The organism is Alloalcanivorax xenomutans (assembly GCF_900217905.1).
Classification (GTDB): Bacteria; Pseudomonadota; Gammaproteobacteria; order Pseudomonadales; family Alcanivoracaceae; genus Alloalcanivorax; species Alloalcanivorax xenomutans.
Window position 1 is genome coordinate 1 of record NZ_OBMO01000010.1, and the last position, 56864, is coordinate 56864.

54 protein-coding genes (1 of these 54 running past the window's edge) are annotated in these 56864 nt (G+C 60.5%); 25 read left to right on the top strand and 29 right to left on the bottom strand.

The features are described from left to right. Positions 1-202 precede the first annotated feature (202 nt). The 4 genes from CRO06_RS09215 (at position 203) to CRO06_RS09230 (ending at position 3489) form a co-directional block, all read left to right on the top strand. Complete coding sequence (locus CRO06_RS09215; RefSeq protein ID WP_097058299.1) at positions 203-1087, top strand: DUF1444 family protein; 885 nt, start codon at positions 203-205, stop codon at positions 1085-1087. Between the two features lie 3 nt (positions 1088-1090). Continuing rightward, on the top strand, positions 1091-1456 hold the full coding sequence (locus CRO06_RS09220) for a SecDF P1 head subdomain-containing protein (protein ID WP_097058300.1): 366 nt from the start codon (positions 1091-1093) through the stop codon (positions 1454-1456). A 114-nt stretch (positions 1457-1570) separates the two neighbouring features. Continuing rightward, the gene (locus tag CRO06_RS09225) at positions 1571-2224 is read left to right on the top strand and encodes a hypothetical protein (RefSeq protein WP_022996615.1); all 654 of its coding nucleotides are present in this window, start codon (positions 1571-1573) and stop codon (positions 2222-2224) included. An 89-nt stretch (positions 2225-2313) separates the two neighbouring features. Beyond that, positions 2314-3489, top strand: coding sequence for a hypothetical protein (locus CRO06_RS09230; protein WP_097058301.1), 1176 nt, complete (start codon positions 2314-2316; stop codon positions 3487-3489). Between the two features lie 197 nt (positions 3490-3686). Here the strand turns inward: CRO06_RS09230 and CRO06_RS09235 are convergent, their stop codons facing one another. From CRO06_RS09235 to aqpZ, 5 genes are all read right to left on the bottom strand, one after another. Then, entirely contained in the window at positions 3687-4787 is a 1101-nt protein-coding gene (locus CRO06_RS09235) for a fimbrial protein (protein WP_097058302.1), read from the bottom strand. Beyond that, entirely contained in the window at positions 4784-5500 is a 717-nt protein-coding gene (locus CRO06_RS09240; RefSeq protein WP_159659597.1) for a fimbrial biogenesis chaperone, read from the bottom strand. The genes CRO06_RS09235 and CRO06_RS09240 overlap by 4 nt, the downstream gene beginning before the upstream one ends. 20 nt (positions 5501-5520) lie before the next feature. Further along, positions 5521-8001: a fimbria/pilus outer membrane usher protein gene (locus CRO06_RS09245; RefSeq protein ID WP_179746547.1), complete on the bottom strand. Its 2481-nt coding sequence runs from the start codon at positions 7999-8001 to the stop codon at positions 5521-5523. A 98-nt stretch (positions 8002-8099) separates the two neighbouring features. After that, positions 8100-8642, bottom strand: coding sequence for a fimbrial protein (locus CRO06_RS09250; protein ID WP_097058305.1), 543 nt, complete (start codon positions 8640-8642; stop codon positions 8100-8102). A 210-nt stretch (positions 8643-8852) separates the two neighbouring features. Next, a complete protein-coding gene (gene aqpZ, locus CRO06_RS09255; RefSeq protein WP_244902807.1) occupies positions 8853-9746 on the bottom strand; it encodes an aquaporin Z in 894 nt (297 codons plus the stop codon). 83 nt (positions 9747-9829) lie between these two features. On the opposite strand from aqpZ, the gene CRO06_RS09260 reads away from it, so the two are divergent. Further along, positions 9830-11941, top strand: a complete 2112-nt coding sequence (locus CRO06_RS09260; protein WP_097058307.1) for a TonB-dependent receptor — start codon at positions 9830-9832, stop codon at positions 11939-11941. On the opposite strand, the gene CRO06_RS09265 is transcribed toward CRO06_RS09260, so the two are convergent. Continuing rightward, a complete protein-coding gene (locus tag CRO06_RS09265; RefSeq protein ID WP_097058308.1) occupies positions 11938-12132 on the bottom strand; it encodes a YheV family putative metal-binding protein in 195 nt (64 codons plus the stop codon). The genes CRO06_RS09260 and CRO06_RS09265 overlap by 4 nt on opposite strands. A gap of 136 nt (positions 12133-12268) precedes the next feature. Further along, on the bottom strand, positions 12269-14302 hold the full coding sequence (prlC, locus tag CRO06_RS09270; protein ID WP_097058309.1) for an oligopeptidase A: 2034 nt from the start codon (positions 14300-14302) through the stop codon (positions 12269-12271). Positions 14303-14347: 45 nt separating this feature from the next. Between prlC and CRO06_RS09275 the strand changes: the two genes are divergently transcribed. Further along, a complete protein-coding gene (locus tag CRO06_RS09275; RefSeq protein ID WP_097058310.1) occupies positions 14348-14884 on the top strand; it encodes a gamma carbonic anhydrase family protein in 537 nt (178 codons plus the stop codon). Here the strand turns inward: CRO06_RS09275 and CRO06_RS09280 are convergent. The 6 genes from CRO06_RS09280 to CRO06_RS09305 form a co-directional block, all read right to left on the bottom strand. Beyond that, complete coding sequence (locus CRO06_RS09280; RefSeq protein WP_097058311.1) at positions 14868-15851, bottom strand: lipid A deacylase LpxR family protein; 984 nt, start codon at positions 15849-15851, stop codon at positions 14868-14870. The genes CRO06_RS09275 and CRO06_RS09280 overlap by 17 nt on opposite strands. After that, on the bottom strand, positions 15848-16666 hold the full coding sequence (gene aroE / locus CRO06_RS09285) for a shikimate dehydrogenase (RefSeq protein ID WP_022996624.1): 819 nt from the start codon (positions 16664-16666) through the stop codon (positions 15848-15850). The genes CRO06_RS09280 and aroE overlap by 4 nt, the downstream gene beginning before the upstream one ends. Beyond that, a complete protein-coding gene (hemF, locus tag CRO06_RS09290; RefSeq protein WP_022996625.1) occupies positions 16663-17571 on the bottom strand; it encodes an oxygen-dependent coproporphyrinogen oxidase in 909 nt (302 codons plus the stop codon). The genes aroE and hemF overlap by 4 nt, the downstream gene beginning before the upstream one ends. Before the next feature lie 37 nt (positions 17572-17608). Next, positions 17609-18157: an L-threonylcarbamoyladenylate synthase type 1 TsaC gene (gene tsaC, locus CRO06_RS09295; protein WP_022996626.1), complete on the bottom strand. Its 549-nt coding sequence runs from the start codon at positions 18155-18157 to the stop codon at positions 17609-17611. Positions 18158-18272: 115 nt separating this feature from the next. Beyond that, positions 18273-19343, bottom strand: coding sequence for a DNA-processing protein DprA (dprA, locus tag CRO06_RS09300; protein WP_097058312.1), 1071 nt, complete (start codon positions 19341-19343; stop codon positions 18273-18275). A gap of 56 nt (positions 19344-19399) precedes the next feature. Continuing rightward, a complete protein-coding gene (locus CRO06_RS09305; RefSeq protein WP_179746549.1) occupies positions 19400-20470 on the bottom strand; it encodes a LysM peptidoglycan-binding domain-containing protein in 1071 nt (356 codons plus the stop codon). A gap of 150 nt (positions 20471-20620) precedes the next feature. Here CRO06_RS09305 and def point away from each other — a divergent pair, with 150 nt between their 5' ends. The 5 genes from def (at position 20621) to CRO06_RS09330 (ending at position 26428) form a co-directional block, all read left to right on the top strand. Beyond that, positions 20621-21127, top strand: a complete 507-nt coding sequence (gene def, locus CRO06_RS09310) for a peptide deformylase (protein WP_097058313.1) — start codon at positions 20621-20623, stop codon at positions 21125-21127. Between the two features lie 114 nt (positions 21128-21241). Then, the gene (gene fmt / locus CRO06_RS09315; protein WP_022996630.1) at positions 21242-22207 is read left to right on the top strand and encodes a methionyl-tRNA formyltransferase; all 966 of its coding nucleotides are present in this window, start codon (positions 21242-21244) and stop codon (positions 22205-22207) included. Continuing rightward, a complete protein-coding gene (gene rsmB / locus CRO06_RS09320; protein ID WP_097058314.1) occupies positions 22200-23504 on the top strand; it encodes a 16S rRNA (cytosine(967)-C(5))-methyltransferase RsmB in 1305 nt (434 codons plus the stop codon). Before fmt ends, rsmB begins: the two co-directional genes overlap by 8 nt. Before the next feature lie 13 nt (positions 23505-23517). Next, positions 23518-24894, top strand: a complete 1377-nt coding sequence (gene trkA / locus CRO06_RS09325) for a Trk system potassium transporter TrkA (RefSeq protein ID WP_014992484.1) — start codon at positions 23518-23520, stop codon at positions 24892-24894. Positions 24895-24976: 82 nt separating this feature from the next. Next, positions 24977-26428, top strand: a complete 1452-nt coding sequence (locus CRO06_RS09330) for a TrkH family potassium uptake protein (protein WP_022996632.1) — start codon at positions 24977-24979, stop codon at positions 26426-26428. A 64-nt stretch (positions 26429-26492) separates the two neighbouring features. Here CRO06_RS09330 and CRO06_RS09335 read toward each other — a convergent pair whose 3' ends face one another. Together CRO06_RS09335 and CRO06_RS09340 are read right to left on the bottom strand one after the other, a co-directional pair. Then, the gene (locus tag CRO06_RS09335; protein WP_026948854.1) at positions 26493-27527 is read right to left on the bottom strand and encodes an amidohydrolase family protein; all 1035 of its coding nucleotides are present in this window, start codon (positions 27525-27527) and stop codon (positions 26493-26495) included. A gap of 257 nt (positions 27528-27784) precedes the next feature. Then, on the bottom strand, positions 27785-28432 hold the full coding sequence (locus CRO06_RS09340) for a TetR/AcrR family transcriptional regulator (RefSeq protein ID WP_022996634.1): 648 nt from the start codon (positions 28430-28432) through the stop codon (positions 27785-27787). A 222-nt stretch (positions 28433-28654) separates the two neighbouring features. On the opposite strand from CRO06_RS09340, the gene CRO06_RS09345 reads away from it, so the two are divergent. From CRO06_RS09345 to CRO06_RS09365, 5 genes are all read left to right on the top strand, one after another. Beyond that, entirely contained in the window at positions 28655-29839 is a 1185-nt protein-coding gene (locus CRO06_RS09345) for a thiolase family protein (RefSeq protein ID WP_097058315.1), read from the top strand. Between the two features lie 6 nt (positions 29840-29845). After that, the gene (locus CRO06_RS09350; protein ID WP_097058316.1) at positions 29846-30910 is read left to right on the top strand and encodes an acyl-CoA dehydrogenase family protein; all 1065 of its coding nucleotides are present in this window, start codon (positions 29846-29848) and stop codon (positions 30908-30910) included. Next, positions 30907-32055, top strand: a complete 1149-nt coding sequence (locus CRO06_RS09355) for an acyl-CoA dehydrogenase family protein (RefSeq protein ID WP_022996637.1) — start codon at positions 30907-30909, stop codon at positions 32053-32055. The genes CRO06_RS09350 and CRO06_RS09355 overlap by 4 nt, the downstream gene beginning before the upstream one ends. 15 nt (positions 32056-32070) lie before the next feature. After that, complete coding sequence (locus tag CRO06_RS09360) at positions 32071-32874, top strand: crotonase/enoyl-CoA hydratase family protein (RefSeq protein ID WP_022996638.1); 804 nt, start codon at positions 32071-32073, stop codon at positions 32872-32874. Positions 32875-32952: 78 nt separating this feature from the next. Continuing rightward, positions 32953-34227, top strand: coding sequence for an MFS transporter (locus CRO06_RS09365; protein ID WP_097058317.1), 1275 nt, complete (start codon positions 32953-32955; stop codon positions 34225-34227). Here the strand turns inward: CRO06_RS09365 and CRO06_RS09370 are convergent. Beyond that, a complete protein-coding gene (locus CRO06_RS09370) occupies positions 34203-34670 on the bottom strand; it encodes a GNAT family N-acetyltransferase (protein ID WP_179746551.1) in 468 nt (155 codons plus the stop codon). The genes CRO06_RS09365 and CRO06_RS09370 overlap by 25 nt on opposite strands. 278 nt (positions 34671-34948) lie before the next feature. On the opposite strand from CRO06_RS09370, the gene CRO06_RS09375 reads away from it, so the two are divergent. Beyond that, positions 34949-35647, top strand: a complete 699-nt coding sequence (locus CRO06_RS09375) for a response regulator transcription factor (RefSeq protein WP_022996641.1) — start codon at positions 34949-34951, stop codon at positions 35645-35647. 10 nt (positions 35648-35657) lie between these two features. Here CRO06_RS09375 and CRO06_RS09380 read toward each other — a convergent pair whose 3' ends face one another. Genes CRO06_RS09380 through CRO06_RS09395 form a run of 4 tightly spaced genes read right to left on the bottom strand, consistent with a single transcriptional unit; the run spans position 35658 to position 39232 of the window. Beyond that, a complete protein-coding gene (locus CRO06_RS09380; protein WP_097058319.1) occupies positions 35658-36920 on the bottom strand; it encodes a sensor histidine kinase in 1263 nt (420 codons plus the stop codon). Beyond that, complete coding sequence (locus CRO06_RS09385; RefSeq protein WP_179746553.1) at positions 36910-37932, bottom strand: SAM-dependent methyltransferase; 1023 nt, start codon at positions 37930-37932, stop codon at positions 36910-36912. Before CRO06_RS09385 ends, CRO06_RS09380 begins: the two co-directional genes overlap by 11 nt. Beyond that, a complete protein-coding gene (locus CRO06_RS09390; RefSeq protein WP_055100232.1) occupies positions 37929-38705 on the bottom strand; it encodes a DUF1295 domain-containing protein in 777 nt (258 codons plus the stop codon). The genes CRO06_RS09385 and CRO06_RS09390 overlap by 4 nt, the downstream gene beginning before the upstream one ends. Then, positions 38702-39232 carry a DUF2878 domain-containing protein gene (locus CRO06_RS09395; RefSeq protein WP_026948850.1) on the bottom strand — a complete coding sequence of 177 codons (531 nt, stop codon included), beginning with the start codon at positions 39230-39232 and terminating at the stop codon, positions 38702-38704. The genes CRO06_RS09390 and CRO06_RS09395 overlap by 4 nt, the downstream gene beginning before the upstream one ends. 104 nt (positions 39233-39336) lie before the next feature. On the opposite strand from CRO06_RS09395, the gene CRO06_RS09400 reads away from it, so the two are divergent. Both CRO06_RS09400 and CRO06_RS09405 read left to right on the top strand, forming a co-directional pair. After that, positions 39337-39897: a DUF2358 domain-containing protein gene (locus CRO06_RS09400; protein WP_022997240.1), complete on the top strand. Its 561-nt coding sequence runs from the start codon at positions 39337-39339 to the stop codon at positions 39895-39897. Between the two features lie 29 nt (positions 39898-39926). Beyond that, entirely contained in the window at positions 39927-40430 is a 504-nt protein-coding gene (locus CRO06_RS09405) for a chalcone isomerase family protein (RefSeq protein ID WP_179746555.1), read from the top strand. Here CRO06_RS09405 and CRO06_RS09410 read toward each other — a convergent pair. The 7 genes from CRO06_RS09410 to CRO06_RS09440 all read right to left on the bottom strand — a co-directional run bounded on the left by CRO06_RS09410 (position 40411) and on the right by CRO06_RS09440 (position 48398). Next, on the bottom strand, positions 40411-41667 hold the full coding sequence (locus CRO06_RS09410) for an SAM-dependent methyltransferase (RefSeq protein WP_051414248.1): 1257 nt from the start codon (positions 41665-41667) through the stop codon (positions 40411-40413). The two genes, CRO06_RS09405 and CRO06_RS09410, sit on opposite strands and share 20 nt — an antisense overlap. Continuing rightward, the gene (locus CRO06_RS09415) at positions 41651-42436 is read right to left on the bottom strand and encodes a DUF1365 domain-containing protein (protein ID WP_097058321.1); all 786 of its coding nucleotides are present in this window, start codon (positions 42434-42436) and stop codon (positions 41651-41653) included. Before CRO06_RS09415 ends, CRO06_RS09410 begins: the two co-directional genes overlap by 17 nt. Next, the gene (locus CRO06_RS09420) at positions 42433-43698 is read right to left on the bottom strand and encodes an NAD(P)/FAD-dependent oxidoreductase (RefSeq protein ID WP_097058322.1); all 1266 of its coding nucleotides are present in this window, start codon (positions 43696-43698) and stop codon (positions 42433-42435) included. The genes CRO06_RS09415 and CRO06_RS09420 overlap by 4 nt, the downstream gene beginning before the upstream one ends. Beyond that, entirely contained in the window at positions 43695-45140 is a 1446-nt protein-coding gene (locus CRO06_RS09425; protein WP_097058323.1) for a cryptochrome/photolyase family protein, read from the bottom strand. Before CRO06_RS09425 ends, CRO06_RS09420 begins: the two co-directional genes overlap by 4 nt. Beyond that, on the bottom strand, positions 45118-46002 hold the full coding sequence (locus CRO06_RS09430; RefSeq protein WP_022997234.1) for a MerR family transcriptional regulator: 885 nt from the start codon (positions 46000-46002) through the stop codon (positions 45118-45120). Before CRO06_RS09430 ends, CRO06_RS09425 begins: the two co-directional genes overlap by 23 nt. Further along, the gene (locus tag CRO06_RS09435) at positions 45999-46970 is read right to left on the bottom strand and encodes a YbgA family protein (RefSeq protein ID WP_097058324.1); all 972 of its coding nucleotides are present in this window, start codon (positions 46968-46970) and stop codon (positions 45999-46001) included. Before CRO06_RS09435 ends, CRO06_RS09430 begins: the two co-directional genes overlap by 4 nt. Before the next feature lie 279 nt (positions 46971-47249). Next, on the bottom strand, positions 47250-48398 hold the full coding sequence (locus CRO06_RS09440) for an alkane 1-monooxygenase (protein WP_063141420.1): 1149 nt from the start codon (positions 48396-48398) through the stop codon (positions 47250-47252). A gap of 132 nt (positions 48399-48530) precedes the next feature. On the opposite strand from CRO06_RS09440, the gene CRO06_RS09445 reads away from it, so the two are divergent. The 3 genes from CRO06_RS09445 (at position 48531) to CRO06_RS09455 (ending at position 51897) form a co-directional block, all read left to right on the top strand. Next, entirely contained in the window at positions 48531-49193 is a 663-nt protein-coding gene (locus tag CRO06_RS09445) for a GntR family transcriptional regulator (protein WP_022997231.1), read from the top strand. A gap of 105 nt (positions 49194-49298) precedes the next feature. Then, positions 49299-51296 (top strand): VIT domain-containing protein, encoded by a 1998-nt coding sequence (locus tag CRO06_RS09450; RefSeq protein WP_097058325.1) that lies wholly within the window; start codon positions 49299-49301, stop codon positions 51294-51296. After that, positions 51289-51897, top strand: a complete 609-nt coding sequence (locus CRO06_RS09455) for a class GN sortase (RefSeq protein WP_082439275.1) — start codon at positions 51289-51291, stop codon at positions 51895-51897. The genes CRO06_RS09450 and CRO06_RS09455 overlap by 8 nt, the downstream gene beginning before the upstream one ends. On the opposite strand, the gene CRO06_RS09460 is transcribed toward CRO06_RS09455, so the two are convergent. Next, complete coding sequence (locus tag CRO06_RS09460) at positions 51869-53008, bottom strand: acyl-CoA dehydrogenase family protein (RefSeq protein ID WP_055100241.1); 1140 nt, start codon at positions 53006-53008, stop codon at positions 51869-51871. The two genes, CRO06_RS09455 and CRO06_RS09460, sit on opposite strands and share 29 nt — an antisense overlap. Positions 53009-53337: 329 nt before the next feature. Between CRO06_RS09460 and CRO06_RS09465 the strand changes: the two genes are divergently transcribed. The 3 genes from CRO06_RS09465 (at position 53338) to CRO06_RS09475 (ending at position 56481) form a co-directional block, all read left to right on the top strand. Continuing rightward, a complete protein-coding gene (locus tag CRO06_RS09465) occupies positions 53338-54009 on the top strand; it encodes a histidine phosphatase family protein (RefSeq protein ID WP_063141414.1) in 672 nt (223 codons plus the stop codon). 124 nt (positions 54010-54133) lie between these two features. Next, the gene (locus CRO06_RS09470; protein WP_244902808.1) at positions 54134-55291 is read left to right on the top strand and encodes a C4-dicarboxylate TRAP transporter substrate-binding protein; all 1158 of its coding nucleotides are present in this window, start codon (positions 54134-54136) and stop codon (positions 55289-55291) included. Positions 55292-55320: 29 nt separating this feature from the next. Continuing rightward, positions 55321-56481, top strand: coding sequence for a C4-dicarboxylate TRAP transporter substrate-binding protein (locus CRO06_RS09475; RefSeq protein WP_026948842.1), 1161 nt, complete (start codon positions 55321-55323; stop codon positions 56479-56481). A 69-nt stretch (positions 56482-56550) separates the two neighbouring features. On the opposite strand, the gene CRO06_RS09480 is transcribed toward CRO06_RS09475, so the two are convergent. Continuing rightward, positions 56551-56864: the 3' portion of an OsmC family protein gene (locus CRO06_RS09480; RefSeq protein ID WP_022997224.1), read on the bottom strand. Its footprint extends 139 nt past the window's final position; only the last 314 of its 453 coding nucleotides appear in the window; the start codon falls outside the window, past its right edge — the gene reads right to left on this strand; it ends in the stop codon at positions 56551-56553.

Sequence of the window (56864 nt, forward strand, 5' to 3'; positions counted from 1 at the left end):
CGCCCGCACCGCCTTCGCCCTGATGAAGCAGCAACAAGAATATTGCCCCGCAAAGCTCTTTTAAGCGTTGCAGGGCACCATAGAATCTCCCACAGCGGTTTCGTAGCGACCTCTGAGTTTATGGCTGAGAGGCACGCCATCTTTAGCGTATGCTGTCCACTCCATAGGACGACAAGCCCGCCAAGGGTAAAGGAGTCAGAGCATGGAATTGCTCCGCCGTCTTTTCGGCAAGAAGCCGACCCCTTCTTCCGGTAACGGTAACCTGCTTGATGCGAACGCCTTCGCGCAACGCTATGCCGCCACGGTGAAGGAGCTTCTCGGTCCCGCCGAAGTGCGCATCCAATCCGATGACACCAATCGCTTCTCGGTGCGCTGGGACAGTGAAGCCGGTTGGGAAATTTGCCATTTCCTGGACAACGCCTATGACACCTATCGGCACGATCCGGAAAACCTGGATCAGATCATCCACACCTATATCCGCAGCCAGGATCAGGTGACGCAAACCCAGGACGAGGCCGTGGTCCTGCCGGTCATCAAGACCCGCGCCTGGCTCGACGCCTCTCTGGAGCAGATGCGCCAGGCGTTTCCCGACGCCACCCCCGAGCAGATGCCTTTCCTCACCCGCCCTCTGAGCAACGACGAACTGCTGATCACTTATGTGGAAGACAGCGGCGAACAGATGCGCTTTGTCGGTGGCGAAGTGCTGGAAAAATTCGGCGGTGACCGGGAGGTCCTGCACCAGCTTGCCCTCGACAATCTGCATCGGCATTGGCTACCCCATCTTCAGCTGAAAGGCGGTGACGGCCGCTACTTCGTGACCCTGGACACCAACTACGAAGCCAGCATGGCGCTGTTGTTCGAACACTGGCGTGAGCGGCTGGAGGTGGCCGGCGAACCGGTTCTGGCCATTCCCGCCCGCGACAGGCTGATGATCTGTGGCAGCGAGGATGAGGAGAGTCTCGGCAAACTTCGCCGGGTCGCCACCGATATGGCGGCGGAGTCACCCTATTCGCTATCAAGCGCTCTGTTCGTCTTCCGCGACGGAGACCTGCTTGCGTTTACCAATGGGTTGGAGAAGGACAATTAAACCATGCGTATTCTGAAATGTCTTCCGATGTTGCTGCTTTCCACCACCATACAGGCCGAAACGCTGAGGCTGAACGTGGAGAACGCGGAACAGAGCAGATCACTCGATACGGCCCGGGACGTGATCGATGTGAAGCTCGACCCGAAAAGCCGGAAAGCTCTGGCCGATTTCACCCGGACCCGAGTGGGCCGGCAAATCCATCTGTTCGTGGATGGCCATCTGCTGACCTCCCCCACCTTGCAGAGCGTCATTGATACAGGCAGCCTGCGACTGTCCGCCGGAGAGGAAGGCTTCGGCGGCAAAACCGCCGGGGAAGTCGCCAAAACTCTGAACAAAGGCGGCCCCCTTACTCTCACCGACGAGAGATGATCAGCATCGAGAGAACCCCGGGAGCAACCGCATACCGTTCCCGCTGATTGGCGCCCATCCACACTCCTATGCGATCATCGCGCTCATTGTCCGCTTCAACGAGAAGGAGCTCCCATGTTCGATCCAGGCCAGGCCCTGGTCGCGCTTATGTATGCGCTTCCCCTGCTTATACCCGCTATTGTCGGCATCACCCTCGGCGCCATCCACATGCAGCGGGTGCGCAAAGCCGCTCTTCTGGTGATCATCGCCAGTGTCTTGCTGTTCCTGGAAGGTGGCTACAACGTTGTCTCTCAGGTTTTCATCATCCCTCTGGTAGGCGATGCCCTGTCCTGGGAGGTGTTCGGCGCCATCAATGGTGGTGTGTATGCCATCCTCACATTGTCCGCGACCATTTTGCTGATCTCCGCGGCTTTCGTTGGCCGCGGGCAGGGACAATCAGCTCCCGGCGGCAATGCCGATCAAGACTCTGGCGCGGGTCTTTCCCATGTCCCGCCCCAACTGGCCCAGGCGCCGAATCATCGGGGCGCGCTTGTGCTGACGCTCGGTCTGATCTCCTTGCTGGTGTTCCAGCCTCTTGGCATCGCCCCCTGGGTGATCGGCGTGCAGGATCTGCGTGCCATGCGTGAAGGCCGTATGGATCCGGAGGGCCGGGGCACCACCATGGCAGGCATGATCCTGGGCATTATCGCCATTGTCCTGTTCGTGCTTACCTTGATCGCCGTGGGGTTCTTTATCACCGCTTTGCTCAACAGCAATTGGAGCTATTGAGCGGGCTCATTTGGCGCGGGCGCCGCGGCGGCGCCCCGCCAATATTGCACTGAAACTTGGATTTTATTGTTTTCAGGAGAAGGAACTCCATGTCATCCGATTCAGATCTGTCGATCCTCACCGCTTTTAATCTCCTGCAACTGCTGATCCCTTTCCTGGTCGGGGTCTCGCTGAGCGCAAAGCACATGCGGCATTATCGCGTGCCCGCCCTTCTGGTTCTGATCGCAAGCGTTCTGATGCTCCTGGATATGGGCTACGGCGCTCTTGCACCGGCGCTGTCGTTTCTCAGACTACCATCGATCACCGGCGTTTTTATCAACAACAGCATCCACAGCATGCTCGGCGTCTCCACCGTTCTGTTGCTGATGTCCGCCGTCGTCGTCCGGCGTGGCTCTCCTCCAGCAACCGTTACTTTGGACACTGACCGGACATCCCGGGTGCCCGCCCATCGGGGCGCTCTGATTGCGACGCTTGGCCTGATTTCCTTTCTGCTGCCACCGGTCGGATTGCTTGCCTGGATCCTTGGCGCCCGGGATCTGCGTGCCATGCGCGAAGGCCGTATGGCAACAACAGGAAAGGACAGCACCCTGGTTGGCATGATCCTCGGTATCATCGTCTGCACCGTCTTTATTCTGGCTCTGCTCACGGCGGGTTGTTTTATTCTCGGTGTTTCGAGCTCAACCATGCTCTCCGTGCCATCCGGCTTGCGGACCCTGGTTCAGTTTGGTGTCGGTATCAGTTTCACGGTGCTGCTGTTATGGCGCGATCGGAAAGCCGCGTTGCTCATGTTCATCGCCAGCATTCTGGTGCTCTTGCCGATGGCTTACGGCTTCATTGTCAGCCTTTGGCTGCCGACAGGAGGCCCGTTGCCAGATCTCGCCTTGATCAGCGGCAGCGTCCTGGGCGTGCTGACCCTTTCCCTATTGCTCCTTTTGATCGGCGCGGCTTTTTCCGGATGCCGACATCGTTCTCCAGGTTCAACCGAGGAAGAGGCCCAACAGTCCACCCATCACCACGGCTCCCCGGTACTCGCCCTCGGCCTGGTTTCACTACTTGCGATCCAACCTCTAGGCATCATGGCCTGGGTTCTCGGTGTACAAGATCTGCGCGCCATGCATGAAGGTCGCATGAACCCGGAAGGCCGCACGGCTACGCTGGTCGGCACCGTGCTGGGTATTATCTCCGTCGTCCTCTTTCTGGCGGCCCTGAGCGCATTGGCTTTTACCGTTACGCACGTCTTTGAGCGTTATCGACCTTTTCACTGACCCCGACAGTCGCAGGGGCGCCACCACGAAGTTTCTTCCATGCTTTACTGGGTGCGGAGCCAACATTCTTGCCAGCGATCATGACAGTGATTGGCGGCGGCTTGTATTTCCGCCATTTTCTCGCAAACTCGCCTTTCCTATAGTCGTGATAATCGCGGCCGGCTTGGCCGTGCGGATTGTAACAATGCCTCTCCCTACTATCGGTATTCCACTTCGAATGTCACCGCACCACTCAACAGGCCGGGGACCACGGTTTCCCCAGCCACCGGCACCAGTCCCACCTTGAACTGAAAGATTTCGGTGGTATCGGCCGGATCACGGCCACCAAACGGCGCCGTGATTTCAGTTGCGCCATCCAACACTACTGGAGCGTTGCTGGCACGCTGGCGAATCTGGAACGCCACACCACCGGCCACACCAGGCTGTCCGGCATCAGCGGGCAGCAAATCCGTGCCGCTGCCCGAAGCCAACTGCCCCGAGGAGGGAAGGAAAGTCATTCGAATCAATGAGCCGGCGAAGGTGCTGGTGCTGATGGACAACGACCGGGGTACGACACAGTTGTTCAAACGAATATCGAAATCCGTACTTCCCGCGAAACCACCCGTAGTGATATCCGTGCTACCCACTGTCGGCAGATTGATCACCTGAGAGACATCCACAAGGTCACAACTGGCGCGGTCGAACACATAGTTCAGACCTGCATTTACGTCCACATAGATCGACCCCAAAAGGCCTTGGGTAACGGTCAGACGCCCCAGGGAGCTGGAAACTGACTGCGTGGTACCGATGAGGCTATTGATACCGTCGACCACCAGCACTGTGTAAGTGCGAAATGTAACCGAAGAGCCGATTTGCAAGCCGATCAGACTGAGATCACATAATCCGCCGGTGAGACCACAATAAACGCTACTGCTACTGCTTATAATCTCAAAAAAATTCTGAATGTAAATGTTTCCGTTAACCTGGAAGCGGCGGGCGCTTATTCCGCTGAATCCCGCTGGCAAACCGGCCGCTGCCGGGGCAGTACTGTTCCCACCATTACCAAAGCTGCTGTTTATAGTACTGGATACAGAGGGAAGCAGGCCGAGGCTGGTGCAGCCGGTATAGGTGGAATCCTGCTGAATCACCAGTACGTGCTGTCCTGCGTCATCCTGAGGCACACGCACGGACAAACCATCTCGCTGAAAGGTGACCGTCTGCGTATAAGGCCCGCCATTACAAAACCCGATTGCCGACGCCAATTCCGGAAATAGCAGAAGGTACAGCATGAGCCCCATGGTCCATTGCAAGGTTTTCACCCTTTCACCTCAAGGATAGGACCATCGTGGTGGCCACCATAATCACTGATGTAACGAAAATAAACCTTAAATGGAGGTGTGACCCCGGGTGGCAATGACACCATTTCCATATGTTTGGGCAGTATCATGGCCGGCTCCTTAAGAGACCATTCCTTCCCGCCTTTTTTAATTACCATCTGAATAAAGGAGATGGAAAACGGGCTGTTGTTGGAAAGGGCCAGCCTGCCCCCGGAAAAAGCAGCGCCGAGCTTTCTTGCCGCTTCCCTGGAATCGGTGCCGAGCATACTCCGGGGCCGGTAGAACAGTTTGATCCGCACTCTCTGAGCAAACTGGACAACATTTTTTCCTTTCACCTGAGGCGGGATTTCCTGAACGTTCAACCAGAACACGCTTTCTTTATCCTTTGGCAAAACACCTTCCGTACGGAAGAAACGAAGTAATTGCTCTTTCCCACTCTCCAGCCGGAAAAGAGGTGGCGTTACCGCGAAGTACGAAGGGGGTTCACCATCGTTTTTCTCACCCACGGGAAAAGGGTCCAGCCACACCTGACCGGCATAGGCTATCGACGAAGTATTGGTCACCGCCAGACTGACATCCCGGTCATCTTCATCGAAAACGATCCGGGTACTTCCCAGTACGAAGGCAGCATGAGTGGATGAGACGAGCATCCATATCAGAGCGGATATTATTCCGCTACGCGCCACCACGCTCATAGTGTTTCTCCTCTCTGGCATCACAGCTCGCACTGTTTCGATATTGTTTCCACTGCTGTTTCCGTCACCGCCGTCAAGCGCTCCAGAGCAATCCTGAATCGGCAAACGCGATCGTCCAGGTGTACGCGAAACCAGCCCTTATCAGTTGATTTCACGGTGATCATCGCCCGACTATGCTCGGCCACCATGCCAACAACGTCGGACTGCTCGTTCAGAACCTCAGCTCCCAATGGCAAGGTCTCCGCGTCAGGCCACTCCAGAGAAACGAGGAAACGCTTAACTCGGTGCGCCGGAAAAACCACTCTGGCGATTGCCCCTCTTTCTGGCACCACTGATTGAGAACGACCGGGCACCTCCACATCGTAATCCACGGATTCCAGGCCAACCCGTAGGCGATTCGGTCGATACGGCTGAGCATAGGGTAGCAACGCATACCCGTTGGAATCAGTTCGCACGGGGGCGGCGCCGCTGGCAAAACTGGCACCCTGGACTTTCGGAACATAGGCCAACAACGCAGTCTCACCAACTCCCCGCCCAAAGGCTAACCCGGCTTGATGCAGAACCGCCGAGCCCTGTGCCTGTAGGTATTGCCTGCGGCTGTCACCATCGAAAGCGGCTCCGACGGATAATCCGATACGATCGCCGGCATAGGCCAGCTGTGCATTACCATTGTTTCTCCTCTGCTCCTCCTGGTGCCCGGCCCGGATACCATAGGACCATTCAGGATGTTCGCTCAGCATCCCACTGGTACCGATTCCATGGTCCGCATTGCCGTCTTCATCGACAGTCAGCCGGTAGTCGACATAGCCACGACTGACCGGAGTATCAAGTGGCAAGCTCAAGGACAACATATACAGTCGTTCGCGCTCCGCGCCCTGATAGCGGCTATCGGTGACGGTCAACCCAAAGCTCAGAGGCCCGACATGCCCGTTATAGCCTAAAGAAAAGAGACTCTGGCGATTATTGTTATGCCAATAGCTTTCCTGGCTGGCGGAAACATAAGCCGATCCATAGCGTCCCAGATTCTGAGATATTGTGGCTTCCATTCTCTGCTTGCGACCCAGTACTAAAACGACGCTTTGGTCCTGCATAAGAACGGCTTCATTGAAAGTGCGAAAACGCTCCGAGGAGTAGCGGTAACCTAATAACTGTAAATTGGTTCCCCGTCGCAACCCCTTCGCGTACAGCAGACGGTAACTTTGACCATGCCAGATATCCTCGTTCCATGTGCGTGTCCGCGCGTGGGTAATATCGGCGGAGACACTCCCAACCCTACCCAGGTTCAACCCCACACCAGCCAGGCCATTATAATAATTCTCGCTGATCGTCAGTGAGCCATAGGCGGTTACATTTCCCGGCAAACCGTGACTCAACTCTGTTTGCACAAAACCAGGTTCATCGCCATGATCACTGCGATAGCGACCCGCCACCAGGCTGTATTCCCAGAACCCTTCCCGAACCAGATTGGGAACCAGACTGTAAGGCTGACTGAATCGGCGTATCTCACCATCCTGTTCCTGGATCTCAACGTCTAGGTCACCATTGCTCAAGGAAGGTAGATCATCAATGGAGAAGGCACCAGGCGGAACATAGGTGCTATAAATAACGAATCCGTTCTGACGTACCACGACCCTGGCATTACCCCGTGCAATACCACGAATCACCGGAGAAAAGCCCTGCTGGGAAACTGGCAGCATGGCGGTATCGGAGCGCAGCTGAATACCAGTATACGGGAGGCTTTCGTTGATACGGCTCCGAGTAAAACTCTCGCCCAGCGTCAGCTCTCCGCGAACTCCAGGCAAGGCCCGATAGGCGTACATCTCCCGATCCGCCCACCGCCCCCGTTCACGGTCGTCGCGCTGATACACATGGCTGCTGCGTATATGCCAACCCCGCCAATCGACTCCAAGGCGGAAGTCTCCGTATTCGTCGCGGTAGCGCCCTCCATCAGCTTCCTCATTCCAGGCATGATTGACGGTATAATCCAGGCGTAACGCGGTAATACCCTGGTCCCACTCATCCGAATCAATGTAATCAGCGGCACGACGCTGCAGAGCCGCCTGAGGAATGCTGAGCTCAAGTACCAATCGGTCCGGTCGAAAATGGGCCTCGGCCTGCTCCATAAAATAAAGAAGGTCACAACCACTGTATTCCGGCGCCACCCCCCGAACCAACAAGTAAGCAGAATTAATCCCAAGCCACTCAGCACTCCGCGCCGAGAGACAAGGAGTCAGTCCGGAGGCGTCCTCCGACTGGTTGAAAGCAACGGGCATGCGCCCCACGGGTTGGCCATTCACCAGCACGTCAACCTGGTATTCACCGGCGGGTAGTTTCCGATCACGGGCCAGGGACTGGAGACTTACGGCGGATTGTCCACCTTCCAGAGACAGAAAGTGAGGGTTGAATTCAAGCGTACCCTCTCTCACACCCTGTTCCAGTTGCCGATCCGCCCCCCCGGCCCGAACCATGGTCGTCGCGCCGACAAACAGTATCGCACCCATCAGGCACGCGCCTACCCACCCACTCCTTGGGGCCATAGCGCACCAGATCAGTTAAACGATGGGACGGGGAACCTCTATTCCCCCTTCCGGTTCGGTACTTAGTTGAATACCACCGAGTAGTTGGCCACGGCACGAACATGCCCCGCTGTCACGGTGGCCGTATCCGTTGTGCCATAGGCGGCGTTGAACTGAAGTTCACCCGATGAGGCATCAACAATGCCTACCGAAGCCCCATTGATCTGCACTGGCGTGGTGCCATCCTGTTGCAGCAACATCACACCGACAGAAGCGGCGGGGTCCGTGGCGATATTTTCGAGAATGTTGTGTCCCGCATAGGCTTGTCCAGTCCATAGAACCGTAGCGCCAAGGCCGGTGAGATCACAGGTCGCACTGCCAGCATCGGTGGCAACCAAAGAAAAAGCAGCCGGCGAATATGGTGTGTCCGCCGCAACGAAGTCGGCGGTAGCGATCGGAGCCAGCGTCACGGTGTTGTCGGCTTGCAGAACACCGTTCTGTGCCACGCCCACCGTACAGGTGGTGTCCGTAACTACCCCATTAAAATACACCTCGCCGCTATTGGCGAAGACAACGGAAGTAGAAAGTGTTGAGGCCATCAACACAGCCAGTTTGAAAGTGCGCATCGTTCAGTTCCCTCTAAAAATCCCGTTTTGGAATAATCGCGCCGTTGTGATGGGCATCACAAAACAATGCCCATTTCCAAGCTAGCACAGTGCATGTCGGAGGAAACCTAATCACGGAATATTTTACATTTCCCTGATAAACGGATAAATATCAGCTCCATTGCCCCATTTTAGAAATTTATATCAATACATTGATTTATATTAATTTCTCTATTCATTATTTCTGGTAAGCAGCGCACGGTAAATGAGCGCCCCCGAAACTCCGCCCACCATTGGCGCCACCCAGAACAGCCACAGTTGCGCGGTGGCCCAGTCTCCAACATAGAGCGCCACTCCGGTGCTGCGCGCCGGGTTCACCGAGGTGTTGGTGACAGGAATGCTGATCAGGTGGATCAGAGTCAGTCCCAGGCCAATGGCGATGGGAGCAAAGCCTTGCGGGGCACTGCCATGGGTCGAGCCCATGATGATGATCAGAAACATTGCCGTCATCACCATCTCAGTCAATGCGGCAGCCATCAGAGAGTAGCCACCGGGAGAGTGTTCGCCATAGCCGTTGGAAGCGAAGCCACCACTCACGTCGAAGCCCGCCTTGCCAGAGGCGATCAGGTAGAGCACACCGCCAGCGATGACCGCCCCGATCACCTGAGCCAGAATATAGGGGATCACCTGTCCACCAGGGAAACGTCCGCCGGCCCACAATCCCACCGAGACCGCCGGGTTCAGATGGCAGCCAGAGATGTGCCCGATGGCAAACGCCATAGTCAGGACGGTAAGCCCGAACGCCAAGGCCACCCCCACGAAACCGATACCCAGTTCCGGGAAGGCGGCGGCCAGGACCGCGCTGCCACAACCACCAAGAACGAGCCAAAAAGTCCCAAAACATTCCGCTATGTATTTGTTCATTACACAATCCTTTGTACGAGGGTTGCTTTTATATACATAAGGACCGCTCTCCATGACCAGCGTTATCTCCGTCAAGTAACGCCTTAGTGTCATTGTTTTACGAATACAAGGTCTTTGTTCACCAAGGGCGGCCGGTCCGCCCTGCATGCCAACACCCTTCATTGACTTACATTTCTTACATGATATGATAATGGTTTTCATTCGTGATTAATGTTCCTGGCAAGCTTTCCGGCCAAGAACGTCTCGTTGTCCTTTCGTGTTTTTCGAGGTAAGGGAGAATCCCCATGCACCACAGACAGCTCTGGCCGGCATCGGCCATCGGGCTGGTATTGGCATGCCCGGTATATGCCGCCGAACCGCCCCAGAACCATGTTCTCGACCCCGTGGTTGTCACCGCCTCCCGAACCGGTACCACGCAAGAAGACTCTCCCCAGGTGGTCCGGATCATCCAGAAAGAGGAGATCGAGGAACAGCGCCGAATCACCTCCGATTCCTCCCAAATCCTGAGCAATCTGCTGCCCTCGTTCTCGCCCAGCCGTCAGAAAATGAGCGGCAGCGGCGAGACCCTGCGTGGCCGCACGCCTTTGGTACTGATCGATGGTATTCCCCAATCCAATCCGCTGCGCCCCACCGGGCGGGAAATGCACACCATCGACTTCGCCATGGTCGAGCGCATCGAGGTGATTCAGGGCGCCAACGCCACCAATGGCCTGGGCGCCACCGGTGGGGTCATCAACCTGATTACCAAAAGACCCGAACCCGGCTCTCTGAATCAAAACATCGACGTACAGGTCTCCACTCCCACCTCCGAAATGAAATCGGAAACGCTAAGCTATAAAACCCATTACGGTGTGAGCGGCAACGCCGGCAACGTCGATTATCTGTTCGCCCTTGGTTACGAGGAACAGGGCATGTTCCTGGATGGCGACAATCACCTGATCGGGGTGGACAACACCCAGGGTGACCTGATGAATTCGCGCGCCTATGACGCCATGGGGAAACTGGCTTACTGGCTGGATGACAATCAGCGTTTGCAGTTGAGCGTGAACCGGTACCGGATCAAAGGCCTGAATGAGTACGTCAGCGTTACCGGAAAACGGGACGATGGTGTACCGACCACCTCCACTCGTGGCACCCCCGAAGGCGACGCGCCTTACAACGAAGTGTGGACCACCGGCCTCAGTTACGACCACTACGATCTGGCGGGTATGCAGTTCAGCGCTCTGGCGTTTTATCAGGACTACGAGTCGCTGTTCGGTGCCACTGATTCCAATTCTTTTCAGGACCCGGCCATCGTCCCGGCTCCAGGCAGACTTTACGACCAAACCATGGCGGAAACCACCAAGTACGGCACCAAGGTTTCCCTGACCAAGGACGGCCTCTGGAATGGCCGGCTGAAACTCACCGGCGGCTTCGACACCCTGTTTGATAATACCGAGCAGTTCCTGTGGCTGACCGACCGCACCTACGTGCCGGAAGTGGAGTACACCGATCTCTCGCCCTTCATCCAGATTCAGCTCAAACCCATTGACTCCCTGACGCTCTCCGCCGGCGCCCGTTATGAATATGCGGAGTTGAAGATCGACGGCTATCACACCGTGGCCGCCAATAATGGTGTGTATGTTGAAGGCGGCGACCCCAGCTTCAATGACACTCTGTATAACGTGGGATTGGTCTGGGCGCCGCGGGATAACTGGAGCCTGTTCGCCAGCTACTCGGAAGGGTTCGCGCTTCCCGATGTGGGTCGCGTTCTGAGAGGCATTCAGGACCCTGGCCGGTCAGTGGAAGACTTCCAGAACCTGCGCCCGATCGTCACCGATAACGTGGAAGGCGGTGTTCGTTATCAGGACGGTCCATTCAATGCCGAGGTGAGTTATTACGTTTCCTCATCGGATTTCGGTACCCGCGTGGAATTGGAAAACGATGCGTTCGTGATGCGGCGGGAGAAAACGAAGATCGACGGCATCGAGGGCACTCTCGGGTACCAGTTCACACCAAATCATAGCGGCAAGCTGTCCTATTCCCATATGCGCGGCCGTTACGACAGCAATGATGACGGCTCGCTGGACGCCCGACTGAACGGCCTGAATGTGGCTCCCGACCGCCTGATCACCAGTTGGTCGGCACGCTGGTCACCCAAGCTGACTTCCATCGTGCAGGCCAACTACGCTTTCGACAAGAACTTCGACGGCGAGGACGAAGACTTTGACGGCTTCCTCCTGGTTGACGCGGCTATCGGCTATCAATTACCCAAAGGGCAACTCAGCGTGGCGCTTTCCAATCTACTGAACAAGCAGTACGTCACCTATTATTCGCAAAGCGCGCTGGTTAATAATGATCGCTATTTCACGGGCCGGGGGCGCACTCTGACCGTGGGTTATCGTCTGAACTTCTAATGCTTCCCGGGTGGGCGCAGGTCCACCTTCTGCACATTCGCGTCCGTCGCTTGTGGTTCCGCGTCCAGATCACGTACCAGACCACAGGCGACGCATTCCATCCACTGCTTGTCACCATCGATGACGCGCTGGATCTTGTCCATTTTTCCGCATTCCGGACAGGTGGCGCCGGCGATAAATTGACGTTTCATAATCTTACTCGCTGGACAATTTTCAGATTGCAGGGCCATACCGTGGTCATAGCACAGTGACACGTCTACACGACCATTCACTGCCAAGGCAGTTTCCCACAGCAGTATCACTAAGGAGCCGCGATTTCCTGACTATCTATACGTCGATACCGCTGTGCCGCAACAGCGGTTCCACGCTCGGTTCGCGGCCACGGAATGCCTTGAACAGTTCCATCGGTTCCCGGCTGCCGCCCAACGCAAGAATGTTGTCACGGAATGCACGGCCAGTTTCCTCATTGAATGTGCCTTCTTCCTCGAATCGCGAATAGGCATCACTGGAAAGCACTTCCGCCCATTTGTAGCTGTAGTAACCCGCGGCGTAGCCGCCGGCGAAGATGTGTGAGAACCCGTTCTGGAAACGGTTGAACGCCGGCGGCTGGATCACCGCCACTTCATCACGAACTTCGTCCAGTACATTCTGAATATTCAGTTCCGGTGTGTATTCCGCGTGCAGACGCATGTCGAACAGGGAGAATTCCAGCTGTCGCATCATGGCCATGGCACTTTGGAAATTCTTCGCCGCCAGCATCTTGTCCAGCATCGCTTTGGGCAGCGGTTCGCCGGTTTCGTAATGGCCGGAGATCATTGCCAGACCTTCCTCGGTCCAGCACCAGTTTTCCAGGAACTGGCTGGGCAGCTCCACCGCGTCCCAGGCAACGCCGTTAATGCCGGAAATCCCGGACACTTCCTGCTCGGTGAGCATGTGGTGCAGACCATGGCCGAACTCATGGAACAGCGTCACCACCTCGTCATGAGTTAACAAACCCGGTTTGCCGCCCGCCGGCGGCGCGAAATTACAGGTCAGGTAAGCGACCGGGGTTTGCAGGGAACCATCCAGCCGGCGGCGGCGAATACGGGCGTCATCCATCCAGGCGCCGCCGCGTTTACCGGTGCGCGCGTACATGTCCAGGTAGAAGGCGGCGCGGACACTGCCGTCATCGTCCACCAACTCGAAGAAGCGGACATCCGTATGCCAGGTGTCCACATCATGGCGTTGACGGAAGCGGATACCGAACAGTTTGCCGACCACGGCGAACATGCCATCGATGACTTTTTCCGCCGGGAACCAGGGGCGAAGTGCTTCGTCGGAAAGATCGTAACGGGCTTCACGCAGACGCTCGCTCCAGAACCCAATGTCCCAGGGCTGCAGATCCGTGGCGCCCTGTTCCGCGGCGAAGTCCTGTAATTCCCGCAATTCCTTCTCTGCCTGAGGTTTGGCCTTGAACGCCAGATCGTGAAGGAAATGCATCACCTCATCGACGCTGCGGGCCATCTTGGTGGCCAGCGATTTCTCCGCATAACTCCCGAATCCGAGCAGTTTGGCCTGGGCATCACGCAGCGCCAGAATCTCGTCCATGACCGGGCCATTGTCGAAACGGCCGGCGTCTGGCCCTTGATCGGAAGCGCGCGTGGTGAAGGCACGATACATTTCCTCGCGCAGGGCGCGATTACGGGCGTGGCTCATGACCGCCAGATAGACCGGAAAATCCAGCGTCAGCAGCCAGCCATCCAGACCCTCCGCCCTGGCACGATCGGCGGTACCGGCCAGCGCGGTTTCCGGCAGGCCTTCCAGCTCCTGCTCATCGGTAACATGCTTTTTCCAGTTCTGGGTGGCGTCCAGAAGCTGGTTTTCATACTGTGTGGTGAGTTCGGAGAGGCGCTTGGCGTTCTCCATGTAACGGCGCTTGTCTTCCTCCCCGAGGGCGACGCCGGACAAACGGAAATCACGCAGGGTGTTATCAATATCCTTGCGCTGGGCTTCATTGAGAGCAGCGAATTCGGCGCTGTCGTGGAGCGCCTGATAGGCCGCGAACAAGGCGCTGTTCTGGCCTACCTCGGTGCCGTATTCACTGAGCAGCGGCAAACAGGCATTGTAAGCTTCCCGCAATGCCTCGTTCTGAGCCACCGCGTTGAGATGCGCCACCGGGCCAAAGGCCTTGCCAAGGCGATCGTCTTCCTCGTCGAGCGCGGCCACCAGCGCCTGGTAGCCCACGTCACCGGTTTTCAGCACCGACTCGATTCGCTGACGGCCATCCGCGATCAGCTGCTCCACCGCCGGTTTGACATGCTCGGGACGGATCTCGGAAAAGGGGGGCAGATCCGGGTAGTCGATCAACGGGTTGTGACTCATGGGGCCTCTCGTTATAAACGGCATTCACCTGATTGGGAGAAAGAGATGGGGATTCGTCGCTTCGAAGACAAGGTACCGCAACTGAGCGAACGGGTATATGTGGACCCCGCCGCCACCGTGATCGGTGATGTAACCCTGGGCGAGGACTGTTCGATCTGGCCGGGGGCGGTGGTGCGCGGCGATATGCACCGTATCCGCATTGGCGCCCGCACCAGCGTTCAGGACAACGCCGTGCTGCACATTACCCACGCCTCCCGTTTCAACCCGGACGGCTTTCCGCTGACCATCGGCGACGATGGCACTCTTGGCCACCAGGCCATGTTGCATGGCTGCACCGTGGGCAACCGGGTCATGGTGGGCATGCAGGCGATGATCATGGACGGCGCGGTGGTGGAAGACGACGTGATGATCGCCGCCGGCACCCTGGTGAGCCCCGGCAAACGCCTGGAAAGCGGTTGGCTGTACCGGGGCAGCCCGGCCAAACCGGCGCGCCGGCTGACCGAGGAGGAGTTGGCGTTCCTGCCCTATGTGGCGGGCAATTATGTGAAGCTGAAGGACCAGTACCTTAAATCGCCCACATGAACGACATGTTGCCGAAGCTGATCGGATCACTGTCGCGGATCGGTGATGTGGAGTGCTGCAGGGTCATGGTAAAGCTGAAGCGGTCGTTGCGAACACCGGCCCCACCGATCAGCGTGACGGTCCAGTCTTCCTTGTCGATGTTGTAGTCCCCGCCCTTACGCTCGATGTAGGAATAGCCGTTGTACTGCACGGATGACCCCAGGAACAGCTCCCAGCCGAACCCGGGGTTATCGAACAGTCCCACCAGGGACCCGGCGGTACCGATACCCGCGTAATCCGGAATGAAATTGCCGGGCAGGTTGCGGCCGAAACGGATGAAGCCTCCGCTCTGCGCGTTGCCGTCGAAATTGTTGACGTCAACGCCCCAGGCACCACCCAGCTCCAACTGATAACCGCTGTCGTATTCCCGCTTGAGGAAGCGATGGGCGTGCAAAAAATAGACCCCGCCGATGAGATCCGGGCCGAGCTGATTGTCCCACCCCCTTGGCCGGGTGGAACCCGTGACCTTGTGGACGATCTTCTGGCTTTCCTCCGCGCCGGAGTCCGGCCCCACCACGCCACCTCTGATACCGTAGCCGTACAGATTATGGGTGTCCCAACTGAACAGGCCCAGTTCCATATTGCTGTAGCCCACATAGGGCACATCACTGTAATCCGGCGTGGAACGCTCGATATCGTCGGGCGTCACCATGATCTGTTCCAGGCTGACGGTGAGAGCATGGCGCTCATCCGCCGCGGACACTCCCGGCAGCGGATCCAGGGCTCGCGCCACCGCGCAGGTAGCGCCACCGTTGTCATCGCATTTGCCATGACCATCGCCAACCCAACTGATGCGCAGGCCATTGGTGTAATTCTTGTCCAAACCGACGAACAGGTCGTTATCCCAGGCGAAACCAAACGTATCCGCACCACATACGCCAGCGAAGGAAAGGCCGGCACCAAGGATCCAATTTCGCATCTGAATCATGACGCGCTCCGTAGGCTGTTGAGCACCGGACGAGTGTCCGGCCGCCACCCCCGCCAAACCTGAAAGGCCTCCGCCGCCTGCTCCACCAACATGCCCAGGCCATCGCATATACCCGCCGCGCCAGCGGCGCCCGCCCATCTCATGAACGGCGTCGGCTGACGGCCATAAACCATGTCGTAGGCCACCGTATCCCGGTGTACCAGGCTCGCCGGCAACGCCGGCATTTCTCCTTGTAATCCCGCCGATATGGCGTTGAGGATGACGTCGAAGTCACCACTCAATTCCTCAAGCCCCGCCGCCGCCACCGGACAATGCGTATTCTGGAATAACGTGACCAGATTCCGCGCCCGTGCCACGGTACGGTTGGCAATAGTCAGCGCCGCGGGTGTGCGCGCCAACAGTGGTCCAAGCACACCGCGAACGGCACCGCCGGCACCGAGAATCAGTATCCGCCGCCCCTGCAACTCCCAGCCCTGGTTATCGCACAGGTCGGTAACCAGCCCAGCGCCGTCGGTGTTGTCGCCATAACATTTACCCTGCTCCCGCCACAGCGTATTCACCGCACCGGCCTGTCGTGCCCGCTCGGTGAGCACATCGCACAAATCATGGGCCTGTTCCTTGAACGGCACGGTGACGTTGGCGCCTTTGCCACCGGCCTGAAAAAAGGCACCGACCGATTCAGCGAAGCCGTCCAGAGGCGCTTCGATACGCTCGTAGCTGAGGTCCTCGCCACGCTGAGCGGCAAAGGCGTGGTGGATGTCCGGTGACCGGGAATGACTTACCGGATTGCCAAACACCGCGTAGCGATCGGTCATACCCACTCCTTGTGAATCAGGAACTGTTCGTACAACGCGGCTTCCTCGCTGCCCGGCTGCGGCCGCCAGTCGTAATCCCAGCGCACCAGCGGCGGCAACGACATGAGGATGGATTCGGTACGGCCGCCGGATTGCAGGCCGAACAGGGTGCCGCGATCGTAGACCAGGTTGAATTCCACGTAACGGCCGCGCCGATAAAGCTGGAAGCGGCGCTGGCGCTCCCCGAAGGGCGTGGCCTTGCGGCGCGCCACGATCGGCCGATAGGCACGGATGAAGGCGTCACCGACGCTACGCATGAAAGCAAAGCTTTGGTCAAAACCGAGCCGGTTGAAATCATCGAAGAACAGCCCGCCAATACCGCGCGGTTCGTCCCGGTGCTTCAGGTAGAAGTAGCGGTCACACCAGGCCTTGAACTCCGCGTAAAGGTCCTCACCGAACGGCGCGCAGGCGTCCCTCGCCACACTGTGCCAGGCCACCGCATCCTCTTCGAATCCGTAATAGGGCGTCAGGTCAAAGCCGCCACCGAACCACCATACCGGTGCTTCACCCGGCTTTTCCGCCAGAAAGAAACGGACATTGGCATGACTGGTGGGCACATAGGGGTTGTGCGGATGCAGCACCAGCGAAACGCCCATGGCCTGAAAAGAGCGGCCGGCCAGCTCCGGCCGATGAGCGCTGGCGGAAGGCGGCAGACTCTCGCCGTACACATGGGAGAAGTTGACCCCGCCCTTCTCAAACACGGCCCCCTCGCTGATCACCCGGCTACGGCCACCGCCGCCTTCAGGACGCTCCCAGGCGTCCTCGAGGAAGCGGGCCCCACCGTCCTCATCCTCAAGCTCCCGGCAAATGCGGTCCTGCAGCTCAAGCAGATAGCGCTTTACCGCTTGCGGCGCCACATCGGTCATCGGCATTACTCCGTGGTTATCTGGGCGGTCGCGCCGGTCAGGCCCGCACGACCTGCCCGGTTTCCAGATCGATAATGGTGGAGGGGCGGGCCCTGGGGTCACAGTCACCGGTGACGATGAAATCCAGCTCCGCCCCCATTACCCGAGCCACCTGAAAACGATTGCGGGCAGGGGGCTGACCAGCGCGATTGGCGCTGGTGGAGATGATCGGCGTGCCCACGGCCCGGGCCAGGGCCCGCACCAGCGGGTGCGGACTGACCCGAACCGCCACCTTGGCGTGTTCGCCGCGAACCCACTCTGGAACCGCCGGGGTGGCCGGCAGCAAGTACGTCACCGGTGCCGGCCAGATAGACGCCAGTTGCTCGCGCTGGACTCCACTCAGGGCGACCAGCCCGTCGAGCTGGGACAGGTCCGCGGCCACCATAATCAATCCTTTACGCCAGGGGCGGGATTTGATCGCCAGCAGTTTGTTCACCGCCTCACGATTGAACGGGTCGCAACCGAGGCCGTATACGGTTTCCGTGGGGTAAGCGATTACGCCGCCCGCGTGAATGATGCGGGCCGCCGTGTCCAAGTGCAGATTCATTTAAAAAGCGCGTCAGGACGAATGGGGAGAGCCTCTCCGGTCGGCTCGTAGGATACCCGTTGTGGCGGCCATCCCGCCAGCACCGGACGGATTGCTGCCCGACAGCCTTGGCGGGTCAGCCCGGCGGACGGCTCACATAGCCGCCACCGACCCGTTCGATGTGCCCCTCCCGCTCCAGTTCCAGCAACGCCGCGGTCAGCTCCGGCGGCGCCAGACCGGAGCGCTCACACAGCTGGTCAAGGCTGTTCACACCGCCGATGAAATACCGCAGCAACGGCGGCGTCGGCTTGCTCAATGACGGACTGTGCGCCACGGTGCGATGAAAGTCCTCGAACGTCGCCAGCACATCGTCGGTACATTCCAGCCAGTTGGCCCCTTCGCGCAGCAGTTTATGGCAGCCCTTGCTAAGCGGGTTATGAATGGATCCAGGGATGGCGAACACTTCCCGCCCCTGCTCGGCGGCACAGCGGGCGGTGATCAGAGAACCACTGCGCAGCGCCGCTTCCACCACCACGACCCCCAGACTCAGGCCGCTGATGAGCCGGTTGCGTTGCGGGAAAGAACGCCGGGACGGCGGGCGCCCCGGGGCGAATTCACTGACCAGGGCTCCGCCGGCGGCGATGATCTCCCCGGCCAGCCGGCGATGGCGTGGTGGATAGAGCTTGCCGGGACCATGCCCCAGCACCGCCAGGGTGATCCCGGGGGCGGCAAGGGCGCCACGGTGGGCGGCGCCGTCCACCCCCAGGGCCAGCCCGCTGGTGACGGCGAATCCCGCCGCGGCCAGGCAACGGCTGAAACGATAGGCGTTGGCCTCCCCTTCGGCGGACGCGCCACGGGCCCCGACCATGGCGATTTGAGGCCGCGCCAGCGCGGACACCTCGCCCAGTACCGCCAGCACCCCCGGCGCGTCCGGCAGATCCGCCAGCAGCGGCGGATAATCCTCGTCCCCCAGGGCCAGCCAGCGCCAGCCCTGAGCGGCCAGCGGTCGCCACTGCGGCTCGAGGGATTCCGGGGCCGTCAGCCAGCGCCGGCGTTCGCTCGGATTCGGCAGGCGCCCGGGCAGGGCCTCGGCATAGCGGGTCAGCGGGGTTTCGTCGATGGGCCGGCGGCGCAGGGCCTCGCCGAGCTGCATGGAAGCGGGATCGAACGCCTTGGCCAACGCCAGGCGCGCAAGCTGGTCTCGCATAAAAACGCACCTCCCTGTGCGCGTTATGGACTCTGTAAATCGGCCTGAGGCCGCGGCTAGTAACTGCCTTCCGGGCTTTCCACCACGTCGTTCATGTAAACCGGGCGCTGGGATTCCATGATCAGCCCATAGCTGACTTTCTCGAACACCCGGAACAGCACCAGGGAACCGGCCCGGGTACGGGGCAGACGCACCATCTCATCCTGCTGCCGGTCCCGAACCTGCTCGCCCTGCTGGAAGATATCCAGCACGTGGCCTTCCTCCATGCCTTCCCGGGCGCCGCGGTTGATCACTACCACGTCATTGCGGGCGACGCTGCTGATCCGGTCGAAGAAGCGGATGATACGGCCCTCCACTTTTTCCTCCGGCGCGTGTGGATACAGCAAAGCGCGCACGCGCTGATCCGGTTGCGGGAACAGCCGATCATCCACCCGCAGGTCCTCGGAAGAGCGCAACACCCGCATGGTGGCCATGTCTTCCTCGATACGCGCCACCGAGGCCAAACCGACCTGACGGGCCTCGTAGCCCAGCACCTCATCGGTGACCGGGTCCACGTATTCTTCCCCCACTCGATACAGCCCATAGCGCTGCTCGGCGTTTTCCCAACGCTGCTCCGGGTCACGGGCGTGGACGGTATCGCCACCGCCGAAGATGACACGGCGGTCCTGCCCACCGAGAATATAGGGCGCGGCGCTGATATCCGCGCGCTCCAGTACCAGGGCCTGCTTGAGATAGCTTTGGATGGCGTTCATCGGAATCGCCGGGATGGCGTCCTCGCGGCTCATTTCCCGTATCCTGGGTGACAGCTTCACGGTGCCGTCGGGCAACTGGCTTTGCTCACCGCTGGCGCGATCCAGCTCCAGCCGTGGTTCACCATCCACCCAGGACAGGCGAATGGCGTCACCGGGAAAAATCAGGTGCGGGTTCTTGATGGCGGGATTAACGTGCCAGATCTCGGGCCATTGCCAGGGATGTTCCAGGAAACGCCCGCTGATGTCCCAGAGAGTATCGTCTTTCTTGACGTAGTAGACGTCCGGGTGATTATCGCGCAGGGTTACGGCGGAAACGCCGGCGGCCACCACCAGCATCGCGCACGCCGCCGCCAGGCGCCGGAGCGTTTTGATCATCAGTGGTTTCCTTTTATGATTATGAGCACCCACGTTGTGGATGCATCCCCCAAATCGGCGTGAGCCGATTCTCGATACTAGCAACGTGATCATAGAGTTAGCAACCAAATCTAAAGTAGTCTGGCAACAGCAGACTAGCCGGGACCCCAAATGGCCAAACTGGAAATACTTGAATTCCCCGACCCCCGACTCCGCACCGTAGCAAAACCGGTGGAGCAGGTGGATGACGCGCTTCGCAAACTGATCGACGATATGATCGAAACCATGTACGAGGCATCCGGCATCGGTCTGGCGGCGACCCAGGTGAACGTGCATCAGCGTTTGCTGGTGATCGACATCTCCGAGGAACGGGATCAGCCGCTGGTGTTCATCAATCCGGAGATCACCCCGCTCACCGGGGATCTCGCTCCCTATGAGGAGGGCTGCCTGTCGGTGCCGGGCTTCTACGAACAGGTGGAGCGGCCGGCGCGGGTGATGATCAAGGCCCTGGACCGGGACGGCAATCCGTTTGAGATGGAGGCCGACGGCCTGCTCGCCACCTGCATCCAGCACGAGATTGATCATCTGGATGGCAAGCTGTTCGTGGATTACGTATCGCGGCTCAAACGCGACCGTATCAAGAAGAAACTGCAGAAAATTCACCGCCAGCAAGCCTGAGCACCGGTTTAAGAGCCTGTTCAAGGTTTCCACCCCCGGACGCACGAGCAGGCTCTGACACTCATTTCCCCAGGGCGGCGGCGCTGCCCTGCTTCCTGGAGACGGATCACCATCGTGGCCCATTCCGAACAATCTTCCCGATTACGGCTGGCCTTCGCCGGCACGCCGGACTTCGCCGCGAGCTGCCTGCAAGCGCTGCTGGAAAGCTCTCATGACGTTGTCGCCGTGCTGACCCAGCCGGACCGTGGCGCCGGGCGCGGCAAGAAGGTCAAGCCCGGGCCGGTCAAAGCGCTGGCGGAGAGCGCCGGCATCCCGGTTCTGCAACCCGCCACTCTTAAGGACGAAGCGATCCAGAACCGGCTTCGCGATCTCGAACTGGACGCGCTGATCGTGGTCGCCTACGGCCTGATCATCCCCCAGGCGGTGCTGGATATCCCCCGGCTGGCCTGCGTCAACGTGCACGCTTCGCTGCTGCCGCGCTGGCGTGGCGCGGCGCCGATCCAGCGCGCCATCATGGCCGGTGACCGGCAAAGCGGTACCACCATCATGCGCATGGACGCCGGCCTTGATACCGGCCCCATGCTGCTCGCCGAAGCGCTGGACATCGGCGAGCGTGAAACCGGTGGAGAACTGCACGACCGGCTGGCCGGGCAAGGCGCGCGCCTGCTGGTCACGGTGCTGGAGGATCTGCCCGGCCATTTACAGCGGGCACAGCCACAGCCGGACGATGGCGTCACCTACGCCCACAAGCTGAGCAAGGAAGAAGCCCGCCTGGACTTCCGCCTGCCGGCCCGGGCCCTGAGCTGCCGCATCCGCGCGTTCAATCCCTGGCCGGTGTGCTGGTTTGATCTGGATGGCAAGGCCGTGCGGGTATGGGAAGCGCGGGAGTGCGACGCCGACACCACCCTGCTGGAGCCGGGCGACATCGTCACCGCCGACGCCGACGGCGTAGTGGTGGCCTGCGGCGACATCGCATTGCGGTTGCAGCGTATCCAGTTGCCAGGCAAGAAGCCGATGAGCGTGGCCGAGGTACTGCGCGGCCACCCGGATCTGTTCGCGCGGGGCGGTCATCTTGGCTGAGGCCACCCCCAACCCCCGTCTGGTGGCGGTACGCGCCCTCAATCGTGTGCTGCCCGGCAGTGGCGATGGCGCCAGTCTGCGCGAAGTGCTGCGCGCCCAGGCCCTGGACGGCGCCGCCGGCGGCCTGATGCGCGACCTCTGCTTTGGTGTCTGCCGCTACCTGCGCCCGCTCAATCACTGGCTCAATCAACAACTGAGCAAGCCGCTCAAACCCAGTGCCCAACCGGTGCGTCTGGCGCTCCTGTGCGGCCTTTACGAACTGTGGTTCAGCGACCGCGCCGATCATGCGGTGGTCAATGCCTATCCGGACTTATGCCGCAAATTGAAAGCGGGCTGGGCCAGCGGCCTGGCCAACGCGGTGTTGCGCAAGGCCAGCCGTATTGACGCCGCCACCGCCTTCGCCGACTACCCCGACGCGGTGCGCTGGTCGCTGCCGGACTGGCTCTGGCAACAGTGGCAAAGCGACTGGCCGGATCAGGCCGCCGCCATGGCCGAGGCCAGTCTGACGCCGCCACCGCTGACCTTGCGGGTGAATCAGCGACACCACCACCGCGACCATTGGCTGACACAATTCGGCGACGAAGCCCGCGCCGGCGCCCTCTCTCCCTGGGCGCTGTATCTGTCGCCGCCCCGCCCGGTCACCGCCCTGCCCGGTTTCGCCGAGGGCGAACTGACGGTGCAGGATGAAGCGGCACAACTGCCGGTGACCCTGATGGCGGTACCGGACGGCGCCCGCATACTCGACGCCTGCGCCGCGCCCGGCGGCAAGACCGGGCAGTTGGCCGAAGCCTTTCCCGGCGCGCGGCTGGTGGCTCTGGACGTTTCCGAGCCGCGCCTGCGTCAGGTCCGTGAGGCGCTCAAGCGTCTCGGCGCCGAGGCCACCGTGCTCCGGGGTGACGCCGCCGAACCGCAAAGCTGGTGGGACGGTGAGCCGTTTGACACCATTCTGCTGGACGCCCCCTGCTCGGCTACCGGCATCCTGCGCCGTCAACCGGATGTGAAATGGCACCGCCGCCGCCAGGACCTGCCGGCACTGGTGGATTTACAAGCGCGCATGCTGGATGCACTATGGCCGCTTCTGCGCCCCGGGGGTACGCTGGTGTACGCCACCTGCTCGGTGCTGCGCGCCGAAAACGATCAGCAAATCAGTGCGTTCCTCGAGCGCACCGAAGACGCCACCGAGGACACGCCGGGCATTGGCGATCCGTCACCGGCGTCGCGGGGCTGGCAATTGCTGCCGCGGGATCAGGGGCCGGACGGTTTTTATCTGGCCCGCCTGCGCAAAACCATGGGGTGATCGGACCGCGATCATGAAGATCATTATTCTGGGTGCCGGCCAGGTGGGCGGCACGTTGGCGGAGAACCTCGCCGGCGAACGCAACGATATCATCGTCATTGATACCGACGGCGAGCGCCTGCGGGAACTGGGGGACCGCCTCGACATCGGCACGGTGCAGGGCATGGGCTGCTACCCCAGCGTGCTCAAGGACGCCGGCGCCGAGGACGCCGACATGCTGATCGCGGTGACCAACTCCGACGAGGTCAACATGGTCGCCTGCCAGGTGGCGTACAGCCTGTTCCGCACCCCCACCAAGATCGCCCGTATCCGCACCGCCCATTACACCAGCCGCGCCGACAAGCTGTTTAACGAAAGCGCCATTCCCATCGACGTGATCATCAGCCCCGAGCAGGTGGTCACCGACTATATCAAGCGTCTGATCGAACATCCCGGTGCTCTGCAAGTGGTGAATTTCGCCGGCGGCCGGGTGCAACTGGTGGCGGTGCGCGCCTATTACGGCGGCCCACTGGTGGGTAACGAGCTGCGTGAACTGCGCAAGCACATGCCCAATGTGGATACCCGGGTGGCGGCGATTTTCCGCCGCAACCGGCCCATCATTCCGGAAGGCAACACGGTCATCGAGGCGGACGACGAAGTGTTCTTCATCGCCGCCAAGAACGACATCCGCGCGGTAATGAGCGAGCTGCGCCGGCTGGAGCACAACTACAAGCGCGTGCTCATCGCCGGCGGCGGCAATATCGGCTATCGCCTGGCGAAAAGCATCCAGCACCGCTACAACGTCAAAGTCATCGAGCGCTCCCCGCAACGGGCCGACTGGCTCGGCGAAAAACTGGAGCACACCGTGGTGCTGCAGGGCCTCTCCACCGATCGCGACGAATTGCTCAAGGCCAACATCGAGAACACCGATGTGTTCTGCGCTCTGACCAACGACGACGAGGCCAACATCATGGCCTCGCTGCTGGCCAAACGCCTGGGCGCGCGCAAGGTGATGACGCTGATCGCCAACCCCGCCTACGTGGACCTGGTACAGGGTCATGACATCGACATCGCCATCTCACCGCAGCAATCCACCATCGGCAGCCTGCTCACCCATGTACGCCGTGGTGACGTGGTCAACGTCTATTCGCTGCGCCGCGGCGCCGCCGAGGCCATCGAGGCGATTGCTCACGGTGACGCCAAATCCTCCAAGGTGGTGGGTCGCGCCATCGAGGACATCGACTTGCCGGAAGGCACCACCATCGGCGCCGTGGTACGCGGTGAACGGGTGCTGATCGCCCATGATGACGTGGTGATCGAACCGAACGATCACGTGATCCTGTTCCTGATCGACCGGCGCCGCATCCGCGATGTGGAGAAGCTGTTCCAGGTCGGGTTCACGTTCTTCTGATGAAGGCCGTTGCGTTGATGATGACGGAGAGAGCAAAACACAGGGCAGCGGGCGCCCCCTCTTTCATTGACGAGGGGGCGCCATGCATTTCGCGCTGATCTCCAAAGTGCTCGGCCTGCTGTTGGTGGTGTTCAGTTTCACCATGATGCCACCGGTGGCGGTGTCCTACTTCTATCAGGACGGCAGCGAAGGGCCGTTCCTGGCCTCCTTCGTGATCTCGTTGCTGCTCGGCCTGGTGCTGTGGCTGCCGTTCTTCCGTCATCGCGCCGAACTGCAGACCCGTGACGGCTTCCTGGTGGTGACGCTGTTCTGGTCGGTACTGGGCGTGATTGGCGGCCTGCCGTTTTTGATTTCCGCCGACACTCCGGTGGGTTTCACCGACGCGGTGTTTGAATCCGTGTCCGGCCTGACCACCACCGGCGCCTCGGTGCTTTCCGGTCTGGATACGTTGCCAAAATCGATTCTCTATTACCGCCAGCAACTGCAGTGGTTTGGCGGCATGGGCGTTATCGTGCTGGCGGTGGCGATCCTGCCCATGTTGGGCATCGGGGGCATGCAGCTGTACAAAGCGGAGATTCCGGGGCCGATGAAGGACGCCAAGCTGACCCCGCGCATCGCCGAAACCGCCAAGGCGCTGTGGTACCTGTACCTGTTCATTACCGTGGCATGCGCTTCGGCCTACTGGCTCGCCGGTATGACCCTGTTCGACGCCATCACCCACAGCTTCAGCACCGTGGCCACCGGCGGTTTCTCCACCCATGATCAGTCCATGGCCTATTGGGATAGTGCCGCCATCGACTGGATCACCACCGTCTTCATTATCATCGGCGGAACCAACTTCGCCCTCCATTTCGCCGCCATTCGCGGCCTCTCGCCACTGACTTTCGTGCGTGATCCAGAGTTCCGGTTCTACATCGGCATGGTGTTCCTCTACATTTTGCTGGTGACCCTGGGTCTGCTGGCCTTCAACGTGTTCCAGAGCGCCGATGAAACCCTGCGTCACGCCGCTTTCCAGGTAGCCTCGTTCAGCACCGGTACCGGCTACACCAGCACCAACGCCGCCGCCTGGCCGGGTTTCGTGCCCTTTTTGCTGGTGTTCACCAGTTTCCTCGGCGCCAGCGCCGGTTCCACCGGTGGCGGCATGAAGAGCGTGCGCGGGGCTCTGGTGTTCCACCACAGTATTCGCGAACTGCGGCGGCTGATTTACCCCAATGGCGCCTTTGCCCTGCGCTTCGGCCGCCATACGGTAAATGATCGGGTGCTGCAGGCGGTGTGGGGCTTTGTCGGTGTTTACATCACCATCGCGGTGGTCTTCACCCTGCTGTTCACCGTCACCGGCCTGGACCTGACCACAGCGGTCAGTTGTGTTGCCGCCAGTCTGAACAACCTGGGTGTGGGCATTGGCGGCGTGGCCAGCGGCTTCGCCGATATTTCCCCCGCCGCCAAGTGGATGATGACGCTGCTGATGCTGCTCGGCCGTCTGGAGATCTTTACCTTGCTGGTGCTGTTCACGCCGCTGTTCTGGAAGCAGTGATCGTGATTGGAACCACAGCGGCTTCGTAGCCCGGTTTGTGGAAAGGCGTGGCGCCAACCGCGAATCATTGGCCCTGCGGAATCTCCAACCGGTACGTTTCAATGGCATTTTCCCGGAACAATGCCGCTTTCTCCGCCTCGGAAAAACCGGCGGCGTACCGTTTGAAGGCGTTCCACAACACCGCGTAGGAACAGGACACCTGGTCCACCGGGAAGTTACTTTCGAACATCGCCCTTTCCACACCGAAGGCGGACAGGCAGACATCCAGATAAGGGCGCCAGAGCTCCACCAGAGCCTCCGAGGAGGGCGGTAACGGCTGACCATCCAGGCCGAAACCGCAGCTGTGCATGCCCAGACCACCCAGTTTGATCCGTACATTGGCGCAGCGCGCCAGCGATTCGATCGCCATGCGCCATTCCGGGAACAGCGCGTCACGACGCCCGGCGTAAGGCCCGACACCGAGCACGCCGCCGACGTGATCCAGCACGATGACCGTGTCGGGGAACGCCCGCGCCAGATTCTCCAGTTCCGGCAACTGGTGGAAGTAGGTCCAGCAATCGAAGCTCAGTCCCAGCGGCGCCAGACAGGCGAACCCTTCGCGGAAATTCGGATCCAGCAGCAGCTTCTCCGGTGGAATCCGGGTGGTGGTGCGTACCGTCGGGTCTGGATCCCAGACGCTGGACTGGCGAATGCCGCGGAAACGGCCGCCGCCTTCCTTCAGGTGACCTTCCAGCACCCGATTCACCGAAGTGCCCAGGCGCAAATCGGCGTGACCGACGATGCCAGTGCAGACGCGGCCGCCGGTGGCCTCCGCCACACTCCGGGCAAAACGGGTCTCGCCCAGCGGCCGCATCGGCTCCGGACCGGTGTCACGGTACTGTTCCAGGCATTCCACGAAGACAGTGCCAATGATGCGGTGGCCGGCGTTCAAATCAGTTTCGATATCCGCTTGCAGATAGGTGGCGCGCGGCGGCCCCCACAGATGATGATGCGGGTCGACGATGGCCAGATCCGGCTCCAGCACCGGCTCCTGATGTCGTGCCAGCCAGTCCCGATCCGGACCGGGTAGCACCGGTTTTTGTGACGTTGTTGTTGTCATCAAGGCTCCTGATTGTCCCGGCCTGTTGTTTTCATTTCCGGGTTTCCGATCCCGGACGGGCCGGAATCAGCCCGATACTTTTCCACTTTTCGTGACGACAATCAAAGCTGATTTTTTATAATCGCCCTTCCTGGCCACTTGCCACGGACCGAGCTACCAAGCCGTTGTAGGAGCTTGCCTTGCAAGCGAATCGGGCTGCCGGCCCCCCAGAAAAACGCTTGCAGGGCAAGCTCCTACAGAGGGATGGCGGCCCGGGATTATTCAGCCAGCAGCCCCACCAGGCTGGTCTTGAGCAACGCCAGCGCCGGCCGCACCCGCTCCTCCGGCCCCATCTCGATGCGCCTGAGAGCAATGCCGCGCAGAGCGTCCATCATGTAAGTGCGCACACCGACCAGAGTGTCGGTGTCCAGTGACACGTCGGCGAACAGACGCACCCATTCCCGGTGGCGCGTTTCCGCCAGCTCCCGCATTTCCTGGCACAGCTGGGCATGGAGCGCGCCGTTGAAACGCTCATACAGGCGGATCTCCATGGCCGCCACATAATCATCGCTGCCCAGCACCGACCAGTAATGGTCCACCACCCAGGCCACCCGCTCAGCCAGAGGCCGGGCCGCCAGCTCCGCCACCGGAAACCCCCAGTCCAGGCGCAATGCCAGACGGCTGCGAACCGCCACGAACAGATCGTCACGGGAGGCGAAATGGTATTGCAGCGCACCACGGGAGACGCCCGCGCGGCGTGCCACCAGCGGGGTGCTCAGGGCGGCATAACCTTCCGTGCGGATCAACTCCAGGGCAGCGGTCACCAGCTTCTCCCGGGTATCCAGACTGCGCGCCTGCCGGGGGGCGCGCCGGGCACCGGGGACTTCCGCGTCCGTCGCCGGAGAGTTCTCTACGTCTTCGGTCATGGTTCTTGTCCATTGCGTTCGCCGGATGCCAGCCATCTTGACCGGCAAAAAAAATCATGGTTGATTGTTTATCCCGTTTTGTCGAGCCCCGAGCGCCCTTTTCGCGCCAGGGTCCCGGACCCGACGGGCGATGCCCCCCGGATATTCCCGGATGACGGCCGTAATAAGGAGTACAAATGAATTCCCCCCTGCCGCCGGGCAATCCCCGGCATGGAGCCCGTCATGACTGAAGCCGCCGTTATCGTCGACGCCCTGCGTACGCCCATGGGCCGTGGCAAGCCCGATGGCGGGCTGGCCGGCCTGCACCCGGTGGACCTGCTCGCCGCCTTGTTGAAAGAGACCGTCCAGCGCCACGATATCGACCCTGGCCTGGTGGACGACGTCATGATCGGTTGCGTCAGCCAGTCCGGCGAACAGTCCGCCACCCCCGGGCGCATGGCCTTACTCGCCGCTGGCTTTCCCGAACATGTTCCCAGCACCACCATCGACCGCAAATGCGGCTCCAGCCAGCAGGCGGTGCATTTCGCCGCCCAGTCGATCATGGCCGGCGCCAATCAGCTGGTGATCGCAGGCGGCGTGGAGTCCATGAGCCGGGTCCCCATGGGCAGCGCGCGCATGGGCCAGGACCCGTTCGGACAGGGCGTTCAGCAACGCTATGCTCCGGGGCTGGTGTCCCAGGGAGTGGCCGCCGAACTGGTGACCAGCCGCTATCAACTGGATCGCGAGACGCTGGATCAATACGCCGCCCAATCCCATCAGCGGGCAGCCGCTCATCGGGAAGCCGGCGCGTTCCGCGACGAAATCGTGCCGGTGACCCTGCCGGACGGCCGTGTCCTGTCCGAGGACGAAACCATCCGCCCCGCCACCACCGCGGAACGGCTGAGTGAATTACGTCCGTCATTCCAGGACGACGCCCTGAAACAGCGGTTCCCGGAAATCAACTGGAGCATCACCGCCGGCAACGCTTCCCAGATCACCGACGGCGCCTCCGCTCTGCTGATCATGAGCGAGAGTCTGGCCAACAAGCTGGGGCTCAAGCCGCTGGCCCGTTTCGTCAGCTTTGACGTCTGCGGCGACAGCCCGCTGACCATGCTGACGGCGCCCATTCCGTCCAGCAAACGGGCGCTGCAAAAAGCCGGCATGAACGTGGATCAGATCGATCACTTCGAAGTGAACGAAGCATTTGCGCCAGTGCCGCTGGCCTGGCGGAAAGAGCTGGGCGCGGACCCACAGCGCCTGAACCCGCGCGGCGGCGCCATCGCGCTTGGCCATCCGCTCGGTGCTTCCGGAGCCCGGCTGATGACCACTCTGGTGCACGCCCTGGGTCAGAACGGCCAGCGTTACGGCTTGCAGACCATGTGCGAGGCCGGCGGCATGGCCAACACCACCATCATCGAGCGCCTGTGAGGTTCCATGGACGATAGTCGCAGCCTGCTGCTCGATACCGCCGGGCGGCTCTTCGCCGAACTGCGGGAAACGCCGGACGACGCTGACGCGGCCTGGCAACGGGTGGCCGAACTCGGCCTGCCACTGGCGCTGGTGGATGAGGCCCATGGCGGCTTCGACCTGCCGGTGGCGGACGCACTGGCGGTGGTTCGCCTGGCCGGTCAGTACGCGCTGGCGGCACCGCTAGGCGAAGCTCTGCTGGCCAACCGGTTGCTTGCCGAAGCCGGCGCCGACATCGCCGAAGGGCGGCCCACCCTGGCCGTGGCGGACCCGCATAGCCCATTGACACTGAACCGGGAAGGGGACCGCTGGCGGGTCCACGGCCGGCTGCCGGCCGCGCCCTGGGTGGAACACGCCGAGGTAGTCGTAACGATCGCCCGGCACGACCGGCAAAACCGGCTGCTGCTGCTCGACCCCGACAGTCTGGCGGCAACGCCTGGAACCAATCTGGCCGATCAGCCGCGCACCGATCTGACACTGGACCTTGATCTGGACAACCACCGGGTGCGCGAGCTGCCCGAGACGCTTGGCGCGGAATGGCTGTTCGAAAGCGGCGCGCTGTTGCGCTGCCAGGAAATCGCCGGAGCCCTCGCCACGGTGCTCGATATGACCGTTCAATACGCCAGCGGGCGAGTGCAATTCGGCAAGCCCATCGCCCGGCAACAGGCGATCCAGCAGCAACTGGCGGTACTGGCCACCCAGGCCGCGATAGCCGCCGGGGCCGCCGACATGGCGGTGGACGCGTTCCATGATCCGCGCCGCCACGCTCTGATTGCCGCCGCCAAGGCCCGTTGCGGCGAAGCCGCCGGCCAGGCGCTGGCCATCGCCCACCAGGTCCATGGCGCCATCGGCATAACCCGCGAATACCGGCTCAACCTGTACAGCCGGCGGCTGTGGAGCTGGCGCGATGAATTCGGCAGCGAGCGCTACTGGCAGGCCCGGTTGGGCGAGCAGGTGCTGGCGCGCGGCGCCGATGGTCTTTGGCCCTTCATCACCGAACTGGGCGGCAGCACCGAAGGAGCGCGCCAATGATCGATTTGTCCTTCCCGACGCCTCCGGAATCGCAGCAGGCGGAGAGCTTTCGCGAACAGGTACGCGACTTCCTCGCCACCGAGCTGGCCGGCCGCACGCCACTTCAACGGGTCGAATCCTGGATGGGCTTCGACGCCGGCTTCAGCCGCCGGCTAGGAGAACAAGGCTGGATCGGCCTGACCTGGCCGAAGCAGTACGGCGGCAGTGAACGCAGCGCTCTGGAACGCTACGTGCTGCTGGAGGAACTATTAGCCGCCGGCGCGCCAGTGGCGGCGCATTGGATCGCGGACCGGCAAAGCGGCCCGCTGCTGTTGCGCTATGGCACTGAAGCCCAGAAGCAGGCGATCCTGCCACGCATCACCCGCGGTGAATGCTTTTTCTGTATCGGCATGAGCGAGCCGGATTCCGGTTCCGACCTGGCCGCCGCCCGCACCTACGCCGAGCCGGTGGACGACGGCTTCATCGTCAACGGTACCAAGCTGTGGACCACCTACGGCCACAAGGCCCATTACATGGTGCTGTTCTGCCGCACCAGCCGTGACCATGAGGACCGCCATGGCGGCACCAGCCAGTTGCTGATCGATCTGACTCTGCCGGGGATCACCATCCGGCCGATCCACGATCTGTCCGGCGCCCATCATTTCAATGAGGTGGTGTTCGAAAACGTCCAGGTTCCCCGCGACGCCCTGATCGGCGAGATGGGCGACGGCTGGAACCAGGTGCTCAGCGAGCTGGCGTTCGAGCGCAGCGGTCCGGACCGGTTTCTCTCCACTCTGTGGGTGCTGATCGAGTTGATCCGCGCCCTGGAAGGCCGCGATGACGATCAGTCCCGCATCGCCGTTGGCCGCCTCGCCGCCCATTTGATGAGCCTGCGCCGACTGTCACGCAGTGTGGCCGGCATGTTGCAACGGGGCGAGAATCCGACTTTGCAGGCGGCCATCGTCAAGGATCTGGGGGCCCTGCTGGAACAGGAAATTCCGGACATTGCCCGGCAACTGGTGGACACCGGCCGCGCCGACGCCGCTCACCGGGACTTTTTCCAAGTGCTCCACTACGCTGTGCAACAAGTACCCGCATTTTCATTACGAGGCGGCACCCGGGAAATTCTGCGCGGCATCATCGCGCGTGGCCTGGGTTTGCGTTAATAACAAGGAATCTTCATGAGCGAACTGGTTACCTATCAAATCGACGACGGCATCGTCACCCTGACCCTGAACAGCCCGGAAAACCGCAACCCGATTTCCGACGCCGACATGATCGAAGCGCTGCTGGATGCCCTGGACCGCCTGGAGGCGGACCCGCAAGCCCGGGTGGCGATTCTCACCGGCGCCGGCAGCGCCTTCTCCAGCGGCGGCAACGTGAAAAAGATGGGCGCCGCCGGCGGTCTCAACGACGCCACCGCCCCGGTGAAAACCCGGCGCAACTACAAAACCGGCATTCAGCGCATTCCGCTGGCGTTCGAAAAACTGGAAGTCCCGGTAATCGCCGCCGTCAACGGCCCGGCGGTGGGCGCCGGCTGCGATCTCGCCTGCATGTGCGACATCCGCATCGCCGGCGAGCGTGCCTGGTTCGCCGAGAGTTTCGTCAAGTTGGGCATCATTCCCGGAGACGGCGGCGCCTGGTTGCTGCAGCGCGTGGTCGGATTCTCCAAAGCGGCGGAAATGGCACTCACTGGTGACCGCGTCGGCGCCGAGGAGGCGCTCGCCTGTGGTCTGGTATCCCGGGTGGTACCCGACGACAAGTTGCTGGACGAAGCCCGCGCCCTGGCCGCGCGTATCGCCGCCAACCCGCCACAGGCGGTGCGCATGACCAAACGCCTGCTGTGGACCGCGCGCTCCTCGCGTCTGGATACCGTACTGGAAATGTCCGCCGCCATGCAGGCGCTGGCGCACACCACCGACGACCACGACGAGGCCGTGGCTGCCTTCATCGAAAAACGGGACCCGAGATTCAGCGGCCAGTAACCCCTGACCAGGGCGCCCACGCGCCCTTTTCGTTTCCTGTCCGGCACGGTCCGCGTGCCGGTCACTGGACGGACTCCGATGCCCCTTCCCACTGTCGACGCCGGGCCCCGCGTCTATCAACACCCGGGCTTCGCGCCTTTCGTTCTCGCCCGCCTGGGCGCGGCGTTGGCCATGCAAGTGCAGGCCATCATCGTCGCCTGGCAGGTTTACGCACTGACCCGGGATCCGCTCAGCCTCGGTTATGTGGGCCTGGCCCAGTTTCTGCCAATGGTGGTGTTGCTGCTGCCCGCCGGCGATCTGGTGGACCGCTTTGACCGGCGTCTGATCCTGCACGCCAGTTGGGCGGCGCAAGCCGTATGCAGCGCGCTGTTCATCATGCTTTCCCTGAACCCGCCGGATCATGCCGGTCCGTTCTATGCGGTGTTGGTGCTGTTTGGCGCCGCCCGCGCCTTCACCGGCCCGACCCTGCAAAGCCTGCTACCGCAAATCGTGCCGCAAGCCTTACTTGGCAAAGCCATCGCGCTCAATTCCTCGATCATGAAGATCGCGGTCATTGGCGGGCCGATGCTGGGAGGATTGCTTTATCCGCTCGGTGCCACCACCGCTTACAGTGTGGTCCTGGGCTGCTTCCTGTTCGCCCTGGCCATGCTTTTTCTGGTGCCGGTCCGCTACCGACAGCGCCCTCTGCATTCCGGCGACACCACCTCCTGGCAACGCTTTACCGCCGGTATTCTTTATATCCGCCATAAACCGGTCATTCTCGGCATTATCTCCCTGGACCTGTTCGCCGTCTTGTTCGGTGGCGTGGTGGCGCTGCTGCCAATCTACGCCGACGAAATCCTGCACGTGGGTTCGGAGGGACTTGGCGCCCTGCGCAGCGCCATTGCCCTCGGTGCTTTCGTCATGGGTTTGTATCTGGGCGTGCGCGCCATTCGCCGGCATACCGGCCTGGTGATGTTCGCGGCGGTGGCGATTTTCGGCGTCGCCAATCTGGTGTTTGCCCTGTCCACCTCATTCTGGCTGTCGCTGGCCGCCCTGTTCATTGCCGGCGCCGCCGACATGATCAGTGTCTATGTGCGGCTGACGTTGCTGCAACTGGCCACGCCGGACGAAATGCGGGGACGCGTCAACGCCGTGAATATGCTGTTCATCGGGGCATCCAATGAGTTGGGAGAATTCGAGTCCGGCATTACCGCGTCCTGGTTCGGCACCGTGCCGGCGGCGGTGATTGGCGGTGTCGGCACACTGGCGGTGGTCGGCCTGTGGATGTGGGGCTTTCCGGTTTTACGCCGGGTGGATCGACTTGAAGACGTTGCGGTGGAGGAAGATCAGAGCAACGCCTTACGTAAATAAATGCGGCGATAAACCCCCTGCTCCAGGCGCCGCTCGCATTCTTCGTAGCCATGATCCAGGTAAAACACCAGGTTTTCGACCATGGCTTCGCTGATGTAGATATAGAGCATGTCGTGACCGGCATCACGAGCCAGCTGTTCGGCCTGCTTCAACAGCCTGCGGCCCAACCCTTGTTTCTGAAAATCAGGATCCACCGCCATATTCTTGGTGAGCAATCCGAAGTCGGTTTCTTCCAGCTCCACCACTCCTTGAATGCCGAGGCCGTCGTCCGCCACCCACACGGTGTTCCGCAGCACGACTTGATTGTAGTCATCGGTCATCGGCGCCGGGGGGCGCCCCATGCGCGGAACGAAATGCTGATAAGCTCGCAGCACGCAACGGGAAATAGCCGCCGCGTCCTGCCGACGGGCCGGACGTAGAACGACGGGACGGTGCCTATCCATGACGACCATGACGTATGAAACGCTTTCCTCGTGACGGCGCCCGGGCCCAAGGCCCCAGGCAATGGAAGTTGCACTGTAAGAAGAATCCCGCCCAATGAGAAGGGGCTGTTCCATAATACGAGAAAGCCGACCCGGACAATGTCGTAATTTGCGTATACCTGGTGATTCACGACAGCCCTTCGGGTACCTGGTGCCGCGCCTCAATTCGCGTGATGATAATTGACAACGCCTTGACGCGATCAGGTGGAAGATGCACGAAAGAAAACAGGAGTGACATCGTGAAGAATCTGTCTGTTCTGCTGGTGGAGGACCATCGCCAACTGGCCCAAACCGTGGTCGAGTATCTGGAACAGGAGGGCGCGATAGTGGACTACGCCGGCGACACTGATCTGGCTCGCTCGCTGGTCAAGGAACACCACTACGATATTCTGATACTCGATGTGATGTTGCCCGGCGAGGACGGTTACAGCTTCTGCCAGTATCTGCGCCGTGATCTGGCTCTGGATACGCCGGTGATCTTCCTCACCGCACGGGACCACCTCGATGACAAGCTGGAAGGATTCGAGCGCGGTGGCGACGATTACATCGTCAAACCTTTCGCGCTCCCGGAACTGGTGGCACGTGTTCGCGTTTTGGTGCGCCGGGAGCGCCGCGAGGTCACCCCCAACGTGATTACCATCGCTGATCTCCAACTGGACCCCGCCCGACAGGAAGTCCGCCGTGGAGGACAAATTCTGAAGCTCTCTCCCACTGCATTCCGAATCTTGCGCATTCTGATGCGCGAATCGCCCAAAGTGGTTAGCCGCGAACAACTCGAACAGGAACTCTGGGGCGACCTGGTACCCGATTCCGACGCGTTACGCAGCCATCTGTATAATCTGCGCAAGGCGGTGGACAAGCCGTTTGATCATAGCCTGATGGAGACTCTGCCCGGCGTCGGCTTCAGCATCCGGGCTCCGCGGAGCGAGAGTGCCTGAGCCCGGGGCCCTAACGAAACCTTACGCGAACGTCCGTGCCCTTTCCTGGCTGGCTGGCCACGTCCAAATGCCATTCAAATCGCTCACAGAGGCGCTGCACGATAGCCAGCCCCAATCCATAGCCACCCTCACTGCTGGAACCTCGCTCGAACGGCTTCAAAAGCCGAGCCAGTTCCTTGCGATCCATTCCGGTTCCGGTATCCACCACGTGCACCGCATCCGCGACCACGACCAGAGTGATACGGCCCGAACCGCTGTAATTGATGGCGTTACGAATCAGGTTGGTGAAGACGATGTTCAGTACCGTTTCCGACGCTTCCAGTGATAACAAGGCCTTCTGCTTCACCCGGAGATGAATCTGTTTACGCTCCGCCAACGGCTGCAGCCGTTCTATCAGATTCGCCACGACGTCGTTCACCACCAGCGACTCCGATGCCGCCGGTCGTTGCTCCGTGCGCGCCAGCAGCAATAACGTCTCCACCAGCGCTTCCATATCGTCGACGGTATCCGACATCCTGTCGATCAACGGACGATCCCCGACTTGGCGCTCCAACAGTTCCAGATTGGCACGAAACACCGCCAGTGGCGTACGCAGTTCATGGCTGGCATCCCGAGTAAACTGCCGCTCCCGCTCAACAAAACGCAAAAGGCGGTCGGCATACGCATCCAGCGCGGCGATCAGTACCGATGCTTCACTGCCCGGCTCGGCCTCGACCTGAGTAAAATCCGGTCGTGCCTGCCGCGGATCAAGCACATTGGCATAGCGCAATGTTTCCGACAGCCGAACCAACGGCGACACCAGTTCCCGGGACTTTCTCCAACCAAGAAAGGAGGTCAGGTAAATCACCAGCAACACGCCGGTCAGAGGCAAAATACCGAACATGAATGCCAGAACGGATACTCTCTGCTCGTCGAAGATCAGATAAAGCCTGGCCTCGCCTTTATGTTCTATGTATACCAACGGCTGCTCGCCATCCAGCGTTACCCTCTGATAACCGTCGGGCAATGACAGCAGGATCCCGGGCACCGGATCCTGGGTTCTCCCATCCACCAGCAGTCCGAGCAAGTGGCGGGTGTTGGGGCGGGGAAAATCCGGGTCGCGCTGATAGAGTTGCCAGTAGTGCTCAGCCTCTTTCATCAAGGCTTCCTTAACCAGCACATTCTCAATGATTTTCGCCGTGGCCCAGACGCCAAGCACCGTCGCCAGGCTGATAAACAGAATCTGTATCAGAAAAACCCGGGTGAGCCGGTGCTGGACCCCTTTACGTGTCATCTTGATCCCGACTGAACAAATAATGGCCAACGAACCATTCCTTGCCTTCACCATAGTTGAACAGTTCGGCGCAGGCCATGAAAAACATCCGCCAACGCTGTAGCCAGATCACCCCTTCATTGCCGCCGTATAATTCATCCAGTAGTGGAATCAACTCTTCCCGCTGGCGATCCGTTGCTTCCAACCAGGCCTCAAGGGTACGACCATAGTGGCGGCCATTTATGGCCCAGGACTGCTCCAGGTTGAGCCGATCGGCACAACGGGGCAGCCAATCGAAGGACGGCATGACCCCGCCGGTAAAGAAGTAACGCCCCATCCAATTGGCATCACCTTCCGTTTCGAAAAGATATGTCAGCTGCCGATGGCAGAATATGTGCACGAACAGCTTGCCACCGGGCTTCAACCAATGGTGAATACGGCGGGTCAGCTCACGATGATTACGCATGTGTTCAAACATCTCCACCGAGACCACACGATCAAAGTTCCGATCCGGTTGGAACACGGCCACATCAGCAGTGATGACACGAAGATTATCCAGTCCCCGCGCCTTGGCCCGGGCCAGAATCCATTGCCGTTGCGAGTTTGAATTGCTGACCGCGGTAATACGGCTGTGCGGGTAGCGGTCGGCCATCCACAGGGAAAGCGATCCCCAGCCGCAACCCAACTCAAGCACCTCCTGACCATCACTGAGCTTCGCCCTTTCGCAGGAGAGTGACAGCATTGCTTCCTCCGCCGCGGTCAGATCATCCACGCCATCCGGCCAGTATCCGCTGGAGTATTTAAGATGCCGTCCAAGAATCCGCGAATAGAAGCGAGCATCCACCTCGTAGTGCTGTTCATTGGCTTCTCCTTGTGCCACCGCCACCGGGCCGCCGGAGAGTGTGTCGAGCAGTTGACTCTGTTCGGATCGGCGGGGCTGTTCCCGCCGCAGACGTTTGCCAAGCAAGTAACGAATACCTTGGCGGACCAGCCTGTCGGGCAACAAGCCGGATTCAGCCAGACGAATCATCATGAGGCGGGTCTCCAGGGGATAAACGGACTGGTGGTACGTTGGTAATCACGATAATCCGCGCCACGGGATTTCAGCGCCTGCTTCTCGGTATAGGGAATGCCAGTGACGAACCAGAGAAACAGCAGCATCATTACCGGCAGGCCCCACAGCCAGACTCCACCTGTCGCACCAACGGCGATCAGTGGGTAGCTGAACCAATGCAACCACTCAAAAAAATAGTTGGGGTGCCGTGAGTATCGCCACAGGCCGTCACGGCAGGTTCGCCCGTGACTGTCGTCTCGCGCCTTGAACCGTGCCAATTGATGATCCGCCAGGGCTTCTCCCCATATCGCCACCAAGCCGATGACGACGCCCGCGGCCATCGCCCACGGGGAGAACCACGGCTGGCCGGCGATGACGTGGAATGGCAGCGCGAAGAGCCAGGCCAATCCCGCCTGTGCCCAGAACACCAAGAGGAATGCAGGCTGCGCACCACGCCCCAGGCGTTCACGCATCGCCCGGTAGCGGCCATCTTCTTGTTCCTCGTTAACCACCCGTTTAAGAATGTGGCCACCAAGGCGCATCGCCCAGACCAGCAACAAGACACCCGCCGCCAGTCTCGGCAGCAACTCACCTTCTCCAACAACAAGGTACGACAACCCGGTCACACCGATACCCACACTCCAGGCCACATCCACATAACCCGCGTTCCCCGCCAGCCGCTGAATCCACCATGCCACGGTAAAAGCCAGCAGCAGCATAACCAGGCTGAATGTCAAAATACTGGAGATCATGGCGCTTTCTCCCATTCACGTCGCGACATGGCCGCCAACAACGGCACCACCGCCGCCCAGAGCAGCGCATAACATAATGCCAACGGTAGCCAGCCCAGCGGCGCGCTCGCTGCCCCAAGCCGGATCCCCATGCTCACCGAGACCACACCTCCCACCGCCCCCAGCATGGCGGCCCAACGCGGTCGTTGGTGCAACCAGGCCAGTGAATAGTTAAAGCTTACCGCGAAGCCCAGCCATAAACTCCATATCCATGACGGCGGCCACCACGCGCCACCGCCTGTCGCGTAGCGCAATAATCCGGTGAGCATCAACAGCGGCTCCACCAAAACGCAGCCCAGGGCACCGGCCAACAACAGTCTTGAATCCGACCGCCAATTCCTCTCCAGCGCCCAGAGCAGCACCAGCATCACCATCACGACGCTCCAAGCCGGAACCGCCCATTGACGCACGGCCCCGATCACCGCCACCGGCCATAACGCCTGCAACCCAATAAAGTTAACCGCTGTCGCGGCAAACGCGCGATTCATGTGTGGCAGCATCACCCACTCTTCGTCAACGGCTCGTGAACCGGCCTCACAGCGGATTCACAACCACCATGAAAGAGTGGCGACCATGTACCGAGGAGATCCCCATGACGCGCTTCCTGTGGCCCATCGCCGCTATAACGTTTCTGTCCGTCACCGGCTGTTTCCACACCCCCGAATCTCCGGGTTATTCTCATCTCTACGAGCAGGCTCTGGCGCAAAAGCGTGGTGTGGCGTCCCCGCCACCGGCGGCACTGGAGCGTTTTATAGCACTCTACTCCCCGATCAACGCCGACTATATCCGGGAACATCTGGATGAGGTCTATGCGGAGCAGATTTATTTCAACGATACTCTCGCCACTTTCTATCGACGTGATGAACTCAAGAAACATATGCTGAAAACCGCCGGCCGGCTTGATGAGATGAAACTCTATGTTCGCAAGATCTGGCGGGATGAGGATGATGTTTTTCTGCAATGGATCATGGAAACCCATTTCAAGATTCTTGGTCGAAATCGCAGCTCACGTACTATTGGCATCTCTCAGCTTCGCTTCAATCGGCAGGGCCAGGTCATTTTCCATCAGGATTTTTGGGACAGCAGCCAGGGGCTCGACCAGCATCTACCGATTATTGGCACACTGACGCGGACATTACGGGAGCACCCCTGATGTGGCGACGCTTCCGGAAGTCCACTGTCATGTTCGCCGTGGTGCTTTGCCCAATCCTCAGCGCCACTGTTGGCGCGCGGCCATTCGATACCATGCCAGTCTGCTCCCAAGCCGAGGTAAAGGCACTCCGATTCATTACCGTTGGCCGGGCTTCCCTGCATCGGCCCGATTGCAACACCACATCCCCGTTGTCAGCGCCACTTCGCCTTGACTTCACGTATTACCGGGAAATCCCCGGTGATGCCTTCGCCAAAGCAGCTCGCAAGATCATCAAACGCAACCTTCCCGCTGTCGCCTTTAAGCGTCTGGCGTCACGCATAGACGCTTTCAATGCTGCCTATCAAACGATTCAGGAAGGCGACCGTTATAGCCTTGATTACCATGCCGATGGCACCCTCGTTCTTCTCCTTAACGGCGAAGCCGTGGCGAGGGAAAAGGGCGACGACTTCGCTAGCGCCTATCTTTCCATCTGGTTTGGTGAACGTCCTTACTTCGATGCACTTAAAGCCGCGCTTATGGATGTCGGCTCCTGAGGGGATTCACCTCATCCCGATATTGCTCCCCGATAGCCACCAGATGCACGGTGCTGATGGCTCTCTCCAAAAAGGCGCCCTGACAGTAACAAAGATAGTAGTTCCACATTCGACAGAAGCGCTCATCGAACCCCATCTCACTGATCTTCGGCAAGGCGGACACAAAGCGCTCCCGCCAATGCCCCAGGGTACGGGCGTAGTCCAGGCCAATATCGTGCAATGCCACCGGGACCAGGCGAGTATGGCGGCGCAAAGCGTCACACATCACCGTGACCGACGGTAGAAAGCCGCCGGGGAAAATGTACCGCTTTATGAAATCCACATTATCCCGCGCGTACTCATAGCGTTGCTCGGGCACCGTGATCGCCTGCAGGAGCAGCATTCCGTCCGGCTTGAGGAGGTGATCCAAGATTCTGAAGTATCCGCTCAGGTATTGATGCCCCACCGCCTCGACCATCTCCACGGAGACCACGCGATCATAAGTGCCGGTCAGTTCCCGATAATCGCGCTCCAGCACTTCAATGCGGTTTTCCAGGCCGGCCTTTTTTATTTCCTCACGAGCGTAATATGCCTGTTCCCGGGACAGTGTCGTGGTCGTTACCCGGACGCCATAATGACGAGCGGCATATATCGCCAATCCGCCCCAGCCGGTACCGATCTCCAGCAAGTGCATGCCTTCGCGCAGACGCAGGCGGCGGCAGATCAGATCCAGTTTATGCAATGCGGCGGTTTCCAGGTCCGCCTCCGGGTCGGGGTAGATAGCGCTGGAGTACATCATGCGTGCATCCAGAAACAGAGAAAAAAACGCATTGCCCAGATCGTAATGGGCGGCGATGTTACGGCGCGATCCGTTCACGGAATTACGATTGGCGAAGTGCAGGGCCTTCAACAGCGGCTTGGCCAGTAGTGCCGTCCCGCTTTCCAGTGACCGGATGACGTTCACGTTGGCCGCGAAATAGCGCATCACCGCCACCAGATCGGGGCTATCCCAACCACCATCCATATACGCTTCCGCTGCCCCCAGCGCACCGCCGGTCATCATCCGGCGATAGCAGTCCCAGTCGGAAATATGCAGGCAAGCATCGCCGTTGCCGAAGCGCACCAGAGCACCATCCGGCTCATAAAGAGAAAGACCACCGGCAGGCAGAGCCGCCAGCCGCCTGTGCACCAGCTTGCGCGCCACTCTCTGCAGCCAGGTCGGATGTCGCATCGTCAATGCCTTATCCGCGTCCATCATGGCTGTTTTCCTCTTCTCTCAACTCACTTCGCCCGGGATGGGCGTGAAACGGCACCCCTTTTCGCCATAACTTCCAGGCCTGCCAGTAGATGCCCGCCATGGTCCTCAGACTCTGCGCGCCAAAGCGGTAAATGATCCTCGCCATGGCACCGGCATCGGCGTCGAGCATGCGCATGTTCAAGCCAGCGGCAAACACGACCCGATCATCGTCACGGTCTTCCAACGTTAAGCGCAGATCGGGAAACAACGCGTGAAGACACCAGTGATAACGCAGTGCCATGGGTAAGAATGGAGAAACATGGAAGGTCTTGTCGTGACAGGCGGTCTGGCCTTGCGCGGCGGAGATCAACGGCAGCGGGTAAAAATACCGTTCATGCCAGGGCGTATTCCTCACCTCCGCCAGCATCGCCGCGGGGCGATCAGCGCCAGGAGGAAAGTGTATATACAGCACCAGTGGATTGAACACAGCGCCGAAAGTGCGCCATTGTCCCAGCATGAAGACCCGGCCCGACGACCAGTCGAGCCCATGTATCAGAGCCTGTTCACGTACTTTTTCTCCCAGCGGCCGGTCCCGGCCATCGACAAAGTCCCGGTCCCGGAATGTCACCGGGCGCCAGCGCCGCCCCCACAACTTCTGCCGCCGCAACAGCCGATCCGGTTCGTCCACATTGCACCACACCAGCCATAGCGGATACTGGAAGGCATGCGCCACCGGCTCCGGGCGACGGTGCCAGACGTGGCCGCGAGCCAGCGCGAAATCCGGAATCATGGATTCCCCCCGCAGCGGTCAAGCCCCTCAACCACGTCCAGAGCCGATACCACCCCGTCCTCGTGGAAGCCATTACGGCACCAGGCGCCGCAAAACCAGGTTCGCCGCTTGCCGTTGCGCTGCAAAAGACGCTGGCGTGCGACGAGCCCTTCCGGGGTGAACACTGGATGGCGAAATACCTGGCGGTGCAACACCGCTTCCTCGCGAATCCGGTCGCCCGCGTTCAGTGTCACACAGAATGTTTCCGGCGAAGTCAGCCCTTGCAGCAGGTTCATGTTGTAGGTCACTTGCACCGGTTCGGTATCACCCGCTTTCCCCAACAATGCGTTCCAACTGGACCAGGCCCGCCGCCGGCGGGGCAACAAGCGGGTATCGGTATGCAGCACCACATCATTGGCCTGATAGCGCAACGCATCCAGGCATGTCTTCTCCAGCGGGTCCGCATCCTCCAGTATTCTCGACACCTGGTCGCTGTGACACGCAAGAATTACCTGATCGAAGCGGCGACATCTTTCTTCCCCCGCCAGCTTCAGGCCCACCCCTGTGGCATCGCGGCGTACCGATACCACCGGGCGCCCGGTAACCCATTGCGCCGGACATGTTGAACACAACGCTCGCACGTAGCTGCGGGAGCCGCCTGGGATAACGTACCATTGCGGCCGACCGCGCAATGACAGTAAGCCGTGATGCTCAAAGAAACGCACGAAAAAGCGGACCGGGAAAGCCTCCATTTGCGCCAGCGAGCAAGACCAGATGGCACCGCCCATGGGTAGAATGTAGTGCCGCCGGAAAGCATCGCTGTAACCGCGTTCCCGCAAGAACGCCCCCAGTGGTTGTTCGCCTCCCGGCTCGGCCAGCAACGCCGGAGCCTCCCGATTGAAGCGCAGGATGTCACGCAACAGGTTCCAGTGCCGGGGGCGAGCCAGGTTGGCGCGCTGTGCAAAGAACCCTCCCAGGCCATCACCGCAATATTCCAGCCCGGTGTGCGAATCGGACACCGCGAACCCCATGCGGGTCGGTTGGCGCCCTATTCCCAGCAAGGTCAGCAAGGCTTCAAAATTCGGGTAAGTACGGTCATTGAATACGATAAAACCCATGTCCACTGCGTAATCACCGTGGTCACGGCGCACGTCCACGGTATAAGTGTGTCCGCCCAATTGCACTTCCGCTTCGAAAACCGTGACCTGATGACGGGCACCGAGGTACCAGGCCGCGGTCAATCCGGCAATGCCGCCGCCGACAATGGCAATACTCTGACTCATGCCTTACGCTCCCCGGCCTGCTGGCTCCAAGCGTCACGCGCGGCACGAAACGCCGCTTCCACACGTTGCTTGACCCCCTCATGTGGCACCAACGGAGGCGGATAGTCCCCGGTCAGTAATGGCTGCTTCCAGGGTTCATGGATAGCGTTGTTATCAAGCTCCGCCAGCTCGGTGACATAGCGGGCGATAAAACGCCCTTCCGGATCGAACCGCCGGCTCTGCCGCACCGGGCTGAAGACCCGGAAATAAGGCGCCGCGTCGGTGCCGGTGGACGCGCTCCATTGCCAGCCGCCGTTGTTGGCGGCGAAGTCTCCATCAATCAGATGTTGCATGAAAAACCGCTCCCCCCTTCGCCAGTCAATAAACAGATGCTTGGTCAGAAACATGGCGGTCAGCATGCGCAGGCGATTATGCATCCACCCGGTGCTCACCAGTTGCCGCATCGCCGCGTCGACCAGCGGATAGCCGGTACGCCCATTACACCAGGCTGCAAAATGCGCTTCATTGTCATTCCAACGCAGCAGCCGCGTTTCCGGACGGAATGGCGCCCCCTTCGCCAATGCCGGAAACCGGTGCAGAATTTGCCGGTAAAAATCCCGCCACGCCAGCTCGCCGATCCAGGTCACCGCGCCTTCCCTGGCCGCCGGATCCCGCATCGCCATTCGCGCCGCCCGCCACGCCTCCGCCGGTGCCAGGGTGCCGGCGGACAACGCCACCGACAGTTCACTGGTGGCCGTCTCCGCGGGCACATCACGCAACCTCTTGTAATCGCCGATATGCTCCTCAACGAACACCTTCAACCGCCGCACGGCGGCGTCTTCTCCTGGCAGCCAGAGTGCTCTCGGCGCCTGCCCGAGCGACAGCGCCGATAGCGCCCCGTCCACCGTGTCATGCCCGACAAAGCGGCCCCGCCGTCTCGGCCAGCGCGGCGCCTCCGCCACTTGTGGACCGTATTCTTCCATCCACTGATCCCAGCGTCGCTTGTACGCCGTGAAGACCGTGTAAGGGGTACCTTTGCCCGTGTTCAAGGATCTTGGCGGCACCAGAACGCCATCGTCGAAGCCATGGATACGGACCCCTTCCGCCTCCAGTTCGCGCGCGACGGCCCGATCCCGGTTCAGTTCATTCAGCGGGTACTCGCGGTTGCAAAACACATCGGTAATGTTGTGTTGGCGAACAAAGTCCGTCACCACCCCCACCGTGCCCTCAAAGTCACCGCCGTCGATCACATGCAGATCAACGCCACGCGAGGCCAGCGTATGTCCCAGCTCCAGCAGACTCTCCAATACGTACCAGCGGCGCAGCGGCGCAACCCCGTGCCGGTCCCATTGACCCGGACACAATACATACAAGGCGATCACCGGCTCACCAGCCGCCAATGCCCGCTGCAGGGGGGTGTGACTGTGACATCGCAGATCGTTACGGAACCAGATCAGACGCATGGTCCGCCCTCCCCGCCGCCATGGTCGCCGACCAATCGCTCATCGCCCCGGCCACTTCGGCGAAACCGCCCGGGCAGCGCGTCAGCCACTCCGGTGTGCGTAACTCCCCGGTCAGAGCCGGCCCGCAGCACCATAGCGCGAGCCCGGAATCCGGCATGCGCTCGGGCCACAACCGGTTACTCTGTCGTCTCCCGGGGTGCTCCCCGAGCACCCAGAGCAAGCCGTCCAAATGGGAATGGCTCAACCAGGCCCCGAGCTCCGCGCCCGCCACCGGCAGCACCAAAGTCCATACCGGCACTTCTGACAAAGCGGCCTGAAACATCGCCGGCAGGGGATCCCCCACCGCCATCACCAGCCAGCCGTGTTGACGGCGACTGGGAGCGGCCGCCAACAGTGGGCCGGACAATTTCTGCCGCAAAAAGCTGTCAAACAGGGCACGGGCGGCAATACGTCCCGGCATTTGCAGATGCGACCGCAACGGCTCACACCAGCCGTTCACTACCTGCTCCAGTGGGTAGTCACCGGTCAGCCGGCGGAACAACTGTTCCAGTCGGCGGACGTTGAGGTCATCCAGAGCCACCCGGGCCTCTTCCATGGCCTGGTGCCAAGGCCCCGTCACCGCCCCGGGGGCCTCTCCCCGCTCCAGCACAGCACGTACCTGACTGATCGGCAGCCCCCGGTCGAGCCAGGCGAGAATAGAGCGGATGCGGGCCACGTCCGCTTCGTTGTATCGGCGATGTCCCCGCTCTGTCCGGGCCGGACGGATCAATCCGTAGCGCCGCTCCCAGGCCCTCAACGTCACCGGGTTCACACCGCAACGCCGGCTCACCGCCTGGATCGTCAGCCTCTCTTTCGTGTTCATAACCGGTTCCTCAAACCCAGGGCATCCGGATACGGGCGCAGATACTCCTGGGTCGCCAGATAAGGTTGCTCCACTTTGCTCTGAGCGCCCCTCAGCATCGTCATCGGCACAACCAGAGGAACTTCACCGCGCTGATAGGCCTCGATCTGCTGATGAATCAAGCGGCGATCCTCGGCGCTCAGCGCCTCGCGCAGAAAGCCGGTCAGGTGCAGCATGGTATTGACGTGGCTGCCACGTGACACTCGCCGCGCCAGCGCCGGCATCACCTGGGTGATGTATTCCTCCGCGATCACCGGCAGAGGCTGACGCTTGAGATCGGACAATAGCGGGCCCACCCGCCGGTAGGTGGACTGACAGTGCGCCAGCAATTGAAACTTGTGACGACGATGGAAGGCCAGCAACCCTTCCGCGGTGAGCCCACCCTCCTGCAAGCGGCACCAGTCGTCATAAACGAACACCCTCTCAACGAAGTTTTCACGCAGACCGTCGTCATTCAGCCGCCCTTCCTCCTCCAGCGGCATCAGCGGAAACCGCCCCGCCAGCGCCGCCGCGAACAGCCCGCTGGCATCCCGCCTCGCCACCTCACCATCGGCGCGATAGACCCTTATTCGCTCCATGCCGCAACTGGGTGACTTGGCCATCAATACAAACCCTCTGAGGTGCGCGAGGTGTTCCAGCTCCTGGTCAATAAAGCTGTGCATCAGCGCGGTGAAATCCTTTTCCCCGCGCGTGGCGCGCAGCCGGATCTGACCATCGATCTCCACCAACCGCATGGCCTGACGAGGCGCGCTCATGCCAGCGCCCATCTCCGGACACAAGGAATGAAACTGGAAGTAGCGGCCCAGCACCTCCGTGCAGTAACGGGAGTGCTTATGCCCACCGTCGTGGCGTACCGGGCTGCCCAGCAGGCAGGCACTGATCCCCACGGGGATGCGTCGATCCTTGGTGTCTCCCGGATGCGCGCTCATGGTTAGGCTCCGTTCGCTTTCTTTGACCTGTACAAGAATGCCGCTCTGTACAAGTTTCAACGAGCCGTGATGAAGGCACCGTGAAGATCCGTGAACGCCACCGGTCAGGCTGACGTCGGGAGTCATTCTCGGGGTTGCGTCAGTGGCAACCCGAAGAGTGGTTACCATGGGCGTCGAACCAAAAAAAACCCCGGGTACCGCAGTCGATACGGCCCGGGGTCCTGAAGGAAGCCAGGAAATGAGCCCGGCAAGGCCGGGCTCCGTGTCATCAGCAGGTATTCATGCGATGTTGTTCACGCGGCGCGCATTGCGGAACAATTGATCCATCTCCCCTTCGTAGTAAGCCTCGACGCGGGGATTCATGACCTTTTTCCACAGCGGCGGGAACAGCGCCAGCACGTACATGGCGGCGTAACCACCTGGCAATTGCGGGCTTTCCTCATAGTGGCGCAGGACCTGATAGCGCCGCTTGGCGTAGGCATGGTGGTCACTGTGGCGCTGCAGTTGGAACAGGGCCAGATTGGTGAGGAGGTAATTGGAGTTCCAGCTATGCGCCGGGGTTACCCGCTCATAGCGGCCATTCTCCTGAACCCGACGATGCAGGCCATAGTGCTCGATGTAGTTGATGACCTCCAGCGTCAAGGCGGCAACGAAGCTTTGTGCCAGGAAGAACAGCACACCCTGCCAGCCGAAAGCAATTCCGAAAGCCACCGCGAACAGAGCGGAAATGCTGTACCACCAGATCAGCTCATTATGGATGCTGACGTTCTTTTTGCCCTTACGCTCCAGATATTGCTTTTCCAGCTTCCAGGCATTGAGGAAGTTGTGCTTGATGGCGCGCGGCAGAAAACTGTACAGCCCCTGGTTGTACTGGGATGAGGAGGCATCCTGCGGGGTGGAAACATGGACATGATGGCCGCGCACGTGCTCCACCTTGAAGCCGGCATAGGTCACCGAGGACAGTAGCAACCCGCCCATCCAGTTCTCCAGTTTGGGATCCTTGTGGACGAATTCGTGGCCCAGATTAATGGCGATGATGCCACCCACGGTGCCAATGGACACAATCCAGCCCAGTTTGCCGAACCAGCTGTAGTCATTGCTGATGAACACATGACCGGCATAGAACAACACGCCCAGCCAGATAAAGCCCATCAGAAACAGAAAGAACGTGTAGATGCGCTCCTCGCTCAGGGAGGGCACCTGAACCTTCTCATCCGGGTTGGAGGGATCCTTGCCGATTAAGTAGTCGAGCAACGGCACGATGCCGAACACGACGAAATAGATGAACCAGGCCCAGTAGTCCTGGGTGCCGGCCTCACGTCCCACATGGACGCTGAACGGCAACAGCGGCAGTACCGCGGCCCAGAACAGGAGATAGCCCCACTTTTTTATTTTCAACATGGTGTCGGACGACATTTTGGCGAACATGATCGGCCTCGCTAGTGACAGTAACAGTCTTCGATGGCAACGTTAGCACGATTAACTCAATTGTCAAACAATTCAATTCGTGACACATCCACCCATAATGGCGATAATCGCTGCCATCAAAAGGAGCCCTTTATGACCTTGAGAGCCGTGAGCCTCAGCGAGCAGATCGCCGACCATCTGGCCGAGCAGATTGTCCGCGGCGAGCGAAAACCGGGGGAGAAGCTGCCGGAGGCGGAGCTGGCAAAACAGCTTGAAGTGAGTACCAACTCACTCCGAGAGGCCTTCAGACTCTTGGAGAAGCAACATTTGATCGAACTCCAGCCGCGCCGCGGCGCGCGGGTTTGCGAGGTCAGCGAAAGCGAGGTCCGCGATCTCTACGACTTCCTGTTTCTGCTGCTCTCCCGTCTGGCGGCCCAGGCGGCCAGCAATTGGCAACCGGGTCAGATCGAGGATCTCGCTGCCATGCTGCCGGACTTCCAGCGCTGCTACGATCAAGGCGACGTCCAGGGCGGTCATCAGCTGGCCTTCCGTTTCGTCGAGATCGCCACCGACCGTTTCGCCAACAACCGCTACCTGGCGGCCGACATCACCGACCTGATGCCCTTGTTGAAGCGGTTCTCCTTCATCGCCCTGCAAGAAGAAACCACCGAATTCGATGTGTCCTTGCGAATCTTCCAGCGGCTGCTGGAAAACGTACTGGCGCGGGATCCCGAGAAGGCCGCGGCGGACATTCGTGAGTATGGCGAGAATCAGTGCCGTATCGTGCTGAGGGCGGTGGCCAAGCGGGAACTTTGACGCGGAGTGGGCGGAGCCCCCCCACCTCTTCCACACAAAACCCACACAAGAGTCTCATTTAGGCTGTCCATGCTGTCCCCGACCTAACCTGCGAGGGGAACCGACATGACCATTCGCCTGCTTGCCACGCGGCCCGGTGCCGCACCCCGCAACGCCCTGCCCTGGGCTTTGCTTTGCCTGGCCGCGCTGCTGTTGTCCGCCACCGCCCACGCTCTGCCCCGGGATACTCCGGAGGAACCGGGCAGCGGCGTGTTCCTGATGTTCGATGACGATGGCCAGGAGATGCCCGCAACCCTGCTCTCCACTGACGTGGACATCCGTATCAGCGGTCCGGTGGCCCAGGTCACCCTGGTGCAGTCGTTCCAAAATGAAGGCGCGCTCTTCAGCGAGGGGCGTTATGTGTTTCCGCTGCCGGAACAGGCGGCGGTCACCGGTATGACCCTGACGGTGGGCGAACGCCGTATCGTCGGTGAGATCCAGCCGAAACAGGAAGCCAAACGCCGCTACCAGCAAGCCAAGAGGGACGGCCATCGCGCCGGGCTGGTGGAGCAACACCACAGCAATCTGTTCACCACTTCCGTGGCCAACATCGCTCCTGGCGAACGCGTCGAAGTCACCTTGCACTACAGCCAGACCGTGGATGTGCAGGGCAACGACTTCCGGCTACGGGTGCCGATGACGCTGACGCCCCGTTACCAGCCCGAGGGCGGCGAGAACCTGTCCGGCCCCTTCCATTCCCCGGATAGCAGCGCCGCCCCCAATATGGCCCGCCTGCGGGTGGAACTGGATGCCGGCCAGTCGATTCTGCCGCCGGACAGCGGCAGTCACGATCTGGACGTGGACGGCGCCCGCGGCCTTTATCGGATCCATCCCAGCGACGGCCTGGTAGCCATGGATCGGGATTTCCTGCTGCATTGGCGCATCGCCAACGCCGGGCAAAGCCGCGGCAGCCTGTTCGTGGAGACGGTGAATGGCGAACACTACGCGCTGGTAATGTTGACCCCACCCTCGCAGCCTTCCGCCACCCGCGCCCTGCCCCGGGAAACCCTGTTCATTATCGATACCTCCGGCTCCATGAGCGGCGCTTCCATTCGCCAGGCCCGCGCCAGTCTGCTGGAAGCGCTGGCGCATCTGCGTCCTGGCGATCGCTTCAATGTGATCGAATTCAACAGCGTCCATCACGCCCTGTTCGAAGCGCCCAGCCCCGCCGACGAGGTGCACTTGCAGCAGGCGCGCCGCTTTGTCGCCGGCCTGGAAGCCAGCGGCGGCACCGAGATGCTGCCCGCTCTGCACACCGCTCTGACCATGCCCACCGATGCCGAATACCTGCGCCAGGTCATGTTCATCACCGATGGCGCGGTGACCAATGAGGACGGCATATTCAGCCTGATTCACCGGCGCCTGGGCTCGGCCCGTCTGTTTACCGTCGGCATCGGCTCCAGTCCCAACAGTCATTTCATGCGCAAGGCGGCACAGTTCGGCCGCGGCACCTTCACTTATATCGGCAACTTGCAGGAAGTGTCGAAAGCCATGAATGACCTGTTCGTGAAGCTGGAAAACCCGGTGATCCGCGATGTCCAGCTGACACTGCCGCCGGGCGTGGAGGCGGAAGTCTGGCCGCGCCGTATTCCGGACCTGTACGCCAGTGAGCCGCTGCTGCTGACACTGAAGCTGAATCGCGTTCCCGAGTACCTGACCTTGACCGGTCTCACACCCGCCCCCTGGGAACAGACCCTGCCACTGCCCGAAGGACGGCAACACCCCGGCATCGCCCGACTTTGGGCCCGCAACAAGATCGAGGCGCTGAACGACCGGCTGGCGCTGGGCGAACCGGAAGAAGTGATCCGTCCGCTGCTCACCGACGTGGCACTGGAGCATTCGTTGATGAGCCGCTACACCAGCTTCGTGGCGATCGAGCGCACTCCTTCCCGCCCGCTGGACGAGCCGTTGATCCGGGAGGACATCGCCAACACCCTTCCCGATGGTCTGGCGTGGCCTGCTACCGCCACCGGCGTGGACCGGCTCTGGCGCCAGGCCGTGGTACTTGCCCTCACCGGTCTGCTGCTGATACTGGTGTTCCGCCGGAGACGCCACCGTGGCTAGGAGCGAGCGTGTGCTGTTGGGGTTGGTTCTGGGCTTGCTGATACTGGTGGCGGGCAAGGCGAGTTGGATCGAAGCCAAGGCCTGGGTGGCCCAGGCGCTGATCGCCCGGGCCTGGGAGCGCACCCTGGCCGAAGGCGGTCACCATCCCCCCTGGCCCTGGGCGGACACCTGGCCGGTGGCACGGTTGACCGACAACAACGGCAAGGATCTGTATATCCTGGAAAGCGCCAGCGGCCAGGCCCTGGCGTTCGGCCCCGGCCGGATGGCGGCAACTGGCGGCGGTTGGGTGGTGGCCGGACACCGGGACACACACTTCCGCTTTCTGGAGGGCTTGGAAAAGGACGACCGGTTGAGCTTGCAGAAAGCGGACGGGGGCTGGACCCGCTACCGGGTGGCGGCCACCAAAGTGGCCGACACCCGCCGGGACAGCCTGCAACCCCCAGAGGACCCGCAAGCGCTGGCGCTGGTGACCTGCTATCCCTTTGACGCCAGCGCAGCGGGAGGGCCGCTGCGCTATGTGGTCAGGATGGAACCGGTGGCCCGTGCGGAATCGGTGGTCAGCGCGGAAACACTCAGCGGCCGAGGATATCCCGGGCGATGATTTCCTTCATGATTTCGCTGGTACCGCCGTAGATACGCTGAATGCGGGCGTCCACGTAGTCCCGGGAAATCGGATATTCCTTCATGTAACCGTAACCGCCGAACAATTGCAGACACTGGTCCGCCACCTTGCCCTGAAGTTCCGTGGTCATCAGTTTGGCGATGGAGGCATTGGTGGTGCTCAGTTCACCTCGGCCGTACTGATCGATGCACTGGCTGGTGAAGGCTTTGTTGACCTCGACCATGGCGTGCAGATTGGCAAGCACGAAGCGGGTATTCTGGAATTTGGCCACCGATTGCCCAAACGCCTGGCGCTCCTGAACGTACTCAATGGTCCGCTCCAGCATGCCCTCGCAAGCGGCCACCGCGCTTAGCGCCAGAATCAGGCGCTCGCGGGGCAACTCGTTCATCAGGTTAAAGAACCCTTTGCCCTCTCCGCCAAGAATCTGGTCCGCGCCAACGCGTACGTCCTGGAAAAACAACTCCGAGGTATCCGCCGCGTGATGGCCCATCTTTTCCAGATTACGGCCACGGGAGAACCCCGCGGTGGTGGCGTCCACGGTAAACAGCGTCACGCCCTTGGCGCCGGCATTGGGATCTGTTTTGGTGGCCAGGACGATAACGTCGCTGTGCTGACCATTGGTGATAAAAGTCTTCTGACCATTGATCACATAGTGGTCGCCGTCTTTTTCCGCGCGGGTTTTCATGCCTTGCAGATCGGAACCCGCGCCGGGCTCGGTCATACCGATGGAGCCCACCGCCTCCCCGGTCACCATCTTCGGCAACCAGGCCTGCTTCTGCTCCTCAGTGCCCAGGTGCAGGATATAAGGGGCAACGATATCGGAGTGCACGGACAGGTTGGACGCCAGGGCGCCAAACCCCAAACGGGAAGCCTCTTCCACGATCACCGCGGAAAGCCGGAAATCGGCGCCGAAGCCGCCATAAGCCTCCGGCACGTCAACACACAGGAACCCGTTTTCACCTAACTGGTTCCACAATTCGCGGGGAAACTTCTCTTCTTTCTCCCACTGATCATAGTGCGGCGCGACTTCCTTCTCGAGGAACTTGCGGACGTTATCGCGGAATAACTCAATTTCGTTTTGGTCAAGCATGACTCACCTGTTTTGTAACCTGGCCATCTGAAAACGGGGCCCTCCCGGCCCCCGTAATGGGTACCCGAACCACCCGGATACCGCAAAGGACATACCGGCTCGCCGGAAAGCGCTCCATTCTAAGGCGTGATGCTTCAGGATAACACTTGACGTAGCGTCAACCTGAAGACTTGGCGGTTGCCGCCCACGCGACATTTTTTACCTATCCTCCGCCTTCCCATCACGGCCCCGCCTCGTCCATTCCGCCGATTGTCACCGGGCAAATCTGGACAGCACCGTCACCGCCATGGATCATCTGCCGTTTCCCGAATCGGCAGGACGGAGCGTTCATGGCCAAACTGTTTCTGGTACGTCACGGCCAAGCGGCCTTCGGCGAAGACAATTACGATCAGCTTTCCGAGCTCGGACACCAACAGGCACGCTGGCTTGGCGAGTATTTCCGTGAACGGGGCGTCACCTTCAAGCGGGCCCTTGCCGGCGGGTTGATGCGGCAACAGGACACCGCCAAGAGCCTGCTCGCCGCCACCGAAAACCCGCCGCCTCTGGATACCCATCCCGGCCTGGATGAATACGATGGTCATGCGCTTTATACCAGCCATACCGGCAGCGCCGATGTGGCCGGCCATCAAAAACGGGACGCGGTGGACTACTGGCGCACTTTTCGTGGAGCCTACCAAGGCTGGGTGGACGGCACCCTTGTCGGAGAACACGAGAGCTGGGCCGATTTCGGTGGTCGTATTCAGCAGGCATTGAGCACGTTGTGCACAGGTTTGTCCCGGGAAGACAATGTTCTCGCGGTCAGCTCTGGCGGCGTCATCGGCACCACCATTGCCGGCCTTTTACAGACCGCGCCGCGTTCCGCCATCGAATTGAATTTCCAGTTCCGCAACAGCGCGTTCTGCGAGATCATCGTCGGCCGTTCCGAATGGCGGCTTTCCACATTCAACGCCCTTCCCCACCTGGATCGCCCTGACCGGCGTGACGCCATTACTTTTGTTTGACGGCTGGCCCCTGCCGGCAAATCGTCGTAACAGACGATAACCGGTTATGGCTTTGTCGATAGGGTAAGGACGGCCAGACCCGCCTTTTTACCGCGGGTTATTCACCTTTTTTGGGAGGTCGTCCATGCGTCTTTCGCTTGTCGTTCTACGTCCGATCCTACTGGTGGTTATGTTCGCCGGCATGGCCGGCGCCCACGCCACCACCTTGCGTTATGCCACCGGCTACCCTCCGGGATCCCTGCCCGCCGTGGCGGCTGAAAACTACGCCAAAGCGGTGGAAAAATATTCCAGCGGTGATCTGAAACTACGTGTTTTCGCGCTGTCTCTTCTCAACGCTTCGGAAACTTCCGATGGCGTTCGCGATGGTATCGCCGACGGCGGCTATTTGCTGACCGTGTATTTTCCCGCCATGTATCCGCATACCAATCTGGTCAACGAATCCTCCATGCAACTTCTGCTATTCGACGAGGACGAACTGAACGGCAAAGGCGCCTTGGCTTACGAAGGCGCCATGACGGAATTCACTTTCTTCAACTGCCCTGAATGCCTTGAAGAATACGAAAAGCAAAAGCAGGTCTATACCGCCAACGCCGCCAGTTCCAGCTATGGATTGCTGTGCAACAAGCCGGTCTCCAATCAGGAACAACTCAAAGGCAAACGTCTTCGGGTAGCCGGCTCTCACTGGTCCCGCTGGTCCGAGCACTTCGGCGCCACCTCCATGTCGCTGACCATCAACGATACACTCGAAGCACTGCATCAAGGTGTTATTGACTGCACCATCGCCTCAGCACCTGAGCTGATCAATCTGGGACTGATCGAAGCCGTCAGCGATATCACCATGAGCGTGCCCGGCGGCGTCTATGCTGGTGCCAACGCCGGCAGTTTCAATATTGATGTCTGGCGCAAACTGGACGAGAAACAACGCCAGGCCATTCTCCGGGCCGGTGCCCGCTTTACCGCTGAAACCCCCTGGAGCTATCTGCAGCTTGAGAAAGAAGCACTGGAAAAAACCGAAGAAAAAGGCGCCACACTCCATCAAGCATCACCGGATCTGATGGAAGCCAGCCGCGAATTCATCAAGCAGGATCTCAACACCATCATCGACTACTACGCCAAGAATCACGGTGTCGAACGTGGTGAGGAAATGCTCGATACCTTCCGCGGTCTTCTCAAGAAATGGGTCGGCCTGGTACAGGATGTGGATAGCCTCGATGAGCTGGAAACACTGTACTGGAACGAGGTTTTCTCCAAAGTGGACGTGTCCAGCTACGGCATGAAATAACTCGATAGCACAGAAAAAGGTGACTGATTATGGCGATAACAAAAAGTGTCACCCGTGCTTTTCTTTTGGCAATGCTCCTGATTGGTTTCGGTCAGGCCAGCGCCTCGGAAACGTTGAGACTAGCACTGGGCTATCCGCCGGGTTCAAAGGCCGACGAGGTCATGCAGAAGTACGCCGAAACGGTAAAACAATATACCGACGGCAGTCTGTCAGTGAAGGTGTATCCGATGTCATTGTTGAGCGCTGCGGAAATTTCCGACGGTGTGCGTGACGGCATCGCCGATATCGGCGTCATGTACACGGTGTACTTTCCGGCCATGTACCCTCACACCAATCTCCTCAACGAATCCGCCATGCAACTTCTGTTGCTGGATCCGGAAAAACTGAAAGGCAAGGCGGCCATGGCATTCGAAGGGGCCATGTCGGAGTTTACTCTGTTCCACTGCCCCGAATGCCTGGAGGAGTATGAGAAACAAAACCAGGTTTATACCGCCAATGCCACCAGTATCAGCTACGGCCTTCTCTGCACTTCTCCGGTAACCAATGAAAAGCAACTGAAAGGCAAACGAATCCGTGTCGCCGGTTCACACTGGTCGCGCTGGGCCAAGCACTTTGGCGCCACTCCAACGTCCCTGACCATCAACGAAACTCTGGAGGGGCTGAGCCAGGGCGTGATCGACTGCAGCATCACTTCCCCGGTGGAATTGATCAACCTCGGTCTTGCCGAAGTGGTAACCGATATGACCCTGGCTATTCCCGGCGGGCTCTATGCCGGCGCCAGCGCCGCCGGTTTCAACAAGAACGTGTGGCAAGGGCTGACCGAAAGTCAACGCCACGCCATACTCCGCGCCGGAGCCTCCACCACCGCGTTGTCTCCCTGGAGCTCGCTGGAGCAGGTTCCACAAGCCTTGGAACTAGCGGAAAAGGAAGGCATTAAACAGCATGACCCCGACCCCGCTCTGGTTAAGGCGACCCGCGAGTTCGTGGAACAGGATATGAACACCATCGTCAACTATTACGCCAAAAACCACGGCGTAAAACGCGGCAAGGAAATGCTCGATTCCTTTCACGACGTTCTGGTCCGCTGGGTTGATCTGGTTCAAGACGTCGACAGCCCCGAGGAACTGGAAAAGCTGTATTGGGACGAGATCTTTTCGAAGGTGGATGTGGCGACCTATGGCATGAAGTAAGCCCATTGGCGGCATATGAAAAGCAGAAAAAGGCCGGCATCACAGCCGGCCTTTTTTTCAACAAAATTACTACTTTTCCGGCCTCACACTCACCGAGGCTTTGAGGGAATTGGCCACGAAGCAGTTACGGTGGGCGCTTTCGTGGAGGCTGCTCAGCGTCGCCTCATCCACCTCCTCACCTTCAAAAACCACTTTCGGATGCAGCACCACCTCGGTGATGGACATACGGCCTTCCGCATTCTTATCCACCACCCCCTGGGGCCGGTCCACATAACTGAGCACCCGCAGTTTCTTCTTGGCGGCGATGGAAAGGAAAGTAAGCATGTGGCAACTGGACGTGGCGGCGATCACGGCTTCGTCCGGGTTCACCCGGCTATGGCAAC

Excerpts from the sequence above, each read along its gene's own strand:
- CRO06_RS09415 (WP_097058321.1), bottom strand. The coding sequence starts at position 42,436 with ATGATTCCGGATTTCGCGCTGGCTCGCGGCCACGTCTGGCACCGTCGC.
- CRO06_RS09465 (WP_063141414.1), top strand. The coding sequence starts at position 53,338 with ATGGCCAAACTGTTTCTGGTACGTCACGGCCAAGCGGCCTTCGGCGAA.
- CRO06_RS09470 (WP_244902808.1), top strand. The coding sequence starts at position 54,134 with ATGCGTCTTTCGCTTGTCGTTCTACGTCCGATCCTACTGGTGGTTATG.
- CRO06_RS09390 (WP_055100232.1), bottom strand. The coding sequence starts at position 38,705 with ATGATCTCCAGTATTTTGACATTCAGCCTGGTTATGCTGCTGCTGGCT.
- tsaC (WP_022996626.1), bottom strand. The coding sequence starts at position 18,157 with ATGAATCTGCACTTGGACACGGCGGCCCGCATCATTCACGCGGGCGGC.
- CRO06_RS09395 (WP_026948850.1), bottom strand. The coding sequence starts at position 39,232 with ATGAATCGCGCGTTTGCCGCGACAGCGGTTAACTTTATTGGGTTGCAG.
- CRO06_RS09370 (WP_179746551.1), bottom strand. The coding sequence starts at position 34,670 with ATGGATAGGCACCGTCCCGTCGTTCTACGTCCGGCCCGTCGGCAGGAC.
- CRO06_RS09450 (WP_097058325.1), top strand. The coding sequence starts at position 49,299 with ATGACCATTCGCCTGCTTGCCACGCGGCCCGGTGCCGCACCCCGCAAC.
- prlC (WP_097058309.1), bottom strand. The coding sequence starts at position 14,302 with ATGAGTCACAACCCGTTGATCGACTACCCGGATCTGCCCCCCTTTTCC.
- CRO06_RS09420 (WP_097058322.1), bottom strand. The coding sequence starts at position 43,698 with ATGAGTCAGAGTATTGCCATTGTCGGCGGCGGCATTGCCGGATTGACC.
- CRO06_RS09275 (WP_097058310.1), top strand. The coding sequence starts at position 14,348 with ATGGGGATTCGTCGCTTCGAAGACAAGGTACCGCAACTGAGCGAACGG.
- CRO06_RS09385 (WP_179746553.1), bottom strand. The coding sequence starts at position 37,932 with ATGATGATTCGTCTGGCTGAATCCGGCTTGTTGCCCGACAGGCTGGTC.
- CRO06_RS09425 (WP_097058323.1), bottom strand. The coding sequence starts at position 45,140 with ATGCGTCTGATCTGGTTCCGTAACGATCTGCGATGTCACAGTCACACC.
- CRO06_RS09335 (WP_026948854.1), bottom strand. The coding sequence starts at position 27,527 with ATGACAACAACAACGTCACAAAAACCGGTGCTACCCGGTCCGGATCGG.
- CRO06_RS09460 (WP_055100241.1), bottom strand. The coding sequence starts at position 53,008 with ATGCTTGACCAAAACGAAATTGAGTTATTCCGCGATAACGTCCGCAAG.
- CRO06_RS09475 (WP_026948842.1), top strand. The coding sequence starts at position 55,321 with ATGGCGATAACAAAAAGTGTCACCCGTGCTTTTCTTTTGGCAATGCTC.
- CRO06_RS09305 (WP_179746549.1), bottom strand. The coding sequence starts at position 20,470 with ATGATCAAAACGCTCCGGCGCCTGGCGGCGGCGTGCGCGATGCTGGTG.
- CRO06_RS09350 (WP_097058316.1), top strand. The coding sequence starts at position 29,846 with ATGGACGATAGTCGCAGCCTGCTGCTCGATACCGCCGGGCGGCTCTTC.
- CRO06_RS09340 (WP_022996634.1), bottom strand. The coding sequence starts at position 28,432 with ATGACCGAAGACGTAGAGAACTCTCCGGCGACGGACGCGGAAGTCCCC.
- def (WP_097058313.1), top strand. The coding sequence starts at position 20,621 with ATGGCCAAACTGGAAATACTTGAATTCCCCGACCCCCGACTCCGCACC.
- dprA (WP_097058312.1), bottom strand. The coding sequence starts at position 19,343 with ATGCGAGACCAGCTTGCGCGCCTGGCGTTGGCCAAGGCGTTCGATCCC.
- CRO06_RS09265 (WP_097058308.1), bottom strand. The coding sequence starts at position 12,132 with ATGAAACGTCAATTTATCGCCGGCGCCACCTGTCCGGAATGCGGAAAA.
- CRO06_RS09345 (WP_097058315.1), top strand. The coding sequence starts at position 28,655 with ATGACTGAAGCCGCCGTTATCGTCGACGCCCTGCGTACGCCCATGGGC.
- trkA (WP_014992484.1), top strand. The coding sequence starts at position 23,518 with ATGAAGATCATTATTCTGGGTGCCGGCCAGGTGGGCGGCACGTTGGCG.
- CRO06_RS09220 (WP_097058300.1), top strand. The coding sequence starts at position 1,091 with ATGCGTATTCTGAAATGTCTTCCGATGTTGCTGCTTTCCACCACCATA.
- CRO06_RS09400 (WP_022997240.1), top strand. The coding sequence starts at position 39,337 with ATGACGCGCTTCCTGTGGCCCATCGCCGCTATAACGTTTCTGTCCGTC.
- CRO06_RS09380 (WP_097058319.1), bottom strand. The coding sequence starts at position 36,920 with ATGACACGTAAAGGGGTCCAGCACCGGCTCACCCGGGTTTTTCTGATA.
- hemF (WP_022996625.1), bottom strand. The coding sequence starts at position 17,571 with ATGACCGATGTGGCGCCGCAAGCGGTAAAGCGCTATCTGCTTGAGCTG.
- CRO06_RS09260 (WP_097058307.1), top strand. The coding sequence starts at position 9,830 with ATGCACCACAGACAGCTCTGGCCGGCATCGGCCATCGGGCTGGTATTG.
- CRO06_RS09215 (WP_097058299.1), top strand. The coding sequence starts at position 203 with ATGGAATTGCTCCGCCGTCTTTTCGGCAAGAAGCCGACCCCTTCTTCC.
- CRO06_RS09410 (WP_051414248.1), bottom strand. The coding sequence starts at position 41,667 with ATGATGGACGCGGATAAGGCATTGACGATGCGACATCCGACCTGGCTG.
- CRO06_RS09405 (WP_179746555.1), top strand. The coding sequence starts at position 39,927 with ATGTTCGCCGTGGTGCTTTGCCCAATCCTCAGCGCCACTGTTGGCGCG.
- aroE (WP_022996624.1), bottom strand. The coding sequence starts at position 16,666 with ATGACCGATCGCTACGCGGTGTTTGGCAATCCGGTAAGTCATTCCCGG.
- CRO06_RS09330 (WP_022996632.1), top strand. The coding sequence starts at position 24,977 with ATGCATTTCGCGCTGATCTCCAAAGTGCTCGGCCTGCTGTTGGTGGTG.
- CRO06_RS09445 (WP_022997231.1), top strand. The coding sequence starts at position 48,531 with ATGACCTTGAGAGCCGTGAGCCTCAGCGAGCAGATCGCCGACCATCTG.
- aqpZ (WP_244902807.1), bottom strand. The coding sequence starts at position 9,746 with ATGAAAACCATTATCATATCATGTAAGAAATGTAAGTCAATGAAGGGT.
- CRO06_RS09360 (WP_022996638.1), top strand. The coding sequence starts at position 32,071 with ATGAGCGAACTGGTTACCTATCAAATCGACGACGGCATCGTCACCCTG.
- CRO06_RS09240 (WP_159659597.1), bottom strand. The coding sequence starts at position 5,500 with ATGAGCGTGGTGGCGCGTAGCGGAATAATATCCGCTCTGATATGGATG.
- CRO06_RS09365 (WP_097058317.1), top strand. The coding sequence starts at position 32,953 with ATGCCCCTTCCCACTGTCGACGCCGGGCCCCGCGTCTATCAACACCCG.
- CRO06_RS09430 (WP_022997234.1), bottom strand. The coding sequence starts at position 46,002 with ATGAACACGAAAGAGAGGCTGACGATCCAGGCGGTGAGCCGGCGTTGC.
- CRO06_RS09230 (WP_097058301.1), top strand. The coding sequence starts at position 2,314 with ATGTCATCCGATTCAGATCTGTCGATCCTCACCGCTTTTAATCTCCTG.
- CRO06_RS09435 (WP_097058324.1), bottom strand. The coding sequence starts at position 46,970 with ATGAGCGCGCATCCGGGAGACACCAAGGATCGACGCATCCCCGTGGGG.
- CRO06_RS09440 (WP_063141420.1), bottom strand. The coding sequence starts at position 48,398 with ATGTTCGCCAAAATGTCGTCCGACACCATGTTGAAAATAAAAAAGTGG.
- CRO06_RS09250 (WP_097058305.1), bottom strand. The coding sequence starts at position 8,642 with ATGCGCACTTTCAAACTGGCTGTGTTGATGGCCTCAACACTTTCTACT.
- CRO06_RS09355 (WP_022996637.1), top strand. The coding sequence starts at position 30,907 with ATGATCGATTTGTCCTTCCCGACGCCTCCGGAATCGCAGCAGGCGGAG.
- CRO06_RS09245 (WP_179746547.1), bottom strand. The coding sequence starts at position 8,001 with ATGGGTGCGATACTGTTTGTCGGCGCGACGACCATGGTTCGGGCCGGG.
- CRO06_RS09280 (WP_097058311.1), bottom strand. The coding sequence starts at position 15,851 with ATGATTCAGATGCGAAATTGGATCCTTGGTGCCGGCCTTTCCTTCGCT.
- CRO06_RS09225 (WP_022996615.1), top strand. The coding sequence starts at position 1,571 with ATGTTCGATCCAGGCCAGGCCCTGGTCGCGCTTATGTATGCGCTTCCC.